Origin of the sequence: Pseudomonas fulva NBRC 16637 = DSM 17717, from assembly GCF_000730565.1 — a bacterium.
In the GTDB taxonomy this organism is placed as follows: Bacteria; Pseudomonadota; Gammaproteobacteria; order Pseudomonadales; family Pseudomonadaceae; genus Aquipseudomonas; species Aquipseudomonas fulva.
Map to the genome: position 1 here is coordinate 55905 of NZ_BBIQ01000017.1, position 55609 is coordinate 111513.

The following is a 55609-nucleotide window of genomic DNA, read 5'->3' on the forward strand; positions in this document are numbered from 1 at the left end:
GTACAGTTCCTATTCCAACCTGGTATCCACGCCCTTCACCGAAATGAAGATTGATCGCTCTCTGGTCAGTGGTTGTGCGAGCAATCCTGACATGGCTATCGCTTTGGCCAGTGCCGTCCACCTCGGCCGCGCACTGGGGCTTGTGACAGTAGCAGAAGGCGTTGAAACGCGTGATGAGCTGGAAGTTGTCCGCAAGGCTCAGTGTCATCAGGTGCAGGGGTTCATCATCTCCCCGGCTGTGAACCGAGACGGCATGCTCCCATTGCTGAACGGACAGCTCTCCGAATGAGGGGTGAGTTAGCGAAGAAACGTTTCAGCATCTGCAATGTGCCGCCATATGGCATGAATTTTGTGTCTGTTTGAGCACTCTCATCTTCATAACGTGATGTCGACGATCAACACCATGAAAAATGCCAGCCTGCGCATGGATAAACTTGCGCGCAGCTCTCAGCGCCTGAACAAAGCCATCTTGCTGCTCAGCGGGCTCATGCTGCTGTTGTCCAGTACCTGTTATTGGGCAGTATCGCGCCTTCTGGAATCGGAACAGCAGCGGTTGGAGCTCCATTTTGCCCGGGTGATCGAAATCATCCATGAGCATGAGATCTTCTTGCGCAATCTCGCCAACAGCATGCCAGCCGGTCGCGCGCTTCCTGCGCCGGTGGAGCAGGGCGTCATGATGCTCGATTCGACCAGCGTCGATGGCAAGACACTGGTCAAGGCAAAAGGCTTCGAACTCTCCTTGCCCTTCACCCTGGCCTACACCGGCGACTTTCGGGCTCAGGAGATACGCGGCGCCTTGGGGTTGGGGTTGCGTATGACCGACTACTACGGGGGGTTCTGGGCCCGCTCGTTCTACGCATCGCCTCAGCTGTTCGTGCTCGAACGGGGAACCGGCGCGAGCATTGCCGTCCCCGCGGCTGGCGACCAACGTCAGCATCAGCCGCTGTTGCCTCACCATTATGTGACCGTGGTTGATCGCTTGGAGCACTTACTGGCTCAACCCGACCTGCTACCCGATCAGCATGTCCACTGGGTGCGAGCGCCAGCACGCCTTTACAATGACAACCTGCGCATGGTGGCGCTTCTGAAGTTGGGGGCTGAGCACACCCTCAAGCCGAGTACGACGGGCGACCGGACAATGGTCTTGGCTGCCGTAATGGATACGGAGCAGATCGACGAATTCGAGCGTGTGCTCAGGTTATCGGTCTACAACCAGTTCACCCTGATTTCCCCGGATGGCAAGGTCTTGATGGGAGAGCGCAGCAAGGGTGATCTGGCGCCGCTTGGCCTGAGCTTCAACCGTAGCGGCTTGCGTTTCAAGATGATGTCGTCGTCGGGAGACGCATGGACTGGGCTTTATGCCATCAGTTACGGGGACTTTCTGCGCTACGCCAAATGGCCGCTGCTTGGCCTGGCGTTGACAATCATCGCTGCGATCCTGCTAGGGCTCTGGGTCAATCACTGGTACAAGTCGCGCATTGTTCGGCCCGCCCAACGAGCACAAGTCCGGCTTGCAGAAAGCGAGGCCTTCAGCCGCATCATCCTTCACAACGTGCCGGTCGGGCTGTGCGTCGTGAGGCGACATGATCACAGGGTGTTGTTGGAAAACGAATGCGCGGTACAACTGGGCGTTACCGCAGCGGTGCTGCAACTGCTGCGTGATAACCACGGTGACCAGGCGCCGGGCGAACTGTGCCTGCTGGTGGATGGGCGTTACGTCCAGGTGGTGGCGGTCGCTACCCGTTATGACGGAGAAGACGTGTTTCTATGCGGCTGCAACGACATCACCCGCCACGTTGGCGAGCAATTGCAGCTCAATCAGGCCCACCAGCGTGCAACGGCTGCCAATGAAGCCAAGACCGTTTTCCTGGCCACCATGAGCCATGAGATAAGAACCCCGCTCTATGGTGTGCTGGGCAACCTTGAGCTGCTGTCGCTGACCGAACTCAGCGAACGCCAGAGGCATTACCTGCAAATCATCGAAACCTCGTCGACAGTCCTGTTCCAGCTGATCAGTAATGTTCTGGATGTGACCAAGATCGAGTCTGGGCAGATGGCCTTCGAGCATGCCGCATTCGATCCGCGTCAGCTGGTCGACGATGCGCATGCCAGTTTCGAGGCCACAGCGCAAAGTAAAGGGCTGCAACTTGAGGCTGAAATCGACGCACAAGTGCCTGCACGGGTGGAAGGAGATGCCGGGCGAATCAGGCAGATCCTGCACAACTTGCTGGGCAACGCGATCAAGTTCACCCCCTCCGGACGCGTACGTCTGCGCCTGATCGTTCAAGAGCGAAGCGACCAGGATGTGTTGTTGCAATGGCAAGTGACGGACACCGGAAAAGGTATCCCTGAAAAAGCCCTGGAGCATCTGTTCAAACCGTTCTATCAGGTGTCCGCAGGGCAGGAAGGTGGGGGTGCAGGGCTCGGGCTTTCCATCTGTTCACGCTTGAGTGAGTCGATGGGCGGTACCATGCGCGTGGTCAGTGAGCCCGGTCTGGGGAGCAGCTTTTCCCTGTTCATACGCTTGCCCATTGTGGCCTCCTCGCCGGTCTTGGTGCCTGTGCCGAAAGAGGGTTCGCAGGCGCCGTCTGCGCCGTTGAACTTGAGCGTGTTGGTGGCTGAGGATAACCCAGTCAGCCAGGCGGTCATGCGTGAGCAGCTCGAAGCCATCGGGGCTTACCCAACCGTCGCGGCTGACGGCCACCAGGCACTTCAACTTTGGCAATCCAAGCGTTTCGACATGGTCATCACCGACATCAACATGCCCAGGATGAACGGTTACGAGCTGACCCGCGCGCTGCGAGAGGCAGGTGTCGAAGCGCCCATCATCGGCATCACCGCCAATGCGCTGCGCGAAGAAGGTGAGCGCTGCCTGCAAGCGGGTATGACCGCGTGGATAGTCAAGCCTCTGAGCCTTGGTACCCTTCGGCAGGTACTGATGAACCACTGCCCTGGAACGATTGACACTCACGTTGCACCCGACCCGGGCAGGGATGATTTTTCAGGCTGGATTCAACTGTCCCAGCCCATGCGCCAATTGCTTGCCCAGACGTTGGCCAGCGATATCGAGCAGTTGGAGAAGGGGGTGATCGAGCACGATGCGGTTCTGGTCGAACAACGGTTGCACAGCTTGAGCGGTGCACTGGCCAGCATCAATGCCACGGCGTTGTACGGCGCATGTCAACGGCTGGAAAACATGTTGCAGGAGCTGCCGCTCGACGCACGCCTGGGCGGGCAAGTCCGTGCTCTGTGCAGGCGGCTTGCCAAGGTCGCGCAGCGCTTGTCAGACGAGATTCCCGGATGAGCCTTGTCCCCTAATGGAGTAATTCTGCATGCCTCATCACAAGGTTGTCATCGCTGACGATCATCCCATCGTCCTGCTGGGGGTGCGTGAAGTCGTTCAACGCATCGGGCGCTATAAAGTCGTCGGTCAAGCCACCAACTCATCGGAATTGATCGATCAACTGCGCCTGCACAACCCCCGCACCCTGATCACCGACTTCAATATGCCGGGGGATTGTACCTACGGAGATGGCTTCAAGCTCATCGAGTACATTCTGCGTCACTTCCCGGACACCCAGGTCCTCATTCTGACCATGATTTCCAATGGGTTGATTCTTTCCCGGCTTCAGGAACTGGGTGTGGCAGGGGTCATTCAAAAAAACCACCTGCATGATGAAATCGAAAAAGCGCTGAGTGCCATCCGCAAGCGGCGTCGGTACCGAAGCCCGTTGCCGCCACCTACATCCGTGGTACGCGAAGCAGTGAAGGTCGAGGCCCGCTTCAATCAGCTGTCCCCCAGGGAGCTCGAAGTCGTCCGGCTCTTTGTCACTGGCATGACCGTAGGTGATATCGCGCGGCAACTGTCGCGCAGCAACAAGACAGTCAGCGCCCAGAAGGTGTCGGCGATGCGCAAGCTCAACGTCGACAGTGACCAGGACTTGCTGACTTACTGTATCGAATCCAGGCAGTTTCAGTAACGAGGTTCTGTGCTTGGCGAGGCGTTGCCCAGCCGGTGCGTGGCCCTGATGACACGCGTACAGACGATTGGACCCGCAGCGCAAAAAGCCCAGCTACTCGCTGGGCAATCTATCGGTCTTCAGCCGACGATCATCATTCAAAGCGCTACGCTGGCTTGAGCCAATCTACATTCCGCTCCTGAATGACCAATTTGAGCGAGCGGCCAACTGCATTGGCGTGACATACCGAATAGTCGCCAACAGGGTAGAGCGCATGACGTCCCCACGGCCCTGCCTTGCTTTCCAGTTTGATATCGACCTGGTCACCTTCGCTGGTTGTCAGATCAAACGCGTTACCGCTCGACGCCTCGGTGATTTTCCAAGCGGTAGGGTCTTGCTGCTCGATGCGCTTCACTTCCACCAGACCATGCGTTGTCGCGAAAATCCCCTTACGAAGATGTGCTCCGCTGCGAACGTAGAGGCGGTAGCCGTCCTCACTGTGCCGGAAATACAGCAACAGGGGTAGGACAGCAGAGGATTTCTCGAAATTGACCAGCCCCAGTTCTTGACCGTGGTGCCAATCGTCTTCGGAACAATTCAGTGCACCCAGCGTAGCGGCGCCGTCCACGGCATATCCGGGCGTGGTCAGGGGGCTTGCCAGTACCACATTGTCGTTCGTCATGCTGTCGAAGGTGTTCAACGGGCAATCAGCTGCATGCAGTGTCGCGAGAAAAGAGTGCGCTTTGTGATTCATCGTATACCTCCAGTGTTCATGAATACACTCAGGAGGCTATGCCGACACGCGCGAGGGGACTAACCGGAACGGGTTCCAGACGCAGGATGCAAAAAGCCCGGCACTTGGCCGGGCTTTCCAGTGGGCGATCAGCGATCAGTTGCCGTAGACCGGCAGCTTCTTGCAGATGGCTTTGACCTTCTCGCGCACGGCGTCGATCACCGCTTCGTTGTTCAGGTCGGCAAGGATGTCGCAGATCCAGCCAGCCAGCTCACGGCACTCGGCTTCCTTGAAACCGCGGGTGGTCACGGCCGGGGTGCCGAAACGCAGGCCCGAGGTGACGAACGGAGAGCGCGGGTCGTTAGGAACCGAGTTCTTGTTGACGGTGATGAACGCCTTGCCCAGCGCCGCGTCAGCGTCTTTGCCCGAGATGTCCTGCTTGATCAGCGACAGCAGGAACAGGTGGTTTTCGGTGCCACCGGAAACCACGTCGAAACCGCGCTCGATGAAGACGCTGGCCATGGCCTGGGCGTTTTTCACCACTTGCTGCTGGTAAGCCTTGAACTCCGGCTGCAGGGCTTCCTTGAAGCAGATGGCCTTGGCCGCGATCACGTGCTCCAGTGGGCCGCCCTGGGCGCCTGGGAAGACAGCGGAATTGAGCTTCTTCTCGATCTCTTCGTTCTTGCGAGCCAGGATCAGGCCGCCGCGCGGACCGCGCAGGGTCTTGTGCGTGGTGGTGGTGACGACGTCGGCGAAAGGAACCGGGTTAGGGTAGACACCGGCGGCGACCAGGCCAGCCACGTGCGCCATGTCGACGAACAGGTAGGCACCCACCTTGTCGGCGATGGCGCGGAAGCGGGCGAAGTCCAGCACCTGCGAGTAGGCCGAGAAACCGGCGACGATCATTTTCGGCTTGTGCTCGACCGCCAGGCGCTCGACTTCGTCGTAATCGATCAGGCCGTTGCCATCGATGCCGTACTGCACGGCGTTGTACAGCTTGCCCGACGAGCTAACGGAGGCACCGTGGGTCAGGTGACCACCATGGGCCAGGCTCATGCCCAGGATGGTGTCACCGGCCGACAGCAGGGCCAGGTAGACAGCGGCGTTGGCCTGGGAGCCGGCGTGCGGCTGGACGTTGGCGTAGTCGGCACCGAACAGTTGCTTGGCGCGGTCGATGGCCAGCTGCTCGACGACGTCGACGTATTCGCAGCCACCGTAGTAGCGCTTGCCTGGATAGCCTTCGGCGTACTTGTTGGTCAGTACCGAACCCTGGGCTTCCATGACGGCCGGGCTGGTGTAGTTTTCCGAGGCGATCAGCTCGATATGCTCTTCCTGGCGCAGAGCTTCTTGCTGCATGGCTTCGAAGAGCTCGGCGTCGTACTTGGCAATGGTCAAATCACGGCTGAACATGGCGGTCCTCAAGGATCGGGGGTGAAGTGGGTGGGCATTCTACCCCATTGATCCGCCGCTGGCATATGAAGTGGCATCAAGTCGCGGACCAGTGGGGTTCATGTTGCATCCCGCGCCGTTGCTGGGCTGGGCGGGCATCCGAGTTGACTTTCAGGTCCGGTTTCTGGCGTTGCCTGCGCGTGGTGGCGGGCCGGGCGTGACGGGCCCCGCTGGCGTTTCGGCAGCAGCATGAGGGCAGGGCCAGGGGCGACTCAATTGAACATGAACAACGTCTCATTGGCGAATTGCGCCTCGAACTGATGCGCCGGCATCGGTCGCCCGAACAGGTAGCCCTGTACTTCGTCGCACCCGTGTTCACGCAGAAACTCAAGTTGTTCATGGGTCTCGACGCCTTCGGCGATGACCGCCAGGTTCAGGCTGTGGGCCATGGCGATGATCGCCCTGGCGATCTGCGCATCCTGCTCACCTTCGGGCAGGCCGTCGACGAAGGTGCGGTCGATCTTCAACACATCGATCGGGAACTGCTTGAGGTAGTTGAGCGAGGAATAGCCGGTCCCGAAATCGTCCACCGCGATGCTCAGGCCCAGGTTCTTGAGGCTGGCCAGAATCTGCAGCGCTTCGTTTACTTCGCGCATCAGGATGCTTTCGGTCAGCTCAAGCTCAAGACACGCCGGTGGCAGGCCGCTTTCTTCCAGGATGTTGGCGATCCGCGTGCCCAGTTGACCATCGGAGAACTGGCGCGCGGAAATGTTGACCGACACTTTCGGCACACGCACCTTGGCCTTGTGCCAGGCCTTCAATTGTCGGCTGGCTTCGCGCAGTACCCAGTCACCCACGTCCACCACCAGGCCCAGCTCTTCGATGACGGGAATGAAGTCCCCCGGTGGCACCAGGCCGCGGGTAGGATGCCGCCAGCGTAGCAGTGCCTCGGCGCCGGTCAGGCGCTTGCCGTCGCCGCTGAATTGCGGCTGGTAATACAGAATGAATTCGTTCTGCTCCATGGCATGGCGCAGATCGCTTTCCAGTTCCAGGCGCTCCAGGGCACTGGCGTTCATTTCAGCCTGGTAGAACTGGAAGTTGTTCTTGCCGCGCTCTTTGGCGTGGTACATGGCGGTGTCGGCGTTCTTCATCAATTGGCTCAACTCGCCGCCATCCTGCGGGCTGAGTGCGATGCCGATGCTGGCCGTGACGAAGAACTCGCGGTTCTCCAGCACGAACGGCTTGACCAAGCTGCCCAGGATGTTTTCGGCCACGTGAATGGCGCGGTTCAATGCCAGCTCGCGAGTAGGCCGAGGCTGGAGCAGCAGCGTGAATTCATCGCCGCCCATGCGCGCGACCGTATCGTCCTCGTCCACGCAGGCCAGCAAGCGCAGGGCCATGTCCTTGAGCATGCGATCGCCCGCGGCATGGCCCAGGGAGTCGTTGATGGGCTTGAAACGGTCCAGGTCCAGGAACATCAACACCACCCAGGCCTTCTGCCGCTCGGCCTGCTGCAAGGCGTTGTACAGCCGGTCCTGGAACAACGTACGGTTGGGCAAGTGGGTCAGGGCGTCGTAGTAGGCCAGGCGGTGAATGCGCTGTTCGCTGGCCTTGCGTTCGCTGATGTCGGTAAAGAAGCACACGTAGCTGGCCAGGTCGCCTTCATCGTCCAGCACGGCAGTGATGCCTACCCAGGCCGGGTAGTGATCGCCATCACGGCGCTTGAGCCACACCTCGCCCTCCCAGCTGCCACGCTGGTTGAGCTGCTTGAGAATATAGCGCAGGTGCGCCTGCTGCTGGTCGTTCATCACCAGCATGCTCGGCAGTTGGTCCAGCACCTCGCTGACTGCGTAGCCGCTGACCCGGCTGAAGGCCTCGTTGGCCTGCACGATGTAGCCGGCAGGGTCGGTGATCAGAATGGCCGAAGTCGAGTGCTCGAAAACCGTCGCGGCCATGCGCAGGTCTTTCTCCGCCCGGCGCTGCTGGCTGATGTCGCGACCTACCCCCAGTACGCCCTCGAAACGCTGATCGTCATCCCAGACCAGTACCAGGCGCAACTCGATGGGGATCTTGCGGCCGTCGGCGCGCAGGCAGTCGAACAGGAACAGCTGGGTCGGCAACTGGCCACGCAGTTCGGCCAGTTGAGCCGGATCGTCCATCGCCTTGCTTACCCGCTCCATCAACCCGTAGATGCCAGTGAGCTGGGCGGGGTTGGCGATGATCGAATGCCACCCGTTGGCGAAGATCCAGTCGGCGTGATAGCCCAGCACGCTTTGCACCGAGGGGCTTACGTAGTCGAGCTTGAGCTGGCTGTCGGTGGAGAAGATCACGTCACTGATGCTTTCGGCCAGCATCCGGTAGCGCTGTTCGCTGTCGCGCAGCGACTGGCTCGCCTCGATCTGCACGGTCACGTCCTTGCCCACGCCGATGATGCGCGTCACCCGGCCGTCGGCGTCACGCGCCAGCACCTGCTCGCGTATGTCGTAGCAGCGCCAGTTGCCATCGCGGTGCCGGAAACGCAGCTGGCAATGCAGCGGCAAGTCATGGCCGTTGTCGAGCTGCTGTTGGCGCAGGTCCTGGTAATGCGCAGCGTCTTCGGGGTGCAGCAGCAGCTCCCAGAAGCGGTCGCCCATGCGGGCCAGTTCCGTGCGGTCATACCCCAGCGTCTGGCCCAGGTGACGGTTGCTGAAGATCATCCGCTGGCTGTGGATATCCTGGACGTAGAGCTGATCCGGCACGGTACGCACCACGTCCGACCAGAACCGCTCGCGTTCGAGCAGCGAGAGCTCCACTTTCTTGCGGCTGGTGATGTCGCTGATGCTGAGGATCACGGCCTGGTAATTGCGGCGCAATTGCGGCAGGCGCGCTGTCAGCCACAGGTGCAGCTCGCCGCCATGCGCAGCAGGCAGGCGCACCTCGAGCTCCAGGGACGGGCGTTGGTCGATCAAGGCGTCGAGCAACTGCATACCGACACTGTCCTGGCCGTCGCCGCTGTCGTCGATCAGGCGCTGCCAGGCTTGCTGGTGATCTTCGATATGAAGCAGCTGGCGCGCCACCTGGTTGATTTCGGTGATCTTCAGTTGCGCCAGGAGCGAGCGGCGCAGTTGAGGGTCCAGCATCAGGCTGTGCTTGAGTGCGGCGCGGTTGCGCAGGTGATAGCGGTCCAGTTGGCCGGGCAAGCTGGACAGGTCGAGCACGCACAGGGCCACACCTGTGCCTTCGAAGATCTCTTGATAGCGTCGGCGATCTTCCTGCAAGGCCCGCTGGCGGCGGCGCATGTTGACCAGGGCCAGGACCGGGAGCAGGGCGCAGAACAGCACCAGCAGGCATTTGCCTATCAAGGCAGGCAGCAGGTCGTTGCGCGCCTGTTCAGCATCGAACAGGCCGCGCAGTTGCCAGGCACTATTGTCGATGAACGCCAGCATGACGCTCTGCAAGGGCGCGTCGGGGCGCTCGGAGGCCAGGTAGCGTTGCAGCACCTCGCCCGTACGGCTGTTTTCCAGCAGCCACAACAGCTGATCGGCCTCATGCAGATGGCCAGTAAGCGCGCGGTAGTAATCAGGTGACAAGCGCAGCAGCCAATGGCCTTGGCCTGGCGACTGGCTCAGCAACAGGTACACGCTGGCGTTGCTGGGCGCATTGGTAAAGAAATAGGGCCGCTCCTGGTTGAGCCTCAGCACCTCACCGACGACTGCGTGATCGTCGCTGGCAGGTGCACTGTCGGCAACGATTTGCCCGGCTCCGTCTATCCAGACCACGCTGCGCAGCGCGGGCATTCGTTCGCGCAGCGTATCCACCAAGCCGCCAGCTGTCGGTGCCGCCACGGTGGGATAGGGCTGGAGCAGGTTGATGGCTTGCTGCGCCTTGAGCGCCATGTTCAAACCCAGGTGGTCCGCCAGTTCGGTCGTGTCTTCCAAACGCTTGTCGCGCAGCTCGGCCTGGGTAAGGCTGAACTGCGCGAACAGCTGCCACAGCAGCAACCCGAGCAGAATCAGGGCGAGCAGTGCCAGCGCACCCTTGATCGACCCGCGCAGACTGGCAGCGGGCGCCTTGGACGCGCTACGCGATGACGGCGGTGGAGTGAGTTTGATCAAGCGTCGATCCTGCGATGGGCCTGGCGATGGCAGGGAGGGGTCGGGCATGGCGTATGCTTTTTTTATGAGGTAACCGATGCGCGGTGGCGCACTATAAGCCGACCACTCGAAACCGGCTAGCATGCCTCGCATTATGGCAAAGTGCCAGTGCCATTCATGCTTCCGACCGCTCGTATTCGGCAAGCACGTGCCTGCTGTGCGAGAATGCCGCCCGCTTTACATGACACTGCTTGGGAGATGTTCGGTTTTGGTTACTCATTTTTCCATCAATGGCCTCGATTCCGCCTGTGGGCGCAGCAGTCAGACCCTTGTCAGCTCTGCCGTGACCGAGGACGTATCCTGCAAATCGTGCCAACGCTCGCTGGCAAAGCCCGAGGCGGCCACGTCAACCAAGCGCAAGGCGCCATCGCTGGCCGAGCTGCGCACGTCTGCCAAGGCACCCGTCCCAGCTGCAGTCGTTGCCGACGCACCGCGCCCGGCGGCGGCATCGGTCACGTCCGGCACCTCTGTCAATCGTGTCGCCGCTGCGCAACCTGCGCGCCCGGACGGGTTCTGCGTCAAGTCCGCCTGGGCCGCGCGCCTGGCCGAGCAGGGCGACCGTTGCCGGCTGCCACGGGGCAAGGCGCGCCAGCGTCACGTCTGAACAAGGGCTGCTCGCCAGGCGCGACTACAGGGCAAGGCTGCTGCTGCCGGACCACCGCTTCAGGCCTGCGCCGCCGGCGCGGCGCCTCCTATCAAATACTGCGCGTTGGCGTAGAATGGTCCACTTTGTTCAACGACACCCGACCCCTGGCCGACCCGCTGGGGCGATCGTCGATGTCTTTACCTATCTGAATTAGAGGGCTTGGTTTTGGCTCAATACGTCTACACCATGCATCGGCTGAGCAAGGTCGTGCCGCCGAAGCGGGAAATCCTGAAGAACATTTCCCTGTCGTTCTTCCCTGGCGCCAAGATCGGCGTGCTGGGCCTCAACGGCGCAGGTAAATCGACGCTGCTGCGGATCATGGCGGGCGTCGACAAGGAATTCGACGGCGAAGCCCGTCCGATGCCTGACATCAACGTGGGCTACCTGCCCCAGGAGCCTCAGCTGGACCCGAGCAAGTCGGTCCGTGAGGTGGTCGAGGAAGCCGTCAGCGTCATCAAGGACGCCCAGGCGCGTCTTGACGAGGTCTACGCGGCCTACGCCGAGCCGGACGCCGACTTCGACAAGCTGGCTGCCGAGCAGGCCAAGCTCGAATCCATCCTGCAGGCCGCCGACGGGCATAACCTGGAACGCCAGCTGGACGTCGCCGCCGACGCGCTGCGCCTGCCGGCCTGGGATGCACGCATCGAGCACCTCTCCGGTGGCGAGAAGCGCCGTGTCGCCCTGTGCCGCCTGCTGCTGTCGGCCCCCGACATGCTGCTGCTCGACGAACCGACCAACCACCTGGACGCTGACTCGGTCGCCTGGCTCGAGCGTTTCCTGCACGATTTCCCCGGCACCGTGGTGGCCATTACCCACGACCGTTACTTCCTCGACAACGTCGCAGGCTGGATCCTGGAGCTCGACCGCGGCGCCGGTATTCCCTATGAAGGCAACTATTCGGGCTGGCTGGAAGCCAAGTCCGATCGTCTGGCCCAGGAATCCAAACAGCAGAGCGCCCATGAAAAGGCCATGAAGGAAGAACTGGAGTGGGTGCGCAAAGGCGCCAAGGCCCGCCAGTCCAAATCCAAGGCACGTCTGCAGCGTTTCGAGGAACTGCAGTCGCAGGAATTCCAGAAGCGCAGCGAAACCAACGAGATCTACATCCCGGCCGGTCCGCGTCTGGGCGACAAGGTCATCGAATTCAAGAACGTCACCAAGGGTTATGGCGACCGCGTCCTGATCGACAACCTGTCCTTCGCCATGCCCAAGGGTGCGATCGTGGGCGTGATCGGGGGTAACGGCGCCGGTAAATCCACCCTGTTCCGCATGCTCATGGGCAAGGAGCAGCCGGATTCGGGCAGCATCGAGATCGGTGAAACCGTGCAACTGGCGTGTGTCGACCAGAGCCGCGAGGACCTGGACGGCGCCAAGACCGTGTTCCAGCAGATTTCCGACGGCTCGGACATGATCCGTATCGGCAACTACGAAATCCCATCGCGCACTTACGTGGGCCGCTTCAATTTCAAAGGGGGCGACCAGCAGAAGTTCGTCAAGGACCTCTCGGGCGGTGAACGTGGCCGTCTGCACCTGGCCCTGACCTTGAAAGAGGGCGGCAACGTCCTGCTGCTCGACGAACCGTCCAACGACCTCGACGTCGAGACCTTGCGTTCCTTGGAAGAGGCACTGCTGGACTTCCCCGGCGCCGCCATCGTGATTTCCCACGACCGTTGGTTCCTGGACCGCGTCGCGACTCACATCCTGGCATACGAAGACGACTCGAACGTGGTGTTCTTCGAAGGCAACTACACCGAGTACGAAGCCGATCGCAAGAAGCGCCTGGGTGATGCCGCCGCACAGCCGCACCGTGTGCGTCACAAGAAGCTGGCGAAATAAGCCAGCGTCTGCTGCACAGAAATGGGGCCCTCAGGGGCCCCATTTTCGTGCGTGCTTCACAATTTGTTCGGATTCTGTCCATAGGTCATGAAGGGCTACGGCAGGCCTTCTGGTAGCTGACATCTAGTGGGCCGCGCCTGAGTTGCCGTCTGAGCGGTTTGTATACATTTACATAAAACGCACCAAATTATTTCAATAAAACGACATTTCGCCCTGTTGCAGGGCAATTGCTTCTTGGTACATTCGGGAAAAACCAATAAGTCCAATCCTCTTGGTGAGATGTCTACCATGATCGAATCCGTCGACAATTTCCTTGCACGCCTGCAACAGCGTGACCCTGGCCAACCCGAGTTTCACCAGGCCGTCGAAGAAGTGCTGCGCACCTTGTGGCCCTTTCTGGAAGCCAACCCTCACTACCTGCAAGCGGGCATTCTCGAGCGCATGGTCGAGCCTGAGCGTGCAGTGTTGTTCCGGGTGTCGTGGGTGGACGATCACGGCAAGGTTCAGGTCAACCGCGGTTACCGTATCCAGATGAACAGCGCCATTGGCCCCTACAAGGGCGGCCTGCGCTTCCACCCTTCGGTGAACCTCAGTGTTCTGAAATTCCTCGCATTCGAGCAAGTCTTCAAGAACTCCCTGACCTCGCTGCCCATGGGCGGTGGCAAGGGTGGGTCTGACTTCGATCCCAAGGGCAAGAGCGACGCCGAAGTGATGCGCTTCTGCCAGGCCTTCATGAGCGAGCTGTACCGTCACATCGGTGCCGACTGCGATGTTCCGGCCGGGGACATCGGAGTAGGGGCGCGCGAGATCGGCTATATGTTCGGGCAATACAAGCGTCTGGCCAACCAGTTCACCTCCGTGCTGACCGGCAAGGGCATGACCTATGGCGGCAGCCTGATTCGTCCGGAAGCCACGGGCTATGGCTGTGTGTATTTTGCCGAGGAGATGCTCAAGCGCCAGGGCCAGCGCATCGACGGCCGTCGCGTGGCGATCTCGGGCTCGGGCAACGTCGCGCAATACGCCGCGCGCAAGGTGATGGACCTGGGGGGCAAGGTGATCTCGCTGTCTGATTCCGAAGGTACCTTGTACGCCGAAGCGGGCCTCACCGACGCGCAGTGGGAAGCGGTGATGACCCTCAAGAACGTCAAGCGCGGCCGCATCAGCGAGCTGGCCGGGCAATTCGGCCTGGAGTTCCGCAAGGGCCAGACGCCGTGGAGCCTGGCCTGCGACATCGCGCTGCCATGCGCGACGCAGAACGAACTGGACGTCGAGGATGCCAAGGCACTGTTGGCCAACGGCTGTATCTGCGTCGCAGAAGGCGCCAACATGCCCACGACCCTGGCGGCTGTGGACATCTTCCTTGAAGCTGGCATCCTCTATGCGCCGGGCAAGGCGTCCAATGCGGGTGGCGTTGCGGTGTCGGGCCTGGAAATGTCGCAGAACGCCATGCGCTTGCTGTGGACTGCTGGCGAAGTGGACAGCAAGCTGCATGGCATCATGCAGTCGATTCACCACGCCTGCGTTCACTATGGTGAAGAGGGCGATGGCCGGGTCAACTATGTCAAAGGGGCCAACATTGCGGGCTTCGTGAAGGTGGCCGATGCGATGCTGGCCCAAGGGGTCGTCTGATCGCGTGAGGCTTGGCAGCCCATCGTCGGTACACCAGTTACAGGCATATTGGAGAGGTCTCGCCGGGTCGGCTGCGGTGGGCTGTCAGCCCGCCCCTTCGATCTCGATGATCTCGATAGCCTGTTCACCGACGGGGCGGCGCCATGTCACCTCATCTCCCGGGGCTGCGCCCAGCAAGGCCCTGCCCAGGGGTGAGCCCCAGTTGATCAATCCACGCGCCGCGTCAGCCTCATCTTCGCCTACCAGGCACACCAAGTGTTCCTGGTCCTGATCGTCGATGAACCTGACGCGGCTGCCTATCTGCACTTTTTCGGTGGACAGGGCTGTCGGCACCACTTGGGCACTGTGTACCCGCGCGGCGAAATACCGCAGATCACGCTCGATTTCGGCCAATCGCTGTTTGTCGGCACGCTCGCCCTGAGCCTGCAACTCACTGCGCAACGTATTGAGTTCGGTCAGCCGTTGCTGCAGTTGGCGCAGGCCGTTGGCGGTGACGTAATTGGGCTGGTCGCTGACACGCCGCTCGACGGGTTGGTCGGCCTGGGCGGCGGCCTGGTCTTCGTTGACAAATGCTCGGCTCATGAGTGCCTCCTTGTGCAGAAGACCATCATGGCAGGGGCGGGGTTTCAAGCAATGCCCACCTGCGACGTCTTCAACGCCAGGCGCGGGCAGCGCCGCGGTCTTTCTCCTGCTGCCACTCACGGTCCCGTTCGTCCCAGAAACGCTCGTGGTAGCGCTGCTGTTCGGCCCGCTCCTGCATGGCCTGGCATTGGCGAAAGCCATCGTCCCAGCCGGACTCGTACTGCCGTTCTTGAAGGTAGCGCGGCACGTTCTTGCGAAAATCACCTGCCGGCACGCCCGCGGCCTGACGGCCGCTGCTGCACCCGTCCTCGAAGCCATCGGCGTAGGCAGGGGGAAACCCCTGGCCAAGCATCTGCTCGTGAGTCGTTTCGCACCCCGACAGCAGCATCGCCACGCACAGACCCAACCAGAACCGCCACATAGACCTTGCCCTCATGCCGTCCAGGTGAAGTCTAGAGGGCCAGTTGTGGGCGTGCTGTCAAAACCGTGTCAAAGACTGGTTGAGGCGGGCCACAGGCCGGAACATCGCCGTAAACATGAACGCTTTCACACCAGACCAGACCCTCAGTAGTGATACCACTTCACTTCCAGCATCACCTCGTTCTGCGCCGTGGACAGGTGGCTGAACTGGCGCGAGGCACTCAGGCGCAGTCCCAGGTTCTGGCTGATTTCCCACTGCTGGTTCAGGCTGACGCTACGGCGCACTTCGCCATTGGTGAAGTAATCGCCCTTGGCCTCCAGCGTCATGTTGCCAAGCCCATTGCGCCACAGCAGCCCGCCATTGAAACCTGCGGCAGGTGCGATGAACTGCGCGAAGTCATTGTGGTGTTCTACACGGACTGTACCCAGTGCAAAGCCCAGCAAGTCATCACCCAGCTGCCAGGTGCCACCGGCGCCACCATTGACGTGGCTCACCAGCACCTCGTCATCGTGTTTGCCCGGCACCCGCTCAAGGCCGCCGGCCACTTGCCACGACCACGGCTTGAGCAGTTCGTTGCGCGGTGTCAGCGAACGAATGGTCGCCAGGTCCAGGCGTTGCACTTGCCAGTCATTGCCTTCGTACTGGCGCACTTTCAGTTGCAAGATCTCGATCTGCGCCCCCAATGGGAAGCCGTAGGCGTTGTCGTTGAGATCATGGTAAGCCATGCGCAGGCCATATTCGGCATAGGCGCGGTCTTCGCGCGTGCCCACGCCCAACTGCCAGGTACGCGAGTCATGGCCGTCCTCGGGCAACCCCGGGCGCTCGATGGCCAACGGCGGCGGCGGGTTGCTGTTGATCGCGCGTAGCAGTTCGAAGCTGCGCTTGGCCTGACCGGGGTCACGTTCCTGGCCATTGGCGCGGTAGCGCTCAAGGCGGTAGGCAGCGTCTTGTATCAAGGCCTGCCGCTCGCGGGGCAGGGCCTTGAACGCGGGGTTTTGCAATTGCGCAGTGTCGGCGCTTACGGCCAGCACCTGGCGTTTCTCGTCATGGTCCAGTGGCGCTGCACGCGCCAGCAGTTCGCGCTCGCGCGAGGGGCGGTAGAGTTCACTGGCGACCAAGCCTGATTGTTTCACCGCCTTCACGGTGTCGGTCGGTATGGCGGTCAGCGGGAACTGCGAGGTCAGGTCCAGGCCTGGCCGAGCCACCTGCAGCAACTCCAGCAGGCGATAGGAGCAGTTCTCGTCGAAGAAGAAGTAGTCGAACTGAATCTGTTTCAGTTCCCAGACGTGCTCGACCATGCGGCCTGTTTCTTCCGGCGTGAGGTCTAGCTGGTATTCCCACAGGTCGCGGTTTTCCAGGCTGCGGTATTCCGACAGTTTCTCCTGATAGGGCATCAGCGCGAACAGGCCGGGATAACCACCGGCCAACCCTTTCCAGGCATACAGAATGCTGTTGTCGCTGCCTTCGATGTACGCGCCGAAGTTGATCGCGTAGCTGAGCAGCGTGGTGGCGTCACTGCGGGTAGTGGACTGGTCGATGCGCAGCAGCGTGTGCCCGAACATCGACGAGGGGCTGTTCAGGTAGGCAGCCGGGAAGATCAACGCAGCGCTGTGCGGGTCGATCGACTGGTACCAGGTCTTGAATTCCTGGCACTGGGGTTGCGGCAAATCCTGTAGGCCAAGTTGCTCTTTCAGCCAGCGAGTGCGGGCCGGGAATACACACTGAGCGTGCTTGTCGCCCAGGCTTGCCGGGGCATACAGCGCCTGCACCGTCGCTTTCAGCTCACGGTCCGGATGGTGTGCGCCATCGTGGGCAAGGAAGAATGCGTCATCGTCTACGTAGCTGCGCCAGCCACCGAGCTTACCGGTTTCGTAATGGCCCAAAGCAATCCAGTAGGGGGTACTGGCCAGTTGCTGGAGACGGCCTTGATCCAGCATCGGCGCAGCATGAACAGGGGCGCAGAACAACAGCGCCAGAGAGGCAAGGCGTTTGAGCATATCGGGCAACTACTTCCAGACGATGCCGAAGAAAGAGAGACCCGCCCCGGAACCGGGGCGGGAAACGCGCGTTTAGGCTTCGGTAGCGTACTTGGCCAGGCGTGGGTCGTTCTTCAGAACGGCCAGGGTGTTGCTGTGCACGGTTTCAGCATTGACATCGGCGCTGCTGAAGATCTGGTTGAAGTGATCGTGGGTGACCGATGCGAAGTGCGCACGGTCTTCCGGCGCCACGCCCAGTACCACGGCGTAGGTGGTCAGTGCTTCACCCTGACCCATGGCCATGTCTTCGGAAAGCTCGTTCATCATGCCGTTCATGGCGAACCACGATTTGCCGCCGTAGGTCAGTGCAGACTTGGTGGAGCAGCCGTTGGTGCCGGAGGTCATGCCGAAGGTGGCGTTACCGGAAGTGCCGTTGGTGGTGGAAGCCAGGAAGTGTGCCGGAGTGCCGCGCTGGCCTTCGAACAGCATGTTGCCCCAGCCGCAATTCGGGCCGCCTGGCGCGTCGGCCATGGCGTTGAGCGAAGCGACGGTGAACAGAGTACCCAGAAGAATCCGTTTCATAGCATTTATTCTCTATTTGACTTAAACCAAGGGTCAGGTTTCTGGCAACTCGGGTGCCAGGTCGGGAAAGCATTTCACCCACCCGCGCAAGTTGGAGTTTAGGCATGTTCCAAAGGTTGCGTTACCGATTGCGAAAAATTTGCTTGTACAAGACACCGTCGCGCCTGCGACATAAATCCCGAGGAGCCTTGCAACCCGCGCGCAGGCAGCGCCAGAATGCTGCGTATCTGCCCCGCCGAAGTAAGGAAACCCAATGCCCGATCCTGTCGCTGCGCGCCTGCGTCTTGCGCCTGAAGCCCTCACCCGGCGTTTCTCTCCCGAGCAGTTTGCTTTCACCAATACCGACGATCTGGAGCCGTTTCGCGGCGTACTGGGCCAGGAGCGTGCTGTCGAGGCCCTGCAATTCGGCGTGGCCATGCCGCGCCCCGGCTACAACGTATACGTGATGGGCGAGCCCGGTACCGGCCGGTTCTCGTTCGTCAAGCGTTACCTCAAGGCGGAGGGCAAGCGTCAGCAGACCCCATCCGACTGGCTTTACGTCAACCATTTCGACGACACCCGCGAGCCGCGAGCCCTGGAATTGCCATCGGGCAGTGCCGGGGACTTCATCGCTGACATGAACGGGTTGATCGACAACTTGCTGGCGACATTCCCGGCCGTGTTCGAACACCCCTCGTACCAGCAGAAAAAAGGCGCCATCGACCGCGCCTTCAACCAGCGCTACGACCGCGCGCTGGATGTGATCGAGCGCGCTTCGCTGGAAAAGGACGTGGCCTTGTACCGCGATGCCAGCAACGTGGCCTTCACGCCGATGGCAGACGGCAAGGCCCTGGATGAGGCCGAGTTCGCCCAGTTGCCTGAGCACGTGCGCGAACAGTTTCACGAAGACATCGCCCTGCTCGAGGAGCGTTTGAACGAAGAGCTGGCCAGCCTTCCGCAATGGAAGCGTGAGTCGAACAACCAGTTGCGCCAGCTCAACGAAGAAACCATTACCCTGGCACTTGAGCCTTTGCTCGCACCGCTGTCGGAAAAGTACGCCGAGAACGCTGCCGTGTGTGCCTACCTGCAATCGGTGCAACTGAACCTGTTGCGCACGGTGGTCGAGCAACTGGTCGAGGACAGCAAGACAGACGCCGTGGCGCGCAAGATGCTCGAGGAGCAGTACGCACCCAGCCTGGTCGTGGGCCATCATCATGACGGCGGGGCGCCGGTGGTGTTCGAGCCGCACCCGACCTACGACAACCTGTTCGGTCGCATCGAGTACAGCACCGACCAGGGCGCGCTCTACACGTCGTACCGGCAGTTGCGTCCGGGAGCCCTGCACCGGGCCAACGGCGGCTTCCTGATCCTGGAAGCCGAGAAAATGCTGGGTGAGCCCTTTGTCTGGGATGCGCTCAAGCGCGCCCTGCAATCGCGCAAGCTCAAGATGGAGTCACCCTTGGGCGAGCTTGGCCGGGTGGCGACCGTCAGCCTTACCCCGCAGGTGATCCCGCTAAACGTCAAGCTGGTGATCATCGGCTCGCGTCAGTTGTATTACGCGCTGCAGGACCACGACCCGGACTTCCAGGAGATGTTCAGGGTGCTGGTGGATTTCGACGAAGACATGCCCATGGTCGACGAGAACCTGGAGCAGTTCGCCCAACTGCTGCGCACCCGTACCAACGAGGAGGGCATGGCGCCCTTGACCAGCGACGCCGTGGCCCGGCTAGCGACCTACAGCGCTCGCCTGGCTGAAAACCAGGCACGGCTCTCGGCCCGGATCGGCGACCTGTTCCAGCTGGTCAGCGAGGCCGACTTCATTCGTCAGCTGGCCAACGACGAAATGACCGATGCTGGCCATATCGAACGTGCACTCAAGGCCAAGGCCACACGCACCGGGCGGGTCTCGCAGCGGGTGCTGGACGACATGCTGGCCGGCATCATCCTGATCGACACTCAGGGCGCGGCCATCGGCAAGTGCAATGGCCTGACCGTGCTGGAGGTGGGCGACTCGGCATTCGGCATGCCCGCGCGTATCTCGGCCACCGTGTACCCGGGCGGTAGCGGTATCGTCGACATCGAGCGCGAGGTAAACCTGGGCCAGCCTATCCACTCCAAGGGGGTGATGATCCTGACCGGCTACCTGGGCAGCCGCTATGCCCAGGAATTCCCGCTGGCGATCTCGGCCAGCATCGCCCTGGAGCAATCCTACGGTTACGTGGACGGCGACAGCGCCTCGCTAGGTGAGGCCTGCACGTTGATCTCGGCCCTTTCGCGCACCCCGCTCAAGCAGTGCTTCGCGATCACCGGTTCCATCAACCAGTTCGGTGAAGTGCAGGCTGTCGGGGGTGTGAACGAGAAGATCGAAGGGTTCTTCAGGCTCTGCGAAGCCCGTGGCCTGACCGGTGAGCAGGGGGTGATCATCCCGCGCGCCAACGTGGCCACGCTCATGCTCGACGAACGTGTGTTGCAGGCGGTCGAGAGTGGCACCTTCCATGTGTATGCGGTCAGCCAGGCAGATGAGGCGTTGAGCCTGCTGGTAGGCGAGGAGGCGGGTGTGCCTGACGAGAAAGGGCAGTTCACCGAGGGTAGCGTCAATGCACGCGTCGTCGAACGGCTGCGCGAGATTGCCGAGATGATCAGTGAGGAAGACATCGAGAAGGCGGAAAAGGAGCGCCTTGAAGAGGTGATCGCGCAAGCCAAGCCTGCTTGAGTCAAGAAACCGGCGCTGGCGGCCAATGGCTACCGTTCGGCGCCGGTTTTCCATCTTGTGCTGACGCTCTTCTATGCTGAACCAAGGACGACATCAGTGTTCAGGATGAAGACAGCCCGTTTGCTGGGCTGAACGGAGCTTTCGGAGGACGCGGCCATGCGCAACCTCAGCCTTACACGTCAGTGCCTGGGCCTTGTGACCCGCATCGAATGCAGTATCCGGCCACTGGCTGGCGATACCGGTATGTGGACGCTGCTGTTCGCCGCCGGCATGGCCGGTGAGCAACCCTCGGCAGTAAAGGCCCAAGGGCCGTTTCACGGGCCGCAGGTGGCCGAGTCCGTGCTCAATGCCATCGTCGACAGCCTGACCCTGCACGGGTATCAGCTCAACGAAGACCCGCCCATCTGGTGCCTGCACCTGCAGGCGCAGTTGCGGCGCATGAACGGCGAGCGCACCAAAAACCTGGGCGACTACCAGTTCCATCCTGAGACCTGAACAGGCCGGGACGGTCATCCAGCTTTTGCTGCATGAGGCGGCTGGCTATACTCGCGGTCGTTTTTCCAGCCACCTACGAGTCCCCATCCTCCATGGAACGTATTCTCGAAAATGCGATGTATGCCTCCCGCTGGCTGCTCGCCCCCATCTACTTCGGCCTGTCCCTGGGCCTGCTGGCCCTTGCGCTGAAATTCTTCCAGGAAGTGGTCCATGTCCTGCCCAACGTCTTTGCCTTGAGCGAAGCCGACCTGATCCTGGTGATCCTGTCGCTGATCGATATGTCGCTGGTCGGCGGGCTGTTGGTCATGGTGATGATTTCCGGCTATGAGAACTTCGTTTCGCAGCTGGATATCGACGAGAGCAAGGAAAAGCTCAACTGGCTCGGCAAGATGGACTCCTCCTCGCTGAAGATGAAGGTGGCTGCGTCGATCGTGGCCATCTCGTCCATCCACCTGTTGCGGGTGTTCATGGATGCCCAGAACATCTCCACCGATTACCTGATGTGGTACGTCATCATCCACATGACCTTCGTGGTCTCGGCGTTCTGCATGGGTTACCTGGACAAGCTCACCAAGCACTAGCCTCGACTTCAGCTGCACGCGGGGGTCTGCCGCGTGCAGCTAGGTGCCTCTCGATATGCTAGGCTGCTCGCCCTTTTCATCAAGGGCGTGGCTGCGCTGCGCCCTGCAGTGGAGCATGACAATGTCCGAGATCAACCTGTCTACCGACGAAACCCGCGTCAGCTACGGCATCGGCCGTCAGCTGGGTGGCCAGCTGCGCGACAACCCGCCGCCAGGGGTGAGCCTGGAAGCGATCGTGGCCGGCCTGACCGACGCCTTCAACGGTGCAGACAGCCGCGTCAGCGAGGCCGATCTGTCGGCCAGCTTCCAGGTTATCCGTGAAGTGATGCAAGCCCAGGCAGCCGCCAAGGCCGAGGCTGCAGCGGCTGCCGGCAAGCAGTTCTTGGCCGACAACGCCAAGCGCGACGGCATCGTCACCCTGGATTCGGGCTTGCAGTACGAAGCGCTGAACACCGGTGAAGGCGCCAAGCCATCGCGCGAAGACCAGGTGCGTGTGCACTACCACGGCACCCTGATCGACGGCACCGTGTTCGACAGCTCGTACGATCGTGGTCAGCCGGCCGAATTCCCGGTTGGGGGCGTGATCGCAGGTTGGACCGAAGCCCTGCAATTGATGAGCGCCGGCAGCAAGTGGCGCCTGTATGTGCCAAGCGAATTGGCCTACGGTGCCCAGGGTGTCGGCAGCATCCCGCCGCACAGCGTACTGGTGTTCGACGTCGAATTGCTCGACGTTCTGTAATACCGCTGGGGCCGCATTGCGGCCCTTTCCCAGCTCGCCAGATGTGTCAGTTCCAGTCTGTCCCCATCGGGCGCAACGCCCGTGCGTAGCAGAACAGAAACAGGTTGCGCACCAGCTCCTTCAGTACCCCAGGCTCATTCGAATTCAGCCCGCGCAGGTCCAGGTCGCCCTGGTCGCGCAGTTCATCCAGCGCCTCTGCTTCGAGCACCGCGCACACCTCACCGGTCTCCCGATGAAGAATGCGCAGGTATGGGTGAGGGCGGTCCAGCCAGGCATCGATCAGATAAGTCATGACTATTCTCCTTGGATAACTTTCCAATGAGAATAATTCTTATTATCAAAATAGCAAGAACCAATTGGCGGATCTGGATGAAATCAGACCTTGCGCACGAATTCCGATTTCAGCTTCATCGCGCCAATACCGTCGATCTTGCAGTCGATATCGTGGTCACCGTCGCACAGGCGGATGTTCTTGACCTTGGTGCCGACCTTGACCACCAGGGACGAGCCCTTGACCTTCAAGTCCTTGATCACGGTCACGGTGTCGCCGTCCTGTAGCACATTGCCGACGGAATCTTTTTTCACCACGTCGTCATTGGCAGATTCGGCTTCGCCGCTGGCCGACCACTCGTGGGCACATTCAGGGCAGATCAGCTGCGTGCCATCCTCGTAGGTGTATTCGGAATTGCATTTGGGGCAGGGTGGCAACGTACTCACTTGGGTTCCTCGAACAGACAGGCGGAAAAAGCCGCCATTGTAGAAGGTCTGGTTTCAGAAGTGATTATGTCCGGACAAAAGTCCGCAGCGGTTCGAGGGACGAACCGCGTGTGGGGAAGGGACGTGCCGTTAGTGAGTGCGTGCGACGGCGAACTGGCTGAGTTCGACCAGCGCATCCCGGTATTCGCTGGCAGGGAGCACTTCCAGGCACTCGATGGCGCGCTTGACGTAATCCTGCGCCAGGGCTGCGGTGTACTTGAGCGCACCCGATGCCTCTACCGCAGCGCGGATCTGCTCCAGGTCTTCAAGGCCGCCTTTCTGGATGGCCTGGCGTACCAGTGCTGCTTGCTCGGCAGTGCCCTCGCGCATGGTGTAGATCAAGGGCAGGGTGGGCTTGCCCTCGGCCAGGTCGTCGCCCACGTTCTTGCCCAGTGCCTCGGCGTCACCTTCATAGTCGAGCAGGTCGTCGACCAACTGGAAAGCCACGCCCAGGTGGTCACCGAACATGCGCAAGGCCTCGCGCTGGGCATCGGAAGCCTGGGCCAGGGCCGCAGCACTGTGGGTGGAGGCTTCGAACAGCATGGCGGTCTTGCCGCGGATGACGTCCATGTAGACGTCCTCGGTGGTGCTGGCGTCGCGAACCCGCGACAGCTGCAGCACTTCACCCTCGGCAATGACCCGGGTCGCCCTGGACAGGATCTGCATGACCGGCATCGACCCCAGCTCGACCATCATCTCGAACGAGCGGGAATAGAGGAAATCACCGACCAGCACGCTTGGGGCGTTGCCCCACAGGGCGTTGGCCGTGGAGCGGCCGCGGCGCATGCCCGACATGTCGACCACGTCATCGTGCAGCAGGGTGGCGGTGTGCAGGAATTCGATGGTTGCCGCCAGCAGCCGCAGGTCGTCGCCCCGGTGGCCCAGGGCCTTGCCGCACAGCAACACCAGCAATGGGCGCAGGCGCTTGCCACCGGCCGACGTGATATAGTCGCCGATCTTCGATACCAGCGGCACGCGCGAGGTCAGCTGCTTCTTGATGATCTCGTCGACGGCGCTGAAATCGTCAGCCACCGCACGGTAGAAGGTTTGGGGTTGCATCGGCTGCTCCAGTGAGGTTGCGCGGCATGCTAGGTTGCGGGTCCCGGTGTGTCAAGGCACGGTGCCAGTCGGTCGGGCGCTGCACTTGCAAGCAAAACCTGTGTTGCGTACAATCGCGCACCCTAACTTCCTGGGCAGCACCTGCCTTACGCAATTGCGCCGGGCCGTTCCAGCCCTGTGCAGCCATGCCAGCCAATACTCATCATATAAAGCGCTGGGTGAGCAGGATTATCGGAGAAATACCATGTCTTACGCAGTAATCGTTACCGGCGGCAAGCAGTACAAAGTCGCTGAAGGTGAATTCCTCAAGGTCGAGAAACTGGAAGTCGCCACTGGCGAATCCGTGACTTTCGATCGCGTTCTGCTGGTCGCCAACGGTGAAGAAGTCACCATCGGTGCTCCAGTTGTTGCTGGCGCTAAAGTAGTGGCCGAAGTCGTTTCGCAAGGCCGCCACGACAAGGTTCGCATCATCAAGTTCCGTCGTCGTAAGCACCACATGAAGCGCATGGGCCACCGCCAGTGGTTCACCGAGATCAAAATCACCGGCATCCAGGCTTAATCCCCTAGATCCCCTGAATTTATTTGGAGAATTGAACCATGGCTCACAAGAAGGCTGGTGGTAGTACTCGTAACGGTCGCGACTCAGAATCGAAACGCCTTGGCGTGAAGATGTATGGCGGCCAGGTTATCAAGCCAGGCAACATCATCGTCCGCCAGCGCGGCACCGAATTCCACCCAGGCTACGGCGTGGGCATCGGTAAAGATCACACCCTGTTCGCCAAGATCGAAGGCGTGATCAAGTTCGAGAAGAAAGGCGAGTTCAACCGCCGTTACGTGAGCATCGTCGCAGCCTAATCGCGACGTCGCTCCAGAAGCCCCGTCATGCGACGGGGCTTTTTCGTTTGTGGTGAGCCTCTTGCAAAGCTGTTTGTATGGGTTGCCGGCGTGGGTTTCTACGGTCGTACGGGGCCGCCGCGCTCATTTTTGCAAGAGCCTCATGTTTATCAGTGTTCAACTCGTCGGAAGGCGAGAGGCGGTTTTTGAATGAAGTTTGTTGACGAAGTATCCATTCGGGTCAAAGCCGGTGACGGCGGTAACGGTTGCATGAGCTTCCGTCGCGAGAAGTTCATCGAGAACGGTGGCCCCAACGGCGGCGATGGCGGTGACGGTGGTTCGGTGTTCATGGTGGCAGACGAGAACCTCAACACCCTGGTCGACTATCGCTACACCCGTCACCACGAAGCTCAGCGCGGCGCCAATGGCGGCAGCACCGACTGCACCGGCAAGAAGGGTGAAGACCTGTTCCTGCGTGTGCCGGTGGGCACCACGGTCATCGATGCCTCCACGCAGGAAGTGATCGGTGACCTGGTCAAGCCGGGGCAGAAGCTGATGGTCGCTCAGGGCGGCTGGCACGGCCTTGGCAACACCCGTTTCAAATCCAGTACCAACCGCGCACCGCGCCAGACCACTCCAGGTAAACCGGGTGATCAGCGCGACCTGAAGATGGAAATGAAAGTGCTGGCCGATGTAGGCCTGCTGGGCCTGCCGAATGCGGGCAAGAGCACCTTCATCCGCTCGGTATCGGCCGCCAAGCCGAAAGTGGCCGATTACCCGTTCACCACCCTGGTGCCAAACCTGGGCGTGGTCAGTGTCGACCGCTGGAAAAGCTTCGTCATCGCCGACATTCCTGGGCTGATCGAAGGTGCCTCCGACGGTGCTGGCCTGGGCATTCGCTTCCTCAAGCACCTGGCGCGTACCCGTGTTCTGCTGCACCTGGTGGACATGGCGCCGCTGGACGAGAGCAGCCCGGCCGATGCCGCCGAAGTCATCGTCAACGAGCTGACCCGCTTCAGCCCGTCGCTGGCTGAGCGTGAGCGCTGGTTGGTGCTGAACAAGGCCGACATGGTCATGGACGACGAGCGCGACGAGCGGGTCAAGGAAGTGGTCGAGCGCCTGCAGTGGGAGGGCCCTGTGTATGTGATCTCGGCCATCTCCAAGCAAGGTACCGAAAAGCTCAGCCACGACCTGATGCGCTACCTCGAAGACCGCGCCGACCGCCTGGCCAACGACCCGGCCTATGCCGAGGAGCTGGCTGACCTCGACCAACGCATTGAGGACGAGGCTCGCGCCCAGTTGCAGGCCCTGGACGATGCCCGCACCTTGCGCCGCACCGGTGTCAAGAGCGTGCACGACATCGGCGATGACGATGACTGGGATGATGATTTCGAGGACGACGAAGACGGTCCGGAAATCATTTACGTGCGCGACTGATCGGTTGCAGTACACTAAACGCCGCTCGCTTGAGCGGCGTTTTTGTATCCACGGTATCTACAGATTCGACATAGGTTGGAAGACGATGCGAAGCAAGGTGACGGGCGCCAGGCGCTGGGTCGTGAAGATTGGCAGTGCGCTGCTGACCGCCGATGGCAAAGGCCTCGATCGCGGCGCCATGGCCGTGTGGGTCGAGCAGATGGTCGCGCTGCGTGAGGCGGGCGTGGAGTTGGTGCTGGTCTCCTCGGGCGCCGTGGCTGCCGGCATGAGCCAGCTGGGCTGGACGTCACGCCCCAGTGCGATGAACGAGCTGCAGGCAGCAGCGTCCATCGGCCAGATGCGCCTGGTGCAGGCCTGGGAGTCGAGTTTTGGCGAGCACGGCAAGCATACCGCGCAGATCCTGCTGACCCATGACGACCTGTCCGACCGCAAACGCTACCTCAATGCGCGCAGCACCCTGCGCACCCTCGTCGAGCTGGGCGTGGTGCCGGTGATCAACGAAAACGACACAGTGGTGACCGACGAGATTCGCTTCGGTGACAACGACACTCTGGCGGCGTTGGTGGCTAACCTCGTGGAAGCCGACCTGCTGGTGATCCTGACCGACCGTGACGGCATGTTCGATGCCGACCCGCGCAACAACCCCGATGCGCAACTGATCTTCGAAGCCCGTGCCGATGACCCGGCGCTGGACGCCGTGGCGGGCAGCACCGGTGGTGCACTGGGGCGCGGCGGTATGCAGACCAAGCTGCGCGCTGCACGCCTGGCGGCACGCTCTGGTGCCCATACCATCATCATTGGCGGGCGCATCGAGCGCGTGCTCGATCGTCTCAAGGCCGGTGAGCGGTTGGGCACCTTGTTGTCGCCTGAGCGCGGCATGCTGGCAGCCCGCAAGCAGTGGCTGGCGGGTCATCTGCAGACCCGCGGCACGCTGGTGTTGGACGAGGGAGCGGTACAGGCGCTGCGCCAGGCCAACAAGAGTTTGCTACCAGTGGGCGTCAAGGCTATCCAGGGCAGCTTCCGACGTGGCGAGATGGTGGTGTGCGTGGGCCCTGACGGGTTGGAAGTGGCCAGGGGCCTGGCTAACTACAGTGCCCTGGAAGCGCAGAAGATCATTGGACAATCCTCCGACGCCATCGCGACTATCCTGGGTTATAGCGCCGAGCCTGAGCTGGTGCATCGTGACAATCTGGTGCTGGTATGAACATGCTGAAGAAACTGTTTGTCGTGGCAGCCCTTGGGTTGCCGATGCTTGCTGGCGCCGAGGAAATCGGCCAGGTGTCCACTGTCTTCAAGTTCCTGGGGCCGAACGACCGCATCGTCGTGGAAGCCTTCGACGACCCCAAGGTCGAAGGTGTGACTTGCTACCTGTCGCGGGCCAAGACGGGGGGAGTGAAGGGTGGACTGGGGTTGGCCGAGGATCGCGCCGAGGCCTCGATCGCCTGCCGCCAGGTAGGGCCGATCAGTTTCAAGGGCGAGCTCAAGGATGGCGATGAGGTGTTCAAGGAGCGCACATCGCTGGTGTTCAAGACCATGCAGGTGGTGCGCTTCCTGGACAAGAAGCGCAATACGCTGGTGTATCTGGTGTATAGCGACCGCATCGTCGAAGGCAGCCCGCAGAATGCCGTGACGGCGATTCCGATTCTGCCGTGGGCTCAGTGACGGGTAGGCCTGGTCGATTTCGAGTTGAAAACGTGCAGGTGTCGAGGCACGTGCAACTGACGTGAACCGCATCTAGAGGCTGTCGTTTGCCACGGTGGCCTCGGCATGACACGGGACGGGCCGCTATGGGAGGCAGAACAGTTCCAGCATCTCGGCTTCGCAACGCCCACTGTCGGGGCCGCTCTGCGGCCCCACAATCTCCGTCAGATAACCACTTCACCCTGATCTTCGCGTACCACCACCTTCACCTCCTCCAGCGGGCTGATGAACTTCCAGTCCGATTCGTCGATATAGATGCCGTTGGGGCCGCTGCCGCCTTCCAGGTCGATGGCCACGTGTGCCGAGACCTGCGGCTTGACGCTCGCCAGAATCGGCACGAACCCCAGCTGCAGGCTGGTCTCCAGCAGTGCCGCCTGGTTGCGTTCGTCGATGTCCGCCGCTTCGTCCAGGTAGTACGGCAGGCGCACACGTCCGGCCAAGTCACGGTCCATCAGGTGCAGCAACAAATACATGTTGGTCAGCGCCTTGATGGTCATGGTCGTACCGTTCGAAGCCGCGCCGTCGATGTCGGCGTGGATGATCGGCTGGCCGTTGACCTTGGTGATCTCGAACGCCAGCTCGAACAGGTCCTTCAACCCCAATTGGTTATGGTTCGCGGCGACCAGGCGCGCCAGGTATTCCTTGGCCTGCTCGTTACGGTTGTCCTGGTCGGCGTTCTGGGTGAGGTCGAACACCGACAGGGTTTCGCCTTCTTCATACTGGCCGGCACTGTGGATGATCTGGTCGATGTGCTTGAGTGCCTCCTTGTTCGGTGCCAGCACCACGCGGAAGCTTTCCAGGTTCGAGACCTGGCGCCGGTTGATCTCGCGGTTGAACAGGGCAAGCTGGTGCTCGAGGCTGTCATAGTCGCTGCGGATGTTGCGCAGGGTACGGGCAATGTCGGTCACGGCAGCGCGACGCGCCTTGGCCAGGGTCAACGCCTCGTCGGTGCGGTGGGCATAGGCGTTGACCAGCAACTGCAGGCGACGCTCCATGTCGTCCTCGCTGTCGAACTTGGCCACGCCTTTGAGGCGTACCTGCGCGTACAACGCTTCGATCTGGTTATCCACCCGCTGCAGGCTCTGCCAGCTGTCCTGGTAGTCGTTGAGCAATGGCAGCAGGTTGTCCATGGAGTCGTCGATGGCCTCCATGAACGGGGTGCCGAGGGGCAGGTCGACCGGTAGCAGCTGACGGCGGCGCAGTGCGTCGTCCAGGGTACGTTGCTTGGACTCAAGGTCGCCCAACTGGCGCGCCACCAGTTGCAGTTTGGCCGACAGCTGCTGCACGCGCTCGGTGAACGCATCGCTGGAGCGCTTGAGCTCATCCTGGGCGGCCTCCATCTGTGCGAGCTGTTCGAGCTTGGCAGGCTCTTCGGCGGCCAGGGTCTGGCTGCGGCGGTAGTCTTCCAGGGCTTTCTGGGCGTCGAGTACCTGCTGGTACAGCGCTTCGGTCTGCGCCTTGGAAGCCGAGCGGTCGGCGCTTACTGCCTGCTGGGTCTTGAGCTGGCGCAGCTCCTTGTCCAGGCGCTCCCTCTGATCACGCAGCGCGGCGCGGTCAGCCAGCGCCTGCAAAGCCGGTGGGTCGATGTGGGTCAGGTCGATGGACAGACCCGGCGCCTCGAAACGCTCACCTTTGAAGCGGTCGAGCACCGCTTCAAGGGATTTCACCCACAGGTCGCTGTCGTCCAGCTCGATGCCACGCTCACCCAATGGCAGGCTGAACAGGGCGCCGTTGAACAGGCGCATCAGGCGGTCGACATCCTGCTGCGAGAACTCTTCGCGCAAGCGGGCGTAACTGTTGTTGTCGGCGTGGTCGAGCTGCTGCTTGACCTGCCTGAGGCGTTTTTCCAGGTCGCCAACGCGCTGGTCGAGGTCTTCGGCACTGAACTGACGGGACTGGGCCAGGGCGCCTGCGAGCTCGTCATGGGCATCCTTGGCCGCCAGCAACTGCTGTTCCAGCACCTTGACGTCATCGACCAACGCAAAACGATGGCGTAACACCGACAGCTCGCCCAGCCAGCGCTGGATGCCAGTGATCTCACGCTCAAGGCGCATCAGCTCCTGGGTGCCGCCGCGCTGATCGTTTTGCAAGCGGTCCTGTTCACCCCGGTAATGCTCGGCCTGGATGACCAGTTCTTCCTTGCGCGCCATGGCGTAGTCCTGCCAGGTACCCAGCAGGTTGTCGAGTACCGGCGAAATCCGGTGCAGCTTGCCGCGCAGGATGTCGCGTTGGGCGACGCCGCCGGCCAGCGCCTCGACCAGCGGACCGGCGGCGACCAGGGCGTTGTAGTCCTGTTCCATGCGTCGCACATCGCGGAAGGCTTCTTCGCAGGCGGCAATGTAGTCGACGCTGCCAGAACGCAGGCTGTGCTCGAAGGCATCGAGGAACAGCTGCTTGAGCTTGGCCGCCGTGATTTCGCGCATGTGCAGCAGGTTGATGAACAGCGCGCGGAAGGTCTTGAGGCTCTGCTCGCTGGTCGAGCGCAGCGGGATCAGGGTCAGGTCCAGGGGCACCGAGGTATGGCCGCCGACCAACAGGCGGCGCAGCTCGTCCGGCTTGAGCTCGTAGGCTTTAATGCCTTTGCTTTCAAGGTTGGTGAACAGCTCTTTCTGGCGCAGACACGTGTCGTTTTTCTGATAGTGCGCCAGGTCCAGCTCGCCCTGGTAGGCGAAGAACTGGTGCCCGAAGCCGCCACCCGGCCCACGGCCGACGACACCGATCACGTGCGGGCCGTGGGGCAGGCTCAGCTCGCAGAGGATGTACGAGGTATCGCTGGCAAAGTAGAAGCGGCGCGACTGCTCCAGGCTGTACTTGCCGAAGCTCATGTCCGACATGCGGGCCAGGATCGGGAACTGCAGGGCGTTGATCGATGCCGACTTGCCCAGGTTGTTGGCCCCGTACACCGACAGCGGATGCTCCAGTGGGAACAAGCCCAGGCTGTAGCCGGCCGTGTTGAGCAATGCGAAGCGGCGGATGCCGTAGCGTTCCTGGCTCATGCGTCGATCTCCTGTTGCTCTTGGCGAATGGCACGAGCCAAGGCCTGCTCTTCGTCTTCCTCAGCCTCGAACGGCGTCAGGTCGAGCGGGTCGTCGGTGTGTTCAGGCATTGGCTCGGCGGGGTCTTCGGCCAGCACTGGCGTGGGCAAGGGCAGGGCGCTGTGCAGCGTTGCCGCCAGGTCCCGGTCCTGCTGCACGGCCAGGCAAACGTCCAGGAACCGGTGCATCGGCGGCAGGAAACGGTAAATGCCACCTTCTTCATGGGCGAAGCCGAGCTGGGTCATACGGCGCAGGATCTTTTCTTCCAGGTCCTCGACGGTCTGCACCTCGGCCTGCACGAACAGGTCCCGGTACTTGTCGAGCAACGAAGGCAATTCGTCGCGGCCAACGCTGCCGCCGTCGAGCACCGCGATCGGGTCACGGCCTTGATCGGCCAGGTGCTCGACCAGGATGAAGGTGAACAGCGACAGGCGCTGCGCCGTCTTGTTGACCTGGGCCGCCGTCATGTCCGGCACGAAGTAGTAGAAACCGCGGGTGTCGCACACCAGCTCGAAGCCCAGGGCCTTGAACAGGCTGCGGTACTGGTCCTGGAAGTTGGACAACTGCGCGTACAGCTCCGGGTCGCGGCGGCTGATGTGGAAACCTTTGAACAGCTCGCGGAAGATCGGTGCGAGCTGGGACAGTTCGGAAAGATCAAGATGCATGGGCTGGGCTCGCGTGGGGTTCTGGGGACGCACTGGGGGCGTCTTCGCGGCTGGAGGTCAGGGCGTACGAACGCAGGCTGACGCGGTGTTCCTGGGTGTCGTAGTCACGGCGCTCGAGGCGCTCGCGGTTGAAGCGTTTTTCCCGTGACAAGCGCGAGAACCAGTACAGCAGTTCGTCGGTGGCGCCTTCGGGCTCCTGCTCCAGCAGCCACACCATCAGGTCTGGCAGTGGCAGCGCCTGTTCACAGCGTTCCGTCATTTCCTTGACCGTGCGCGGTGCGCGAGGCTTGTCTTCGGACGCGCTCTTGTGCGCCTTGGGGAAGCGCGCCGGCTTGGGCTCGAAGCGCGCCAAGGCATAGACATAGGCTTCGACCTGGCTGGCGCTGCCCAGGAAAGTGCTTTGCGGCCGGGTGAACAACGGCATGGCTGCCTGGGGCAGCGCGTCCAGGCCCTTGCGGCGCACCACCGACAGGGCCAGGGCAGCGCCACGGGTCACCGCGTTGTGACGCCGTGCTTCCTCGCGCAGCGGCAGCAGCAGTTCACGGGCATGACGCAGGGTCAGCTGGGCGCTGGTCTGCATCTCCAGAATACGCGCATGGGTGCGCAGCAGCATGTCGTCGTCGACCAGGTGGCCAAGGCGCGCCTGTTCCCCGAGCAGTTTCAGCAGCACGGTCTCGACCTTGCGCACCCCTTGCTCGAAGGCGCCGTCGGCGTTGACCAGCTGGATCATCGGCTCGACGTATTCATCCCAGGTGGCCAGCACTTCGGCATAGCGCTGGCGCAAGGGTATCTGCCGGCTGCTGGTCTTGGCCCGCTCGGCTACGGCCACCAGTGCCTGCTCATCGTTGTCGAGCTTTTTCAGCACGTCCCGCACGCGCATGTCCAGGAGCCGCAGTTGCCGCGCCAGATCGTCACTGTCGCGGTTGTCGAAGGCATCCTGGATGTGCCCGGCCAGGCGCTCCAGGTGACGCAGGTAAGCCTCGATCTCCAGGCACAGGCCAAGGCGATGCTCACGGCGCAGATAGGCGAGGAAGTCGTGGATCTGGGCGTTGAGCTCGAAGCGGTTCGGGCTCTTGGCAACGGGCACCAGGATGTCCAGGCGGATCCACACATCGAGCAGTTGGGTGATGTCCTGCGGGGTGCTCTCGATCTGCTGGCGGGCCACATGCTGGCGCAGCTCCACCAGGCTGAGGGTGCCCTGGTCGAAACGCTCGCACAGCGGCTCGATCAGGGCCCAGTGTTCGGCTAGGGCACGCAGGACGCGCTTGGGTTCGATCATCGGCTTGGACTCGTTGCCAAGAAAAAGGGGGCGATTGTACTGCATCCGACGGGTTGGTTCTTATCCCCTTGGCTTGTCGTGCGACAGGCTGATCGAGCCGCCCGCCTGCTGTGGCTTGCCCAGGCAGGCAGGGCATGCGTAAAAAACCGCTGAGCAGATGCGGCACTGGCAGGTTATCGGCGGTAGAATGCGCACCTGTCCCAACCCCCCTCGGATGACCGCCTTGCTTACCGAACAACGTCGCCGCGCCTACCTGTCCGCCATGCAAGTGGTGCACTGGCTGCCGCGCGCCGAGCTGCCGTTCGCCGCGCCGTCACGGCCTGAACTGCTGCTGCCGTTGGCGCCGCCCGAGGACATCGATTTCGAGCCGCCGCCACGCCAGGTACCCGACCAATCGCCTGTCGCCCCCCAGGCCCGTGTCATCGAGCGGCCGAAGATCGAGGTGCCGCGGCCGGGCGCTTCCGCCAAGGCTGCGGCCAAGCCTGTAGAGGCGCCCGAGCAGGCTGCGACACCTCGCCCAGTGCCGGTGCCGCCTCCGCGTTTTGCCTTGCAATTGCTGCGTGCCGGCGATTGCCTGTTACTGGTCGAGCTGGCCACCGGCCAGCCTTTCCAGAGCCGTGACCCGTCCTACCTGCTGCTCAAGGATATGCTGCGCGCCGCCGGCCTGCCCGACGCCCCGCAAATCGTGGGTGAGCCGGTGCGCTGGCCGCTGCTGATGCGCGGCAACATGGACCAGGGCCCGGACGCGGCCCGCGATTTCGTACAGGGTTTTGTCCAGGCTCGCCTGGAGGAAGCGCCCTGCACCTGCCTGTGGCTGGTGGGCATGCCTGCGCTGCGCTTTGCCGCCGGCGCCGACGACCAGGCCTATTATCAAACCCTCAAGCTCGACGGCCTGGGCGAGGCCTGGGCCTTGCCGGGCCTGGAACTGTTGATGGACGAGCCGCAGCGTAAAGCGGACGTCTGGAAAGCCATGCGCCAGCTGATGGCGCGCTGGAAACGCGTTGAATGAGTGACTCGATCAGTTTTCGCCCCATGACCGAGGCGGATCTGGATGCCGTGCTGAAAATCGAATATGCCGCGTTCAGCCACCCCTGGACCCGCGGCATCTTTCTGGATGCCCTGAAATCCTATGAAGTCTGGCTGATGTTCGATGGGCAGCAACAGGTCGGCCACGGCGTGATCAACGTGATCATCGACGAAGCCCACCTGCTCAACATCACCGTCAAGCCGGAGAACCAAGGGCGCGGCCTGGGCCTGCGGCTGCTCGAACACCTGATGTCGCGCGCCTACCAGCTCAACGGCCGCGAGTGTTTCCTTGAGGTGAGGGCCAGCAATCCGGCGTATCGCCTGTACGAGCGTTTTGGCTTCAATGAAATCGGCCGCCGGCGCGACTATTATCCAGCTGCGGGTGGTCGCGAGGATGCGTTGGTGATGGCCTGCACGTTGTTCCCGGACTGAGCCAGCGGCAGGGTGCCGCTGCCGTGACGTGCAGGGGTGGGCCATGTCGAAGAAACGGAGTGTGGTCGCCGCGCTGCTGCTGGCGGTAAATTCAGTGCCCAGCGGGGCCGTGGCCGATGAGCGCGACCTGTGGATGTTCGCCCAGTGGGCAGGTGACCACCCGACGCGGCCTTTTCGCGACATGCTCGTGCAGGCACGTTTGTACGGTGTTGTGCCGATTCATCAGCTCCTGCGCTCGGCCTCGGACTGGAAAGTGTGCCGGGCTTCACCGTTTGCCGTGCCGCCCAAGCAACATTGGCCGGCTGTGCGCGCTACGCTGTCGTTGCTCCGAACACTGGGTGAGCAAGGGGCCTTACCCGATTTCGAAGTGGTCTCCGCCTACCGTGACCCGGGCCTCAACCGCTGTGCCGGCGGGGCGATCGGCAGCGCGCATACACAAGCATTCGCCGTGGATGTCCTGCTGGCGCCTTGGGCCGGCCCCAACCCGCTGTGCCGGTTCTGGCAGCAGCACGGCCAGGCATGGGCCTTGGCCGCTACCCGAGCGGTCGCATCCACCTGGACACGGCCGGCTACCGCACCTGGGGCGGCGATGGCAGCGCGGCGTCATCCTTTTGCAGCAAGCCCAGGTGAGTCAGGCAGCCCTGGCATTCCTGTTTCACCCATTCGGCAAACCGCTGGCGCTTGCCTGCATCATTCAGAGGGCAGGGGCTCAACAGGTGGTAGGCCGAGCCATCGCGTACAAAGCCCAGGGGCGCCTGTAACTGCCCTGTATCGAGTTCGTCACGCACCATCAAGGCGGATGCCATCGCGACCCCCAGCCCTGCGCTGGCCGCCTGAATCGACAGGTAAAAGTGCTCGAAGTCGCTACGCTCGCCCGCGATGGCTGTCTCACCTGTAAGCCGCAGCCAAGTGGCCCAGGCGTCGGGGCGGGTCGCACTGTGCAACTGTCGATGGCCTTGCAGCTTCGGCGACAATGGCGGACGCCCCACAGGGCCAATCCACTCGTCACAGATCTTCTGCTGATGCAGCGTCATGCCCCAATGAAAGTCGTCGCGGCGGATAGCGATGTCGACGCCTGTGCGGGCGAAGTCCAGCGGGCCGCCTGCGGCCACCAGCTGCAATTGAAGATCAGGGTGGGCAGCGTTAAGACGCGGCAGGCGCGGGATCAGCCAGCGCATGGCGATGGTGGGCTCGCAGGAGACGACCAACACCGGATTGTCATCGCTGTCCTTGAGCCGCTGCACCGTGCTTTCGAGCTGTTCGAAGATGGCTTGGGTCGTGGCATGCAGTGCTCGCCCCGCCGAAGTCAGGAACACGGCGCGATTGCGTCGTTCGAACAGCGCCACCTCCAGGCTTTCCTCGAGCAAGCGCACCTGGCGGCTGACGGCGCCATGGGTGACGTGCAGGCACTCGGCTGCGCGGATGAAGCTTTGGGTGGTGGCTGCGACGTCGAAGTAGCGCAAGGCGGCCAGGGGTGGAAGCTTCATGGCAGGGATGGATTCCTGATGGGTGCGGTATGCGCGTAAGGAAAAACCAGCCGATACGCGTGATGAAGCACGATGAAAACTCACCGATTTCACGCACTTTAAATCGTTTTTAGGCGCCTGATAAGCGTTCGATAATGCCTGACCTGTGCATGTTCATCGCCTATCGAGAGTCCATGAATGACTGAAATCTTCGCTGTCGCCTTGTTCACCCTGCTAGCGGTCATCAGCCCCGGCGCCGACTTTGCAATGGTCACCCGATGCAGTTATGCGCAAGGGCGCATTGCTGGCCTGGCCGCTGCCGTGGGTATTGGCCTTGGGGTTCAGGTGCATGTGCTGTACACCGTGCTCGGGCTATCGATCATCGTGACTCAAAGCCCGACACTGTTCTTGTGCATGAAGGCCGTTGGTGCGTGCTACCTGCTGTACCTGGGCTATCGGTCCTTGACCAACACTGTGCGCGTGCGTCTTGACGACAAAGGTGCTGCAGGCGGGGCGCTGCAAGCGCTGCGCACCGGGTTTTTGACCAATTGCCTGAACCCCAAGACCATGCTGTTCGTCATCAGTGCGTTCAGCCAGGTGGTGGAGCAGGGCAGCCCGCTGTGGCTCAACCTGGCCTACGGCGCATTCATGTCGCTTGCGCACTGGGCGTGGTTCAGCTTGGTCGCTGTGTTTTTTTCCAACACCGTATTGCGCAAGGCAATGATCGAGCGGCAAATCATCGCAGACCGGGTGATCGGGGTGGCACTCATTGCGCTGGGGCTGATGGTGGCGATGAGCAGTGTGGGTTGATTGCACCGGCTGCCGAAAACCGCCTGACTTTCTGGCAGGCAAAGAAAAAGGGCTTACCTTGCGGTAAGCCCTTCGTCTTGTTTGGTGGCTACACAGGGACTTGAACCCCGGACCCCAGCATTATGAATGCTATGCTCTAACCAACTGAGCTATGTAGCCGATGGCGCGCATTATTCTCTTGAACGGCCCCCCTGTCAACACGATTTATAAAAAAAATTTACACGCTTTCAAAAACTTAGCGATCGATCGCGTGATGCGTAGTGTTATCCATCCTCTGAAAAGCCCGAATCGTAGGGGTGATCAGCTGCAGTTACGGCCTTTACCTCTTCGTACCGCGCATCCGCTTGATCCTATCTGACGCCCACCACAGGCCTGGGAAAATGGCTGCCAGACTGGATCTGGAAAAAAAGGTAGCTATGTATCTATTTGTATCCCGATAATCGGAGCCCAGCTTTCCGACGGAGATCCAGGCCATGGCCATCCCCAGCGCCGCCCCGGCGTCCACTCAAGCGCAGGCGAGCACCGCTACACCGCTGGTGATGCGCATCATCGGCTTCTGCGCCTTGGCGCACCTGATCAATGACCTGATCCAGTCGGTGCTGCCGGCCATCTACCCGATGCTCAAGGCCAATTACGACTTGAGCTTCGCCCAGATCGGCATGATCACCCTGACATTCCAGATCACCGCGTCGCTGCTGCAACCCTGGGTAGGCTTTTTCACCGACCGCCGGCCCACGCCCAATCTGCTGCCCATGGGCACGGTGTGCACGCTGATCGGTATCGTGCTGCTGGCATTCGTCGGCAGCTTCCCGATGATTCTGCTCGCCTCGGCCCTGGTGGGCATCGGCTCTTCGACATTCCACCCCGAAACCTCGCGTATTGCGCGATTGGCCTCCGGAGGCCGCTTTGGCCTGGCGCAATCGACTTTCCAGGTAGGCGGCAACACTGGGTCTGCCCTGGGTCCGTTGCTCGCAGCGGCCATCGTCATTCCGTTCGGGCAAACCCACGTCGCCTGGTTTGGCGTGGCTGCACTGTTCTTTCTCGCCGTGACCCTGATGCTGCGCCGCTGGTACATCGAGCACCTGAGCAAGGCCAAGGCGCGCAAGGCCGTACAGGCTACCCATGGCATCTCCCGCGCACGCGTGGTTGCCGCGCTGGTGGTGCTGGGGCTGCTGGTGTTTTCCAAGTACTTCTACATGGCGAGCTTCACCAGCTACTTCACCTTCTACCTGATCGAGAAGTTCGGCGTTTCGGTCGCCAGTTCCCAGTTGCACCTGTTCCTGTTCCTGGGCGCGGTAGCGGCGGGCACCTTCTTTGGCGGGCCCATCGGCGATCGCATCGGGCGCAAGGCGGTGATCTGGTTCTCGATTCTGGGTGTGGCACCGTTCACCCTGGCACTGCCCTACGCGGACCTGTTCTGGACGACGGTACTGAGCGTGGTGATCGGCTTTATCCTGGCCTCGGCATTCTCGGCCATCGTGGTGTATGCCCAGGAACTGGTGCCCGGTAGCGTAGGCATGATCGCGGGCATCTTCTTTGGCCTGATGTTCGGCTTTGGCGGCATCGGCGCGGCATTGCTGGGCTATGTGGCTGACTTGCGCGGTATCGAATACGTGTACGGGCTTTGCTCGTTCCTGCCCCTGTTCGGGGTGCTGGCGGTATTGCTGCCGAGCACTGGCAAGCGCTGATGATCAACGGGGCAGGGATGCCCCTTGACGCCACAGTCACTGGGGCGATTGACGGTATCGCCTGCTCTGGCCTAGAGTGCCGCCTCTTGCTCACTTTCTGCGTAGTAGCCAAAGCAATGCGCCGTTTCCAGTCCTTGCCCTGTTGCCGTCAGCCTGCCCTGGATGGGCTGCGCCGTGCCTGGCCGAGTGACACCGTGCTCAAGCGCCGCCGCAGCGTCCTGTTTGCCTTCACCTTCTCGCCACACCTGAACTGATCAGCATTTGAACAGCGTCCGCCGTGCTGGTGGGTGCGTTTTTGTCTGCACGTCTTATCGGTTTGCTGGGAGTGGTTCATGAACATGCGTTTGCTGGCGGGCTTGCTGTTCGCCGTTTCGGTCGTGGGATTCAGCCTGGGCGCGACCCTGCCGCTGGTGTCGTTGCGTCTGCACGAGGCTGGCGCAGGCACCCTCGAAATCGGGATGATTTCCGCCATCCCCGCGGCCGGCATGATGCTGTCGGCATTCCTGGTGGATGCCTGTTGCCGGTATTTCAAGCGACGCACGCTCTATTTGCTGTGTTTCAGCCTGTGCACGCTCAGCATCGGCCTGCTGGAGCCTGCATTCGCCTCGTTGTGGGGGCTGGCGGTCTTGCGCCTGGCGTTGGGCCTTGGCATGGGTATCGCGATCATTCTCGGGGAATCGTGGGTCAACGAACTGTGCCAGGAACATAACCGCGGCAAGATCATGGCCCTCTACGCCACCAGCTTTACCGGTTTCCAGGTGCTTGGACCGGCGATGCTGGCGGTGCTCGGTGCCCACAGCCCATGGATCACTGGCGTGGTCACGGCCTGCTATGGCCTGGCGTTGGCGTGCATTGTGGTAACGGTTCCCAATGACCGGGTGCTGCACGCTGAAGACGACAAGAGCTTCGGACTGGCCGGCTTCTTCCGCGTGGCCCCGGCCCTGTGCGTGGCCGTGCTGTTCTTCTCGTTTTTCGATGCGGTGGTGCTCTCGCTCTTGCCGGTGTATGCCAGCAGCCACGGATTTGCCGTGGGCGTGGCGGCACTGATGGTGACCGTGGTGTTCGCAGGGGACATGCTGTTCCAACTGCCGCTGGGCTGGCTTGCCGACCGCATCGAGCGCACTGGCCTGCACCTGGCGTGCGGGGTAGTAGCCATGGCCATTGGCATAGGGTTGCCCTGGTTGCTGAACATGACGTGGCTGTTGTGGCCGTTGCTGGTGGTGTTGGGCGCGGTCGCGGGCGGTATCTATACCCTGGCGCTGGTGCTGATAGGCCAGCGTTTCAAAGGGCAGGACCTGGTCACCGCCAATGCCAGCGTCGGGCTGTTGTGGGGCGTCGGCAGCCTGGTAGGGCCGCTGATCAGCGGTGCCGCCATGGACGTCGCGCCCCACGGGCTGCCCATGGCGCTGGCATTGATGGCCGGTCTGTTCGTGTGCTTTGCACGGCAGTCTCATCGGCGTGAGCAGCCGTCGTGCACACCCTCTGAAAACTAGCAGACTTCCGTGCAGGAACGGCCTTGCAGGTTACCCAAGTGATTGCCAACTGGCGCCCCTGACGGCCATGCCGAGACCTAAGCGGCATCGATGTTGACCCAATACCGGGTGTGGTAATCGATACGCACCGGCAGGCTGCGGGCCAGTAGCTGCAGGATCTGATTGGTGTCGGCCAGCTGGTAGGTCCCGGAAACCTTGAGGTTCGCCACCGCTGGCGCGCAGCGCAGCAGGCCGGGGCGGTATCGGTTTAGCTCGGCGACGAAATCCGCCAGCGGCATTTGCCGAACGCTGAGTACACCTTCCGTCCAGCCCCAAGGGTCACTGGGCGGCGTGATGGCCTGATGGCCTCCATTGGCCTGCACGCGCAAGGTCTCGCCGGAATGTACCCGCACTGGCGTGGCACCGGTCATCACCGTGGCTTCGCCCCGGCGCACCGCCACCAGTAAGTCATGATCGCTCTGGCGCACCAGCAGTTGCCCGTCGAGGGTGCGCAGGGTGGCCACTCGGGTATTGATGAAGAACGGGCGCTTGTCGGCAGGGTTGCTGTCCAGGCTGACTTCACCGCGCAGAAGCGCCAGGCGGCGTTGGCCCGCCGTGAAACGCAGGTCGATGGCACTGGCGGTGTTCAGTTGGATGCGGCTGCCATCGCTGCCTTGCAGTTGTCGGCGCTCGCCGGTGGCCGTGGCACTGTCGGCCAGCAGCTCTGGCAGGCCCAGCGGCTCACGCGCCATCCACCCAAGGCCGCTGCCGACCACCAGCAAGGCCCCCAGCTTGAGCTGGTCGCGCCGGCTGATGCCTTGGCGTTCGCTGCCTTGGAGGGTACGACGGCTGAGGTCCTTGGGCAGCCCGGCGAGCTCATCGCCCAGGTTGCTGACGCGCTGCCAGGCCAACCCATTGTGAGGGTGCAAGGACAACCACCGTTGGAACTGCGCCTGGGCATCCGGGCCGGGGCTGCCGAAGCGTAGCCTGACCAACCAGTCGATGGCCTGGTCGACACGGGCCTGGGCCGGTGCTTGGTCAGGCGTCGGCATAACGCAACCGGTAGCAAGTCTTGAGCGCCTTGGCCAGGTCGCGCTCCACGGTCGCTTTCGAAACGCCTAGCAGCAAGCTGATCTGGATGATGCTCAGCCCGTCCAGTTGCGCATGCAGAAAGGCCTGGCGAGCACGCGGCTTGAGCTGGTGCAGGGCACGGTCGAGCCGCTCCAGGCTATCGAGGATGACCAGCCTGTGTTCTTCGCTCGGGATGTCGGTTTCGGGTAGATGTGCCAGGCTGTCCTGGTAGGCCCGCTCCAGCGCCCGGCGACGAAACTGGTCGATCATCAGGCCACGGGCGATGCTGCTGAGGTAGGCGCGAGGCTCTTTCAAAGGCGAGGTCTGCCGGGCGCGCAACAGCCGCACGAAGGTGTCCTGGGCCAGGTCGGCTGCATGTTCGCTGCAACCGACGCGACTGCGCAGCCAGCCGCGCAACCACGCATGGTGGGATTGGTAGAGCAGGGCGACCTCGGTCGGTTTGAGCGTGTCGGGAAGCTGCATCGTCGCCACGGTCGGTTCCTGTCAGGTGTGATTGTGAATGGTTCTCAATTCTATGCGGGTAGGGCTGTGGCGAGCAATGCTCCCTCAGGAATTACTTGCGCAAGATCTGGCAGTCGGCCGATGAGTGGCTGGGTTAAGCTGGCATCTCCTCTGGTCGATGGAGCCGCTTCAATGTTGATCGACGCCGAACCTGTCGCCTACCGGCAAGCGGCCGAGTACCTGAGTGGGCTGGATGCGGACTGGGCACGGCACATCGCCGCCGTCGGCCCCTGCCGCCACCGTACTACTCCGGGGCGCGAACCCTTCGAGGCACTGGTGAGGTCGGTCGCTTACCAGCAACTGCACGCCCGTGCAGGCGACGCCATCCTTGGACGACTGCTGGCGCTGTTTGGGCCAGGGGTTTTCCCCACGCCCACCCAACTGCTGGCAGCGGACCCTGCCGCCTTGCGCAGCTGCGGCTTTTCGGCCAGCAAGCTGGGCACGGTGCTGGGCATTGCCCAAGGTCGCCTGGACGGTGTCGTGCCAACCCGCGAGCAGGCCCTGGGCATGACCGACGACGAATTGATCGAGCGCCTGGTGACCCTGCGTGGGGTCGGGCGATGGACGGTTGAGATGCTGCTGATCTACAGCCTGGAGCGTCTGGATGTGCTGCCGGTCGACGACTTTGGCGTACGCGAGGGCTATCGGCGGCTCAAGGCTATGGAAAAAGCGCCGACGCCTGCACAGATGCGCGCGTTGGGCGCCGCCTGGCGACCCTATCGCACCATCGCTGCCTGGTACTTGTGGCGGACCTGAGCGCCTGCCGAACTGCACTTAGCCCGGAAGATGAACATGACAACCTATACCACTCCCGAGCAGCGCTGGCAGGCCGTCGCGGCGCGTGTTGCCGAGGCGGCGGACCATTTCGTCTATGCCGTGCGCACCACCGGTATCTACTGTTATCCAGGCTGCAAGGCCAGGCTGCCCCTGCGTAACAATCTGGAGTTCTTCGAGTCCCCGGCATTGGCCGAGGCAGCAGGCTACCGCGCCTGCAAGCGCTGCGCGGGCCCGCCTGCCATGTCGGCGCGTACGCGGCGCCTGGTCAGCAGTGCCTGTCGCCTGATCGAGGCGTGCGATCTACCGCCCAGCCTGGCGCAGTTGGGCGAGCGCCTGGCCGTCAGCCCGTTCCATTTACATAGGCTGTTCAAGGCGCAAACCGGCCTTACCCCCAAGGCCTATGCCGAGGCCTTCCGCGCCCAACGCCTCAGGACCAGCCTGGGGCAGGGGCAGGGCTCGGTCACCGATGCCATTTTCGAGGCGGGCTACAATTCCAGCAGCCGCTTCTATGCCGGCGCCGAGCAGCGCCTGGGCATGCCACCACGGCAGTTTCGCGCAGGTGGCGCCGGGGTGACCATCCGCTTCGCCGTGGGCCAGTGCTCGCTAGGTGCCATCCTGGTCGCCCAGAGCGAAAAGGGCATCTGCGCGATCTTGCTTGGCGATGAGCCCGAGGCGCTGGTGCACGCCCTGGAAGACCAGTTCTGCAACGCCGAGCTGGTGGGTGCCGATGCCGAGTACGAACGGGTCGTGGCGCAGGTCATCGGGTTCGTCGAGGCGCCGGCGCTCGGTCTGGACCTGCCGCTGGATGTGCAGGGCACCGTCTTTCAGGAGCGCGTGTGGCAGGCGCTGCGTGAAGTACCTGCCGGCTGCCGGGTCAGCTACAGTGACATCGCCCAGCGCATAGGCGCCCCCACGGCGGTGCGGGCAGTGGCCAAGGCCTGCGCGGCCAACCGTATTGCCGTGGCCATTCCGTGCCACCGGGTGGTGCGCCGGGACGGCGACATCAGTGGCTACCGCTGGGGGATCGAGCGCAAACGGCAATTGTTGGCACGCGAAACAGCCCTCTCCTGAAGGCCCGAAGCGGCGTAGAATCGCTTGCCAGATCGAATTGCAAAGAGGAATGTTCGATGAGGCGTGTCAGCCTTGCCCGCTTTAGTCACAGCCTGATGCTGTTGCTGGCGCTGATCGTGGCAGCGTCCAACCCAGCCTGGTCGGCGCCGGCCCCTGCGGCGACGGCGCAGGCTGCCGCCGACGCACCGGCACTGGACGAAACCGCGACCGTTGACCAGCTCAGCGACCGGCTGGACCAGATTCGCCAGGGCGTCACCAGTGACGCCAACGATGACCTGCTGGCGCAATTGCGCATGGCGGCCGTGCAGGTCCAGCGCCAGGCCGATGCCTTGAGCACCCAGCGTGCAGCCGATGCGCAGAAGGTGGATGACCAGTTGAAAGTCATCGGCCCGGCGCAGCCGGACGAGCCTGCGCCCTTGACCCAGCAGCGCAAGGCGCTGGAGGCCGAGAAGAAAACCCTGATGGCCCAGCAGGACCAGGCCACCAAGCTGACCCAGTCGGCGCGGGACCTGTCCACGCAGATCGTCAACCTGCGCCGCAGCCTGTTCAACTCGCAGATATCCAGCCGGGCAGCGTCGCCGTTGAGCCCTGCGTTCTGGCAGAGCATGATCCGCCCGACCCAGGACGACGTGGCACGGCTGCATGACCTGCGTGGCGAGATCACGGATGCGCTCGACAGTGCCCTGAGCGCCGAACACCGCTGGCTCTTCTTCGCCAGCCTGATCGCCTCGATCCTGGTATGGACCCTGGTGCGAGGGTTGCTGGAGCGGCTGCTGGCCAGGTCCATGGTGCGCTGGTTGCCAGAGGGGCGCTTGCGTCGCAGTGCCTTGGCCGTGGGCGTAAGCCTGGCGACCCTGGGCACCATTGCCGGCTCGGTATCGTTGCTGCGCTGGGGCGTTGAAAGCAGTGCGCTACTGGGTTCGGACCTGGCCAGCCTGACCGACCACATCCTTGCCCTGGTGGTGTTCAGCGCCTTCATTACCGGCCTTGGCCGGGCACTGTTGATGTTGCAGCGCCCCTCCTGGCGTTTGCCGGCGATTGCGGATGAAGTGGCCGAGGCCCTGGGCTGGTTCCCCAAGGTGTTGGCACTGGCCTTGATGGTGATGATGACCCTGGAGCGGGTCAACAGTGTGATCGGCGTCAGCCTGGCCCTGACCGTAGCGGTCAATGGCCTTACCGCTCTGGTGGTGGCGTTGATTTTCGCCGGCGCCCTGATGGCCTACCGCCGTGCTCGGCGTCGGCATGGTATTGACCGGGCAACGGGCCTGGCCGGTTTGATCCCGTTCGTGATGGTGGTGTGGCTGGCTGCGATCCTGCTATCACTGATCACCGGCTACCTGACCCTGGCCTATTACCTGACCGCCAAGCTGCTGTGGGTCAGCCTGGTCGTCACGTGCGCCTACTTGCTCACGACGTTCCTGAGTGATCTGTGCGAAATGCTGCTCTCGCCTCGCCAACCGGGTGGCCTGGCGCTGGCGTCCACGCTGGGCCTGGCACCACGGCACCAGGCGCAGGCGAGCACGGTGCTGGCCGGCATTGGCCGCACCGTCGTGGTGATTCTGGCCCTGCTGCTGACTTTGATGCCGTCGGGCACCAGCCCCAGTGAACTGTTGCTGAGCCTGGGGGACTGGGACGGCACGGGCGGCAAGCTGCTCGGCAACCTGAACATCGTGCCCCAGGACATCGTGCTGGCCCTTGGCATCCTGGCTGGCGGGATGCTGGCCATTCGTGTGGTCAAGCGCTGGTTGAGTGAACGCCTGCTGCCGGAAACCGACATGGACGCCGGCATGCGCGCCTCGCTGGTCACCCTGGTGGGTTACCTGGGCTTCCTCTTCCTGGCCATGCTGGTGATGTCGACCCTGCACATCAACCTCACCAGCCTGACCTGGGTGGTGAGTGCCTTGTCGGTCGGTATTGGTTTCGGCCTGCAGCAGATCGTGCAGAACTTCATCTCCGGCCTGATCCTGCTCACCGAACGCCCGGTCAAGGTGGGCGACTGGGTGAGCTTGGCGGGTGTCGAGGGAGATATCCGTCGTATCAATGTGCGCGCCACCGAGATCCAGATGTCGGACCGCTCCACTGTGATCGTGCCCAACTCGCAGTTCATCTCCCAGAACGTGCGCAACGTGACCATGGGTAATGCCCTGGGTGTGGTCGGTATTACCCTGACCTTGCCCCTGGACACTGACGCCAACCGGGTCCGTGAGCTACTGCTGACCGCCTTCCAGGAGCACGAGGCCATCCTCGAAGCACCGGCGCCATCGGTGTCGTTCAAGGACCTGACCAATGCGGGCATGGTAATTGGCGTCAGCGGTTATGTGGCAGGACCGCGGTTGGTGGGCGGGGCCCGCAGTGACCTGCTGTTCACCATTCTGGGGCGCCTGCGCGATGAAGGTATCGCCCTGTCGGCGCCGCAGAGCATGGTGCTGCTGCAGGACGGGCAACGCCTGGACGACGCTGAAAAAGACGCGTGACCTATGGGCTGCCTGGCAGCCCATCTTGACGTGCGTACACCACCAGCCGAAGGTGCCGGTCTTCATCGACGGTCAGCGAGGTATGCTCGAACGGCTGGGCCTGCCCATCAATGACCAGTTGGCGCACACCGCTGCAGGGCGCGTGCACGTCGTGGGTGCGCCAGCCGGCCTTGAAGGCTGGCGAGACGTGCTCCAGTTCGTCCACCAACGCGTGGATATCGGCCTCTTGCGTGGCCCGGGCAAAGTCGCGGCGAAAGCTTGCCAGCATCAGCGGGGCCTGGCTGTCCCAGTCGTGCAAGCGCCCATGCACTGTTGGGTCGGTGAACAGCAGCCAGAGCAGATTGCGCCGCTCAGGCGGGTGCGCGGCGAACCCGAACAGTGCGTCGGCAGGCCCATTGAACCCCAGCACATCCCAGCGCAGGTTGAGGACGAAGGCCGCGTGCGGCAGGTCGTGCATCAAACGCCGTACCAGCGACGGCAAGACACACCAGGTCTTGCCTGGCTCAGCGGGCGGACGGGCATGTGCCAACAGGAACAGATGGCGACGCTCGGCGGCATCGAGTTTCAATACCCGCGCCAGGTTGTCCAGAAAACTGGCCGACACGCCGATGTCGCGGCCCTGCTCCAGCCAGGTGTACCAGGTCAGTCCGACACCCGCGAGCGCGGCAACCTCTTCGCGTCGAAGCCCAGGTGTGCGCCGGCGGCCGCCGCTTGGCAAACCGACGTCCTCGGGCGACAGGCGCTCGCGCCGCGAGCGCAGGAAGTCGGCCAGATCGGATCGTGTACGTTGCAGCGTTCGCATGGCGTGTCTCGTTGCTTTGAGTAATAGCATAAATGGTTAAATTGTAATGGGTTATGGGCCATCCCAGAATGCCTGTGTCTAAATTCTGGAAAGGCACGATGAACGCCAATACTCCTCTCCCGTTAACGCCCCCACATCGCCTTGGAAGCCCGCCGTGGGTAGGTCTGTCGGTACTTTTGCTGGCAGGCTTCGTGACGATCTTCGACCTGTTCGTGGTCAACGTCGCCATCCCGAGTCTGCAGACCGGGTTGAACGCAAGCTTCGCGCAAATCGGTTTCATCGTGGCCGGCTATGAGCTGGCGTTCGGCGTGTTGCTGATTACCGGGGGGCGCTTGGGGGACGTATTTGGCCGTCGCCGGTTGTTCATCGTCGGTATGGCAGGGTTTACCGTGGCATCGGCGTTATGCGGCCTGGCGCCCAGTGCTGCTTTTCTGATCAGTGCGCGGGTTGTACAGGGGCTGGCCGCCGCGCTGTTGTTCCCTCAGGTCTATGCTTCGATCCGGGTCAACTTCGATGCCCAGGACAGCCGCCGCGCGTTCGGCTTGCTGGGGATGACGCTGGCGCTGTCTGCCATAGCGGGGCAGGTGCTGGGCGGCTGGATGGTGCATGCTGACCTGTTCGGATCAGGCTGGCGCAGCATCTTTCTGATCAATGTGCCTATTGGGTTGCTGGCCATCGTGGCGGCGCGCTACATCCCCGAGAGCCGCGCCCCCCAGCGGCCGGACCTGGACTGGGCAGGCGTGGCGCTGGTCAGCCTGGGCCTGGCATTGCTGCTTGTGCCGCTGATCGAAGGACCGGGGCAGGGGTGGCCTGCCTGGAGTTTCTGCGCGCTCGGCCTGGCACTGGCCTTGCTCGCGCTGTTCAAGCGACAGCAGGAACGGCGACGAGCGACCGGCAACTTGCCATTGGTGGATATGCAACTGCTGGCGCAGCGTCGCTTTGCACTGGGTGCGCTACTGGTGCTGGTGGTCTATTCCACATCCAGTTCCTTCTTTCTGTGTTTCGCCTTGTTGATGCAAAGCGGGCTGGGTCTGGATCCCTTCAGGGCCGGCAGCATCTTCGCACCCTGCAGTGTTGGTTTCGTGCTGGCATCGCTCGCTGCCCCGCGGCTGGTTGCGCGCTGGGGAATACGTGCCATCGTGGCAGGGGCATTGCTGTATGCCCTATCGATCGGGTTGCTCATTGCCCAGGTGCAGACGGCAGGCGCGCAGTTGGTAGCCGTTCGGCTGATCCCGGTACTGATCGTGGTGGGGGGCGGGCCAGGGGTTGGTGATGACCCCTTTGCTCAACCTGGTGCTGGCCTTGGTTGACGAAGCGAAAGCGGGCATGGCCTCGGGCGTGATCTCAACCGTGCAGCAGGTCGGTGCGGCGCTGGGGGTGGCCGTAGTTGGGATTTTCTTCGCGGCGGCCCTGCCAGGGGCGGAGGGCTCATTCGTTCAGGCCGGTCAGTATGTGCATGGGTTTGTGGCTGGCATGCTCTACAACCTGGGTGCCGCAGTGATGGTGATCGCCTTGCTGGTGATGCTGGCAGGCGAGCAGCGGTCTGGGGGAGGTGAGTAGGCACAATGCACCGGTGCCATGCTCTTGCTTTTTCCGGGCTTGAATAAAAACAGGAGCGTTCGGCAGGCCCTCGATTGGGCTACTGAACGTTCCTGCTTGTTTACGCCGTGGTTGTCAGCGGATCAGACGTTGAAGCGGAAGTGCATCACGTCGCCATCTTTGACGATGTAATCCTTGCCTTCCAGACGCCACTTGCCGGCTTCCTTGGCGCCGCTCTCACCCTTGTACTGGATGAAATCGTCATAGGCCACGACTTCGGCACGGATGAAGCCTTTCTCGAAGTCGGTGTGGATCACCCCGGCCGCTTGTGGGGCGGTGGCGCCTACGCGCACGGTCCAGGCACGTACTTCCTGCACGCCGGCCGTGAAGTAGGTCTGCAGGTTCAGCAACTCGTAACCGGCACGGATTACACGGTTCAGGCCAGGTTCTTCCAGGCCCAAGGCCTCGAGGAACATGTCCTTTTCCTCACCGTCGTCCAGCTCGGCGATTTCCGCTTCGATCTTGTTGCACACCGGTACGACCACAGCGCCTTCTTCTTCGGCGATGGCCTTCACTACGTCCAGGTGCGGGTTGCTCTCGAAACCGTCCTCGGCGACGTTGGCGATGTACATCACCGGCTTGCTGGTCAGCAGGTGGAAGCTGCGGATCAGGGCCTTTTCGTCGGCGCTCATGTTCTTCATCAGGCTGCGCGCTGGCTTGCCTTCGGTGAAGTGCGGGATCAGCTGTTCCAGAATGGCCTTCTGCGCCAGGGCTTCCTTGTCGCCACCCTTGGCGTTGCGGGCCACTTTCTGCAACTGCTTTTCGCAGCTGTCGAGGTCGGCAAAGATCAGTTCGAGGTCGATGATCTCGATGTCGCGCTTGGGATCGACGCTGTTGGAAACGTGAATCACGTTCTCGTCTTCGAAGCAGCGCACCACGTGGGCGATGGCGTCGGTTTCGCGGATGTTGGCGAGGAACTTGTTGCCCAGGCCTTCGCCTTTCGAAGCACCGGCCACCAGGCCTGCAATGTCGACGAATTCCATGGTGGTGGGCAGAATGCGGTTGGGCTTGACGATTTCAGCCAGCGCATTGAGGCGCGCATCGGGCATGGGCACGATACCGCTGTTCGGCTCGATGGTGCAGAAAGGGAAGTTCTCTGCCGCGATGCCAGACTTGGTCAGGGCGTTGAACAGGGTGGACTTGCCGACGTTGGGCAGGCCGACGATGCCGCAATTGAAACCCATGGGTATTCCCCTCTCTAAAGGAAATCAGGCCTTCTGGCTGTGCAGCTCGCGCATCGCCTTGGCGAAGTCGCCAGCGAGCACGTCCGGCAGCACACCGAGGGCAAAGTCGATGCTGGCGTCGAGCTTCTCCTGCTCGGCACGCGGTGCGCGGCCCAGGACGAAGTTGGAGACCAGCTTGGCATCACCTGGATGGCCAATACCGAGCCGCAGGCGATGGAAGTCGTTCTGGTTGCCGAGCTGCGCGATGATGTCGCGCAGGCCGTTGTGCCCACCATGGCCGCCGCCGCGCTTGAGCTTGGCAACGCCGGGAGGCAGGTCGAGTTCGTCATGCGCCACCAGTATGGCCTCCGGCTTGATCCGGAAGAAATTGGCCAACGCCGCCACGGACTGGCCGCTACGGTTCATGTAGGTGGTGGGGATCAGCAGGCGAACATCGTTGCCCTGATGGCTGAACTTAGCCGTCAGGCCGAAATATTTCTTGTCAACGGTCAGCGAGATGCGCTGGGCGCTGGCAATGCGTTCAACGAAAAGAGCCCCTGCGTTATGCCGGGTCTGTTCGTATTCGGGGCCGGGGTTACCCAGGCCGACGATCAACTGGATGGCGGTCACGTCAGGGGCTCTTCCTTGGAGTTGGTGGGTTACAGGGCGCGCGGCACTGTAACCCGATCAACGCCGGCGTGCGAGTGGATTACTCGGCAGCGCCTTCTTCCTCAGCTTCAGCGGACACGCGTGGGGCGTGAACGTTGGCAACTGCTTTGTCATCACCGTGGGCCAGAGCGACGAACTCTACGCCTTTAGGCGCTTTCAGGTCCGACAGGTGGATGATGGTGCCGATTTCAGCATTGGCCAGGTCGACCTCGATGAACTCAGGCAGGTCTTTGGCTTCGCAGGAAACTTCCAGCTCCGACTCAACGTGCGAAACTTCGCCGCCTTTCTTGACCGGGCCTTCTTCGTTGATGAAGTGAACCGGTACCTTGGCGGTCAGTTTCTGGCCGGCAACGACGCGGATGAAGTCGGCGTGCATGATGAACTGCTTGGCCGGGTGGCGTTGCATGGCCTTGATGATGACGTTCTGCTTGACGCCGTCAACGTTCAGTTCGATGACGTGGCTGAAGGCAGCTTCGTTTTCGAACAGCTTGGTGATTTCCTTGGCCACGATGGTCAGGGATTGAGCTTCTTTATCACCACCGTAGACTACGGCTGGGATGCTGGCGGAGTGACGCAGGCGGCGGCTCGCACCTTTCCCCAGGTCAGTACGCGCTTGGGCGTTCAGAGTGAAATCAGTCATTTTGTTTCTCCAAAATAGCCCCCCGAGGGCGTTTGCGACCAGCGCCAACGGGGATGGCAAAAAAGCCCCGCCCCAGCGGATGTGCTGGGGCGGGGCGCTTTTCGTCAGCGTGCGTTCCGCTTAGCGGAACATCGCGCTGATCGATTCTTCGTTGCTGATGCGGCGAACCGCTTCAGCGACAACCGGTGCGATATCCAACTGGCGGATACGGTCACAGGCTTGAGCAGCGGCGGACAGTGGAACGGTGTTGGTCACCACCAGCTCGTCCAATACCGACTTCTCGATGTTCTCGATCGCGCGGCCCGACAGGACAGGGTGCGTGCAATAGGCGTAAACCTTGGCAGCGCCGTGCTCTTTCAGGGCTTTGGCCGCATGGCACAGGGTGCCGGCGGTGTCGACCATGTCGTCTACCAGGATGCAGGTGCGCCCTTCGACGTCGCCGATGATGTGCATCACTTCGGAGTGATTGGCCTTTTCACGGCGTTTGTCGATGATACCCAGGTCGACACCCAGGGACTTGGCGACAGCGCGTGCGCGCACGACACCACCGATGTCCGGGGAGACGATCATCAGGTTCTCGAAACGCTGGTCTTCGATATCGTCGACCAGTACGGGCGAGCCGTAGATGTTGTCGACCGGGATATCGAAGAAACCCTGGATCTGGTCAGCGTGCAGGTCGACGGTGAGTACACGGTCGATACCCACGACAGTGAGCATGTCAGCGACGACTTTGGCGCTGATGGCTACACGTGCCGAACGCGGACGGCGGTCCTGGCGGGCGTATCCGAAGTAAGGAATCACGGCGGTGATTCGGGAAGCTGAGGAGCGGCGGAAGGCGTCGGCCATCACTACCAGTTCCATCAGGTTATCGTTGGTCGGTGCACAGGTCGGCTGAATAATGAAGACGTCTTTACCGCGGACATTTTCATTGATCTCAGTGCTGATTTCGCCGTCGGAGAATTTACCGACAGAGACGTCACCGAGAGGGATATGCAGCTGACGTACGACACGCCGAGCCAGATCGGGGTTAGCGTTCCCCGTAAAGACCATCATCTTGGACACGCGCAGTACCTGAAGGCTGAGGGTATACCTGGATGAGTATAAGGAAAATGGCAGGGGCGGCTGGATTCGAACCAACGCATGGCAGGATCAAAACCTGCTGCCTTACCGCTTGGCGACGCCCCTGTATCTGTTGCTGCGAGCGCTAGGCACTCGACTTCTTGACCAGACTTTGCAGCTTGCGATGCAACATCGAAATATTGCTTCCTTTCGCCACAAACCCTGTTTGGGTCGCTGAAAGAAGGGCCAGAACTTTATCAGCTTCGGCTTTGCTTGGGAAGGCCCCAAACACACAACTTCCAGTTCCGGTTAGTCGAGCCTCTGTGAACTTCCCCAGCCAATTCAGCGCGTTGCGAACTTCCGGGTAATTCTGCTCTACCACCGGTTGGCAGTCATTTCGACTGTTTCCCTTGGGAACGGGGCGCATCTTAAGTGGGAGAGAATCACGTGTCAACTGCGGATGTGAAAAAATTTCTGCTGTGCTTACAGACACTTGCGGAACCAGCACCACATACCACGGCTGTTCCGGATCGACCGGCGTGAGCTGTTCGCCCACCCCCTGGGCAAAGGCGGCATGCCCGCGCACGAATACCGGGACATCGGCACCCAGGCCGAGGCCCAGGGCCGCCAGGCGATCTTCATCCCACTCCAGCTGCCACAAGTGAGCAAGGCCAAGCAGGGTGGTGGCGGCATCCGAGCTGCCGCCGCCGATGCCGCCGCCCATCGGCAGCACCTTGTTCAGCCAGATGTCCGCGCCCAGGGGCGTGCCCGATTGGGCCTGCAGTTGGCGAGCGGCACGCACGATCAGGTTGCTGTCATGGGGCACGGTATCGAGGTCGCTGTGCAGGCGGATGACACCGTCTTCCCGCACGGCGAAGCTCAGCTCGTCACCGTGGTCGAGAAACTGGAAGACCGTTTCGAGTTCGTGGTAGCCATCGGCACGGCGGCCAATGATGTGCAGCCACAGGTTCAGCTTGGCCGGCGCGGGCAGGGTGAGCGCTTGCATCGACTCAGTGTCCTAGCTGGCGGGGCTGCCAGTCCTTGACCACCAGGGTCACGTCCAGGTCCTTGCCGTGTAGCTTGAGGCGTTCGGGCAGCCAGTAACCGTTGTGCTCGGCATAGCTCAGGTACTCGACCTGCCAGCCGTCCTGTTCGAGGCTGGCCAGGCGGCTGTCGCCGTCGAGGGTCAGCTTGCTCTTGGTATCCGGTGCTGGCAGGCCGCGCACCCACCAGACCAGGTGGGAAACGGGCAGCTTCCAACCCAGTTGTTCTTCCAGCAGCGCTTCGGGGCTGGTGGCTTCGTAGCGGCCCTGGTTAGCCACTTCCAGCACCACGGCGTCAGGCCGGCCGGTCAGGCGTGCGGCCCCACGGCCCAGTGGCCCGGCCAGGCGAATGTCGAAATAGTCCTGGCGCTGCAGCCAGAACAGGGTGCCACTGCCTGAGTCGCGTGGGGCACGGATGCCCACCTTGCCGTTGATCTGCCAGCCGTCGAGGCTGCTCAACTGCTGTTTGTGGGCACGCCACTGCTGCGGGTCGCCGTGGCCCTGCAGGGCCTCGCGGCTGCCGATGCCGGCGCAGCCGGCCAGGAGGGCGATGAGGGTGAAGGTAACGAAGTGGCGCAATAGCATGGTCTTAAAGGGTCTCGGATCCGGTCAGGCGTAGGAGGGTCTTGCGCAGCACAGGGCTGTCGGCCTGGGCTTCGAAGCCCTTGGCCCACACTTGGCGGGCTTCGCGCCGCTTGCCGTTGGCCCAGAGCACCTCGCCCAGGTGGGCGGCGACTTCATGGTCGGGGAAGCTGGCGAAGGCCTGGCGCAGGTAATCCTCTGCTTTGTCGAGGTTGCCCAGGCGATAGTTCACCCAGCCCAGGCTATCGAGCACCGCCGGATCGTCCGGGGTCAGCTGATGAGCCTTGTCGATCAGGGCCTGGGCTTCGGCGTAGCGGGTGGTGCGGTCGGCCAGGGTATAACCAAGGGCATTCAGGGCCATGGCGTTTTCCGGCTCGCGGGCAATGATGGCGCGCAGGTCCTTTTCCATCTGGGCAAGGTCATCGCGCTTTTCGGCGAGCATGGCACGGGTGTAGAGCAGGTTGAGGTCGTCCGGGTAGCGCTGGATGGCTTGTTGCAGCACCTGGCTGGCCTGGGCGTCCTTGTTGTTATTGCTGTAGCTTTCCGATTCGATCAGGAAAAGCTGAATCGCGTAGTCGGGCTGGGCCTCGCGGGCTTCGGCCAACAGGCGAGAGGCTTCGGTGCCGCGGCCGTTGGCGATCAGGATATCGGCCTGGCGCAGCTGCGCGGCCAGGTAATCGGGCCCTGGCCCTACCAGGGCGTATTGGCGCAGGGCACCTGCCGGGTCGTGGCGCTCTTCGCGGATACGGCCAAGGTTCAAGTGCGCCGCATCGGTGTTGCTGTCGCGTTCGACCAACTCCTGCAGGTAGCCTTCGGCTTCGTCCCACTCCTTGTTCTCAAGGCACACCAGCGCCAGGGAATAGCGCAGCTCATCGTCCTCGGGATACTGCTGGACCAGGCTGACGAATTCACCCTTGGCGTCGGCAATGCGGTCCTGTTCGACCAAGGTCCGGGCATAGGTGAGCCGCAGGCGCTTGTCGTCGGGGTTGTCGCGAATCGCCTTGCGCAGCAGGGGGAGGGCTTCAGGGCCACGGTCCAGGGCTTGCAGCAAGCGAGCGCGCAGCAGGATGGGGGCGATTTCGCCGTTTTGTGGCGCGTGCGATTCGAGCAGCTCAAGCGCCTCTTCGGCCTTGCCGTCCTGGTTCAGCAGCAAGGCCTTGCCGAAGATCAACTGACCGTTGTCGGGGTACTTGGCCAACAGGCGTTCGAAGCTTTGTAGCAGACCGTCGCGTGTGCTCTGGTCGGTTTCGGCAGCCGACAGGGCCAGAAAATCGAAATGGGTATCGCCCTGGCCTTGCAGGACTTTTTCCATATAGGCCATGGCATCGTCATAGCGGCCTGCGCGGGCCAGCTGGATGGCGGCGGCGCGTTGCGCATCGAGGTTCTGCGGGTCGTTGCGGGCCCAGATGAGGGCGTTGTCCAGCGCCGGTTCATCGGCGCCCAGGTATTCGGCAATGCGGTAGGCGCGCTCGGAGACGCCTGGGTCCTGGGTTCGCGCGGCCTCGTCGGTGTAGTTGGCCAGGGCGATGTCGAAGCGATTGCGTTGCCCGGCGAGCTCGGCTACCAACAGGTTATAGAGCGTATCCTGCTTGAACGAGCCGTACACCATGGGCTTCTCGGCTTCGGGTTTGCCGACGTCGGCGGCAGCCGGCTCGGCCTTGTGCGCGGGCAGGCTCTGGCAACCCTGGAGCAGGGCGAAGGCAAGCAGCAATGCGTAGGGTCTGTTCATAGAGGGCTTATAAGGAGACTCACCGGCGGTTGGGGCATGATGACACAAGCGCGGTGGCAAACCCACTGGGCCAAGGTATGAAGCGGATCCTTCGCTTATGAAGACCGCGACATTAGGATGTGGTTCGGCTTGCAGCGCGGGAGGTGGCCTGGTCGGCGGACTACGGACCTGTGCGTGGCCATCGCGCAAGGGCTTGCTGCTGGCAAGCCCGCAGTATACCCCCCTCCATCCTAGTGCCCATGCCATGCCATGCCATGCCCATGCTTTTGCATCTGCTTTTGCTTCTAAGTGCGCGGTAGCTCAGGCGCCGCAGATCGCGACTTCAGGAGGCCGAGCGCAGGGCTTGCGCAGGGAGGTG

General features: G+C 62.2%; 50 protein-coding genes, 2 tRNA genes and 1 pseudogene (1 of these 53 running past the window's edge). 27 read left to right on the forward strand and 26 right to left on the reverse strand.

The features are described 5' to 3' along the window. The 3 genes from PFU01S_RS16530 to PFU01S_RS16540 form a co-directional block, all read left to right on the forward strand. Nucleotides 1-289: the 3' end of an EAL domain-containing response regulator gene (locus PFU01S_RS16530; protein ID WP_028688081.1), read on the forward strand. It extends 896 nt beyond the left edge of the window; 289 of the gene's 1185 nt are visible here — the last part of the coding sequence; its start codon lies beyond the left edge, outside the window; it ends in the stop codon at nt 287-289. Between the two features lie 114 nt (nt 290-403). Beyond that, nucleotides 404-3304, forward strand: a complete 2901-nt coding sequence (locus PFU01S_RS16535) for an ATP-binding protein (protein ID WP_028688082.1) — start codon at nt 404-406, stop codon at nt 3302-3304. Between the two features lie 28 nt (nt 3305-3332). Beyond that, the gene (locus PFU01S_RS16540; RefSeq protein ID WP_027915484.1) at nt 3333-3980 is read left to right on the forward strand and encodes a response regulator; all 648 of its coding nucleotides are present in this window, start codon (nt 3333-3335) and stop codon (nt 3978-3980) included. A 145-nt stretch (nt 3981-4125) separates the two neighbouring features. Here the strand turns inward: PFU01S_RS16540 and PFU01S_RS16545 are convergent, their stop codons facing one another. From PFU01S_RS16545 to PFU01S_RS16555, 3 genes are all read right to left on the reverse strand, one after another. Beyond that, complete coding sequence (locus PFU01S_RS16545) at nt 4126-4713, reverse strand: hypothetical protein (RefSeq protein ID WP_028688083.1); 588 nt, start codon at nt 4711-4713, stop codon at nt 4126-4128. Between the two features lie 135 nt (nt 4714-4848). After that, nucleotides 4849-6102, reverse strand: a complete 1254-nt coding sequence (gene glyA, locus PFU01S_RS16550) for a serine hydroxymethyltransferase (RefSeq protein WP_023533265.1) — start codon at nt 6100-6102, stop codon at nt 4849-4851. 251 nt (nt 6103-6353) lie between these two features. Next, nucleotides 6354-10175 carry a sensor domain-containing protein gene (locus PFU01S_RS16555; protein ID WP_042139699.1) on the reverse strand — a complete coding sequence of 1274 codons (3822 nt, stop codon included), beginning with the start codon at nt 10173-10175 and terminating at the stop codon, nt 6354-6356. A gap of 247 nt (nt 10176-10422) precedes the next feature. Between PFU01S_RS16555 and PFU01S_RS16560 the strand changes: the two genes are divergently transcribed. The 3 genes from PFU01S_RS16560 to gdhA all read left to right on the forward strand — a co-directional run bounded on the left by PFU01S_RS16560 (nt 10423) and on the right by gdhA (nt 14322). Further along, nucleotides 10423-10818, forward strand: a complete 396-nt coding sequence (locus PFU01S_RS16560; RefSeq protein ID WP_028688085.1) for a hypothetical protein — start codon at nt 10423-10425, stop codon at nt 10816-10818. A gap of 207 nt (nt 10819-11025) precedes the next feature. After that, nucleotides 11026-12693 (forward strand): energy-dependent translational throttle protein EttA, encoded by a 1668-nt coding sequence (ettA, locus tag PFU01S_RS16565; RefSeq protein WP_028688086.1) that lies wholly within the window; start codon nt 11026-11028, stop codon nt 12691-12693. 288 nt (nt 12694-12981) lie between these two features. Then, entirely contained in the window at nt 12982-14322 is a 1341-nt protein-coding gene (gene gdhA / locus PFU01S_RS16570; RefSeq protein WP_028688087.1) for an NADP-specific glutamate dehydrogenase, read from the forward strand. An 84-nt stretch (nt 14323-14406) separates the two neighbouring features. On the opposite strand, the gene PFU01S_RS16575 is transcribed toward gdhA, so the two are convergent. The 4 genes from PFU01S_RS16575 to PFU01S_RS16590 form a co-directional block, all read right to left on the reverse strand. Continuing rightward, nucleotides 14407-14904 carry a GreA/GreB family elongation factor gene (locus PFU01S_RS16575; RefSeq protein WP_027915479.1) on the reverse strand — a complete coding sequence of 166 codons (498 nt, stop codon included), beginning with the start codon at nt 14902-14904 and terminating at the stop codon, nt 14407-14409. Nucleotides 14905-14974: 70 nt separating this feature from the next. Then, nucleotides 14975-15325 (reverse strand): hypothetical protein, encoded by a 351-nt coding sequence (locus tag PFU01S_RS16580; protein WP_027915478.1) that lies wholly within the window; start codon nt 15323-15325, stop codon nt 14975-14977. Nucleotides 15326-15468: 143 nt separating this feature from the next. Next, nucleotides 15469-17322: an Lnb N-terminal periplasmic domain-containing protein gene (locus PFU01S_RS16585; RefSeq protein ID WP_028688088.1), complete on the reverse strand. Its 1854-nt coding sequence runs from the start codon at nt 17320-17322 to the stop codon at nt 15469-15471. 72 nt (nt 17323-17394) lie between these two features. Continuing rightward, nucleotides 17395-17883: a DUF3015 domain-containing protein gene (locus tag PFU01S_RS16590; protein ID WP_023533283.1), complete on the reverse strand. Its 489-nt coding sequence runs from the start codon at nt 17881-17883 to the stop codon at nt 17395-17397. A gap of 253 nt (nt 17884-18136) precedes the next feature. Here PFU01S_RS16590 and PFU01S_RS16595 point away from each other — a divergent pair, with 253 nt between their 5' ends. The 4 genes from PFU01S_RS16595 to bamJ all read left to right on the forward strand — a co-directional run bounded on the left by PFU01S_RS16595 (nt 18137) and on the right by bamJ (nt 22390). After that, nucleotides 18137-20575, forward strand: a complete 2439-nt coding sequence (locus tag PFU01S_RS16595) for a Lon protease family protein (protein ID WP_027915476.1) — start codon at nt 18137-18139, stop codon at nt 20573-20575. A 156-nt stretch (nt 20576-20731) separates the two neighbouring features. After that, nucleotides 20732-21070, forward strand: a complete 339-nt coding sequence (locus tag PFU01S_RS16600; protein ID WP_027915475.1) for a PA4575 family protein — start codon at nt 20732-20734, stop codon at nt 21068-21070. Between the two features lie 92 nt (nt 21071-21162). Beyond that, a complete protein-coding gene (locus PFU01S_RS16605) occupies nt 21163-21651 on the forward strand; it encodes a TIGR00645 family protein (RefSeq protein ID WP_003247486.1) in 489 nt (162 codons plus the stop codon). 121 nt (nt 21652-21772) lie between these two features. Then, nucleotides 21773-22390 (forward strand): BamJ family beta-barrel-assembly machinery protein, encoded by a 618-nt coding sequence (gene bamJ / locus PFU01S_RS16610; RefSeq protein ID WP_027915474.1) that lies wholly within the window; start codon nt 21773-21775, stop codon nt 22388-22390. Nucleotides 22391-22436: 46 nt separating this feature from the next. Here the strand turns inward: bamJ and PFU01S_RS16615 are convergent, their stop codons facing one another. The 3 genes from PFU01S_RS16615 to PFU01S_RS16625 all read right to left on the reverse strand — a co-directional run bounded on the left by PFU01S_RS16615 (nt 22437) and on the right by PFU01S_RS16625 (nt 24205). Beyond that, nucleotides 22437-22682 carry a PA4570 family protein gene (locus tag PFU01S_RS16615; protein WP_027915473.1) on the reverse strand — a complete coding sequence of 82 codons (246 nt, stop codon included), beginning with the start codon at nt 22680-22682 and terminating at the stop codon, nt 22437-22439. A gap of 83 nt (nt 22683-22765) precedes the next feature. Then, the gene (locus PFU01S_RS16620; RefSeq protein ID WP_027915472.1) at nt 22766-23107 is read right to left on the reverse strand and encodes a zinc ribbon domain-containing protein YjdM; all 342 of its coding nucleotides are present in this window, start codon (nt 23105-23107) and stop codon (nt 22766-22768) included. 129 nt (nt 23108-23236) lie between these two features. Then, complete coding sequence (locus tag PFU01S_RS16625; protein ID WP_027915471.1) at nt 23237-24205, reverse strand: polyprenyl synthetase family protein; 969 nt, start codon at nt 24203-24205, stop codon at nt 23237-23239. Nucleotides 24206-24449: 244 nt separating this feature from the next. Between PFU01S_RS16625 and rplU the strand changes: the two genes are divergently transcribed. The 5 genes from rplU to PFU01S_RS16650 all read left to right on the forward strand — a co-directional run bounded on the left by rplU (nt 24450) and on the right by PFU01S_RS16650 (nt 28138). After that, nucleotides 24450-24764, forward strand: a complete 315-nt coding sequence (rplU, locus tag PFU01S_RS16630) for a 50S ribosomal protein L21 (protein WP_023533254.1) — start codon at nt 24450-24452, stop codon at nt 24762-24764. Nucleotides 24765-24802: 38 nt separating this feature from the next. Beyond that, a complete protein-coding gene (gene rpmA / locus PFU01S_RS16635; RefSeq protein ID WP_023533198.1) occupies nt 24803-25060 on the forward strand; it encodes a 50S ribosomal protein L27 in 258 nt (85 codons plus the stop codon). A gap of 189 nt (nt 25061-25249) precedes the next feature. After that, on the forward strand, nt 25250-26476 hold the full coding sequence (cgtA, locus tag PFU01S_RS16640; RefSeq protein ID WP_028688089.1) for an Obg family GTPase CgtA: 1227 nt from the start codon (nt 25250-25252) through the stop codon (nt 26474-26476). 85 nt (nt 26477-26561) lie between these two features. Then, a complete protein-coding gene (gene proB, locus PFU01S_RS16645) occupies nt 26562-27680 on the forward strand; it encodes a glutamate 5-kinase (protein WP_028688090.1) in 1119 nt (372 codons plus the stop codon). Between the two features lie 2 nt (nt 27681-27682). Further along, nucleotides 27683-28138, forward strand: a complete 456-nt coding sequence (locus PFU01S_RS16650; RefSeq protein ID WP_371259680.1) for a CreA family protein — start codon at nt 27683-27685, stop codon at nt 28136-28138. A 203-nt stretch (nt 28139-28341) separates the two neighbouring features. On the opposite strand, the gene mksF is transcribed toward PFU01S_RS16650, so the two are convergent. The 3 genes from mksF to mksB are packed head-to-tail and all read right to left on the reverse strand — an operon-like array spanning nt 28342 to nt 33156. Beyond that, nucleotides 28342-31173, reverse strand: coding sequence for an Mks condensin complex protein MksF (gene mksF / locus PFU01S_RS16655; RefSeq protein ID WP_028688091.1), 2832 nt, complete (start codon nt 31171-31173; stop codon nt 28342-28344). Further along, complete coding sequence (mksE, locus tag PFU01S_RS16660) at nt 31170-31877, reverse strand: Mks condensin complex protein MksE (RefSeq protein ID WP_027915467.1); 708 nt, start codon at nt 31875-31877, stop codon at nt 31170-31172. The genes mksF and mksE overlap by 4 nt, the downstream gene beginning before the upstream one ends. Then, nucleotides 31867-33156, reverse strand: coding sequence for an Mks condensin complex protein MksB (gene mksB, locus PFU01S_RS16665; RefSeq protein ID WP_028688092.1), 1290 nt, complete (start codon nt 33154-33156; stop codon nt 31867-31869). The genes mksE and mksB overlap by 11 nt, the downstream gene beginning before the upstream one ends. 223 nt (nt 33157-33379) lie before the next feature. On the opposite strand from mksB, the gene PFU01S_RS16670 reads away from it, so the two are divergent. The 3 genes and pseudogenes from PFU01S_RS16670 to PFU01S_RS21895 all read left to right on the forward strand — a co-directional run bounded on the left by PFU01S_RS16670 (nt 33380) and on the right by PFU01S_RS21895 (nt 35244). Continuing rightward, complete coding sequence (locus PFU01S_RS16670) at nt 33380-34165, forward strand: hypothetical protein (RefSeq protein WP_027915466.1); 786 nt, start codon at nt 33380-33382, stop codon at nt 34163-34165. Further along, nucleotides 34162-34614: a ribosomal protein S18-alanine N-acetyltransferase gene (gene rimI / locus PFU01S_RS16675; protein ID WP_023533216.1), complete on the forward strand. Its 453-nt coding sequence runs from the start codon at nt 34162-34164 to the stop codon at nt 34612-34614. The genes PFU01S_RS16670 and rimI overlap by 4 nt, the downstream gene beginning before the upstream one ends. A 43-nt stretch (nt 34615-34657) precedes the next feature. After that, a pseudogene (locus tag PFU01S_RS21895) lies at nt 34658-35244 on the forward strand (D-Ala-D-Ala carboxypeptidase family metallohydrolase). Here the strand turns inward: PFU01S_RS21895 and PFU01S_RS16680 are convergent. Continuing rightward, on the reverse strand, nt 35184-36101 hold the full coding sequence (locus PFU01S_RS16680; RefSeq protein ID WP_028688093.1) for a LysR substrate-binding domain-containing protein: 918 nt from the start codon (nt 36099-36101) through the stop codon (nt 35184-35186). The pseudogene PFU01S_RS21895 and the gene PFU01S_RS16680 sit on opposite strands and share 61 nt — an antisense overlap. Nucleotides 36102-36278: 177 nt before the next feature. Here PFU01S_RS16680 and PFU01S_RS16685 point away from each other — a divergent pair, with 177 nt between their 5' ends. Continuing rightward, nucleotides 36279-36890 carry a LysE family translocator gene (locus PFU01S_RS16685; RefSeq protein WP_028688094.1) on the forward strand — a complete coding sequence of 204 codons (612 nt, stop codon included), beginning with the start codon at nt 36279-36281 and terminating at the stop codon, nt 36888-36890. An 82-nt stretch (nt 36891-36972) separates the two neighbouring features. On the opposite strand, the gene PFU01S_RS16690 is transcribed toward PFU01S_RS16685, so the two are convergent. Continuing rightward, nucleotides 36973-37049, reverse strand: a tRNA-Met gene (locus PFU01S_RS16690). 314 nt (nt 37050-37363) lie between these two features. Here PFU01S_RS16690 and PFU01S_RS16695 point away from each other — a divergent pair. From PFU01S_RS16695 to PFU01S_RS16705, 3 genes are all read left to right on the forward strand, one after another. Next, nucleotides 37364-38578 carry an MFS transporter gene (locus tag PFU01S_RS16695; protein WP_028688095.1) on the forward strand — a complete coding sequence of 405 codons (1215 nt, stop codon included), beginning with the start codon at nt 37364-37366 and terminating at the stop codon, nt 38576-38578. Nucleotides 38579-38694: 116 nt separating this feature from the next. After that, nucleotides 38695-38832 carry a hypothetical protein gene (locus tag PFU01S_RS22395; RefSeq protein WP_165919232.1) on the forward strand — a complete coding sequence of 46 codons (138 nt, stop codon included), beginning with the start codon at nt 38695-38697 and terminating at the stop codon, nt 38830-38832. Between the two features lie 78 nt (nt 38833-38910). After that, entirely contained in the window at nt 38911-40071 is a 1161-nt protein-coding gene (locus PFU01S_RS16705) for an MFS transporter (protein WP_028688096.1), read from the forward strand. 77 nt (nt 40072-40148) lie between these two features. On the opposite strand, the gene PFU01S_RS16710 is transcribed toward PFU01S_RS16705, so the two are convergent. Both PFU01S_RS16710 and PFU01S_RS16715 read right to left on the reverse strand, forming a co-directional pair. Next, on the reverse strand, nt 40149-41102 hold the full coding sequence (locus PFU01S_RS16710; RefSeq protein ID WP_027915460.1) for a FecR domain-containing protein: 954 nt from the start codon (nt 41100-41102) through the stop codon (nt 40149-40151). Then, entirely contained in the window at nt 41089-41604 is a 516-nt protein-coding gene (locus PFU01S_RS16715; protein WP_027915459.1) for a sigma-70 family RNA polymerase sigma factor, read from the reverse strand. The genes PFU01S_RS16710 and PFU01S_RS16715 overlap by 14 nt, the downstream gene beginning before the upstream one ends. Before the next feature lie 171 nt (nt 41605-41775). On the opposite strand from PFU01S_RS16715, the gene PFU01S_RS16720 reads away from it, so the two are divergent. The 3 genes from PFU01S_RS16720 to PFU01S_RS16730 are packed head-to-tail and all read left to right on the forward strand — an operon-like array spanning nt 41776 to nt 45965. Further along, on the forward strand, nt 41776-42399 hold the full coding sequence (locus tag PFU01S_RS16720) for a DNA-3-methyladenine glycosylase family protein (protein WP_028688097.1): 624 nt from the start codon (nt 41776-41778) through the stop codon (nt 42397-42399). 36 nt (nt 42400-42435) lie between these two features. Next, the gene (ada, locus tag PFU01S_RS16725) at nt 42436-43491 is read left to right on the forward strand and encodes a bifunctional DNA-binding transcriptional regulator/O6-methylguanine-DNA methyltransferase Ada (protein WP_028688098.1); all 1056 of its coding nucleotides are present in this window, start codon (nt 42436-42438) and stop codon (nt 43489-43491) included. 56 nt (nt 43492-43547) lie between these two features. Continuing rightward, a complete protein-coding gene (locus PFU01S_RS16730) occupies nt 43548-45965 on the forward strand; it encodes a DUF3772 domain-containing protein (protein WP_028688099.1) in 2418 nt (805 codons plus the stop codon). Between the two features lies 1 nt (nt 45966). Here the strand turns inward: PFU01S_RS16730 and PFU01S_RS16735 are convergent, their stop codons facing one another. Further along, complete coding sequence (locus PFU01S_RS16735; RefSeq protein WP_028688100.1) at nt 45967-46767, reverse strand: helix-turn-helix transcriptional regulator; 801 nt, start codon at nt 46765-46767, stop codon at nt 45967-45969. 98 nt (nt 46768-46865) lie between these two features. Between PFU01S_RS16735 and PFU01S_RS16740 the strand changes: the two genes are divergently transcribed. Continuing rightward, entirely contained in the window at nt 46866-48077 is a 1212-nt protein-coding gene (locus PFU01S_RS16740; protein WP_248694613.1) for an MFS transporter, read from the forward strand. Then, nucleotides 48040-48327 carry an MFS transporter gene (locus tag PFU01S_RS22725; RefSeq protein ID WP_248694614.1) on the forward strand — a complete coding sequence of 96 codons (288 nt, stop codon included), beginning with the start codon at nt 48040-48042 and terminating at the stop codon, nt 48325-48327. Before PFU01S_RS16740 ends, PFU01S_RS22725 begins: the two co-directional genes overlap by 38 nt. A 122-nt stretch (nt 48328-48449) precedes the next feature. On the opposite strand, the gene ychF is transcribed toward PFU01S_RS22725, so the two are convergent. The 8 genes from ychF to PFU01S_RS16780 all read right to left on the reverse strand — a co-directional run bounded on the left by ychF (nt 48450) and on the right by PFU01S_RS16780 (nt 55251). Then, nucleotides 48450-49550, reverse strand: a complete 1101-nt coding sequence (gene ychF / locus PFU01S_RS16745) for a redox-regulated ATPase YchF (RefSeq protein WP_027915453.1) — start codon at nt 49548-49550, stop codon at nt 48450-48452. A 24-nt stretch (nt 49551-49574) separates the two neighbouring features. Further along, the gene (pth, locus tag PFU01S_RS16750) at nt 49575-50159 is read right to left on the reverse strand and encodes an aminoacyl-tRNA hydrolase (RefSeq protein WP_027915452.1); all 585 of its coding nucleotides are present in this window, start codon (nt 50157-50159) and stop codon (nt 49575-49577) included. Nucleotides 50160-50238: 79 nt separating this feature from the next. After that, nucleotides 50239-50838: a 50S ribosomal protein L25/general stress protein Ctc gene (locus PFU01S_RS16755; protein WP_023533244.1), complete on the reverse strand. Its 600-nt coding sequence runs from the start codon at nt 50836-50838 to the stop codon at nt 50239-50241. A 120-nt stretch (nt 50839-50958) separates the two neighbouring features. Further along, nucleotides 50959-51900 carry a ribose-phosphate pyrophosphokinase gene (locus tag PFU01S_RS16760; protein ID WP_003247410.1) on the reverse strand — a complete coding sequence of 314 codons (942 nt, stop codon included), beginning with the start codon at nt 51898-51900 and terminating at the stop codon, nt 50959-50961. Nucleotides 51901-51948: 48 nt separating this feature from the next. After that, nucleotides 51949-52023 (reverse strand) — tRNA-Gln (locus PFU01S_RS16765). Between the two features lie 19 nt (nt 52024-52042). Beyond that, nucleotides 52043-52903 carry a 4-(cytidine 5'-diphospho)-2-C-methyl-D-erythritol kinase gene (gene ispE, locus PFU01S_RS16770; RefSeq protein WP_028688101.1) on the reverse strand — a complete coding sequence of 287 codons (861 nt, stop codon included), beginning with the start codon at nt 52901-52903 and terminating at the stop codon, nt 52043-52045. A gap of 4 nt (nt 52904-52907) precedes the next feature. Continuing rightward, the gene (lolB, locus tag PFU01S_RS16775) at nt 52908-53525 is read right to left on the reverse strand and encodes a lipoprotein insertase outer membrane protein LolB (RefSeq protein WP_023533208.1); all 618 of its coding nucleotides are present in this window, start codon (nt 53523-53525) and stop codon (nt 52908-52910) included. A gap of 4 nt (nt 53526-53529) precedes the next feature. Continuing rightward, a complete protein-coding gene (locus PFU01S_RS16780) occupies nt 53530-55251 on the reverse strand; it encodes a tetratricopeptide repeat protein (RefSeq protein WP_027915449.1) in 1722 nt (573 codons plus the stop codon). Nucleotides 55252-55609: the final 358 nt, after the last annotated feature.

Bases quoted from the DNA above. Each gene is read 5' to 3' on its own strand.
- PFU01S_RS22725 (WP_248694614.1), top strand. From the start codon at position 48,040: ATGACCCCTTTGCTCAACCTGGTGCTGGCCTTGGTTGACGAAGCGAAA.
- cgtA (WP_028688089.1), top strand. From the start codon at position 25,250: ATGAAGTTTGTTGACGAAGTATCCATTCGGGTCAAAGCCGGTGACGGC.
- PFU01S_RS22395 (WP_165919232.1), top strand. From the start codon at position 38,695: ATGCGCCGTTTCCAGTCCTTGCCCTGTTGCCGTCAGCCTGCCCTGGAT.
- PFU01S_RS16755 (WP_023533244.1), bottom strand. From the start codon at position 50,838: ATGACTGATTTCACTCTGAACGCCCAAGCGCGTACTGACCTGGGGAAA.
- PFU01S_RS16680 (WP_028688093.1), bottom strand. From the start codon at position 36,101: ATGAAGCTTCCACCCCTGGCCGCCTTGCGCTACTTCGACGTCGCAGCC.
- PFU01S_RS16735 (WP_028688100.1), bottom strand. From the start codon at position 46,767: ATGCGAACGCTGCAACGTACACGATCCGATCTGGCCGACTTCCTGCGC.
- mksB (WP_028688092.1), bottom strand. From the start codon at position 33,156: ATGATCGAACCCAAGCGCGTCCTGCGTGCCCTAGCCGAACACTGGGCC.
- PFU01S_RS16545 (WP_028688083.1), bottom strand. From the start codon at position 4,713: ATGAATCACAAAGCGCACTCTTTTCTCGCGACACTGCATGCAGCTGAT.
- PFU01S_RS16605 (WP_003247486.1), top strand. From the start codon at position 21,163: ATGGAACGTATTCTCGAAAATGCGATGTATGCCTCCCGCTGGCTGCTC.
- PFU01S_RS16575 (WP_027915479.1), bottom strand. From the start codon at position 14,904: ATGAGCCGAGCATTTGTCAACGAAGACCAGGCCGCCGCCCAGGCCGAC.
- PFU01S_RS16740 (WP_248694613.1), top strand. From the start codon at position 46,866: ATGAACGCCAATACTCCTCTCCCGTTAACGCCCCCACATCGCCTTGGA.
- PFU01S_RS16540 (WP_027915484.1), top strand. From the start codon at position 3,333: ATGCCTCATCACAAGGTTGTCATCGCTGACGATCATCCCATCGTCCTG.
- PFU01S_RS16535 (WP_028688082.1), top strand. From the start codon at position 404: ATGAAAAATGCCAGCCTGCGCATGGATAAACTTGCGCGCAGCTCTCAG.
- PFU01S_RS16580 (WP_027915478.1), bottom strand. From the start codon at position 15,325: ATGTGGCGGTTCTGGTTGGGTCTGTGCGTGGCGATGCTGCTGTCGGGG.
- mksF (WP_028688091.1), bottom strand. From the start codon at position 31,173: ATGAGCCAGGAACGCTACGGCATCCGCCGCTTCGCATTGCTCAACACG.
- PFU01S_RS16705 (WP_028688096.1), top strand. From the start codon at position 38,911: ATGAACATGCGTTTGCTGGCGGGCTTGCTGTTCGCCGTTTCGGTCGTG.
- PFU01S_RS16730 (WP_028688099.1), top strand. From the start codon at position 43,548: ATGAGGCGTGTCAGCCTTGCCCGCTTTAGTCACAGCCTGATGCTGTTG.
- mksE (WP_027915467.1), bottom strand. From the start codon at position 31,877: ATGCATCTTGATCTTTCCGAACTGTCCCAGCTCGCACCGATCTTCCGC.
- ychF (WP_027915453.1), bottom strand. From the start codon at position 49,550: ATGGGTTTCAATTGCGGCATCGTCGGCCTGCCCAACGTCGGCAAGTCC.
- PFU01S_RS16585 (WP_028688088.1), bottom strand. From the start codon at position 17,322: ATGCTCAAACGCCTTGCCTCTCTGGCGCTGTTGTTCTGCGCCCCTGTT.
- PFU01S_RS16615 (WP_027915473.1), bottom strand. From the start codon at position 22,682: ATGACTTATCTGATCGATGCCTGGCTGGACCGCCCTCACCCATACCTG.
- proB (WP_028688090.1), top strand. From the start codon at position 26,562: ATGCGAAGCAAGGTGACGGGCGCCAGGCGCTGGGTCGTGAAGATTGGC.
- bamJ (WP_027915474.1), top strand. From the start codon at position 21,773: ATGTCCGAGATCAACCTGTCTACCGACGAAACCCGCGTCAGCTACGGC.
- PFU01S_RS16720 (WP_028688097.1), top strand. From the start codon at position 41,776: ATGTTGATCGACGCCGAACCTGTCGCCTACCGGCAAGCGGCCGAGTAC.
- PFU01S_RS16695 (WP_028688095.1), top strand. From the start codon at position 37,364: ATGGCCATCCCCAGCGCCGCCCCGGCGTCCACTCAAGCGCAGGCGAGC.
- glyA (WP_023533265.1), bottom strand. From the start codon at position 6,102: ATGTTCAGCCGTGATTTGACCATTGCCAAGTACGACGCCGAGCTCTTC.
- PFU01S_RS16600 (WP_027915475.1), top strand. From the start codon at position 20,732: ATGCGCAACCTCAGCCTTACACGTCAGTGCCTGGGCCTTGTGACCCGC.
- rplU (WP_023533254.1), top strand. From the start codon at position 24,450: ATGTCTTACGCAGTAATCGTTACCGGCGGCAAGCAGTACAAAGTCGCT.
- PFU01S_RS16625 (WP_027915471.1), bottom strand. From the start codon at position 24,205: ATGCAACCCCAAACCTTCTACCGTGCGGTGGCTGACGATTTCAGCGCC.
- PFU01S_RS16685 (WP_028688094.1), top strand. From the start codon at position 36,279: ATGACTGAAATCTTCGCTGTCGCCTTGTTCACCCTGCTAGCGGTCATC.
- ispE (WP_028688101.1), bottom strand. From the start codon at position 52,903: ATGCAAGCGCTCACCCTGCCCGCGCCGGCCAAGCTGAACCTGTGGCTG.
- PFU01S_RS16595 (WP_027915476.1), top strand. From the start codon at position 18,137: ATGCCCGATCCTGTCGCTGCGCGCCTGCGTCTTGCGCCTGAAGCCCTC.
- rimI (WP_023533216.1), top strand. From the start codon at position 34,162: ATGAGTGACTCGATCAGTTTTCGCCCCATGACCGAGGCGGATCTGGAT.
- PFU01S_RS16780 (WP_027915449.1), bottom strand. From the start codon at position 55,251: ATGAACAGACCCTACGCATTGCTGCTTGCCTTCGCCCTGCTCCAGGGT.
- ada (WP_028688098.1), top strand. From the start codon at position 42,436: ATGACAACCTATACCACTCCCGAGCAGCGCTGGCAGGCCGTCGCGGCG.
- gdhA (WP_028688087.1), top strand. From the start codon at position 12,982: ATGATCGAATCCGTCGACAATTTCCTTGCACGCCTGCAACAGCGTGAC.
- rpmA (WP_023533198.1), top strand. From the start codon at position 24,803: ATGGCTCACAAGAAGGCTGGTGGTAGTACTCGTAACGGTCGCGACTCA.
- PFU01S_RS16710 (WP_027915460.1), bottom strand. From the start codon at position 41,102: ATGCCGACGCCTGACCAAGCACCGGCCCAGGCCCGTGTCGACCAGGCC.
- PFU01S_RS16590 (WP_023533283.1), bottom strand. From the start codon at position 17,883: ATGAAACGGATTCTTCTGGGTACTCTGTTCACCGTCGCTTCGCTCAAC.
- PFU01S_RS16650 (WP_371259680.1), top strand. From the start codon at position 27,683: ATGCTGAAGAAACTGTTTGTCGTGGCAGCCCTTGGGTTGCCGATGCTT.
- lolB (WP_023533208.1), bottom strand. From the start codon at position 53,525: ATGCTATTGCGCCACTTCGTTACCTTCACCCTCATCGCCCTCCTGGCC.
- PFU01S_RS16715 (WP_027915459.1), bottom strand. From the start codon at position 41,604: ATGCAGCTTCCCGACACGCTCAAACCGACCGAGGTCGCCCTGCTCTAC.